Source organism: Arthrobacter sp. E70 (assembly GCF_058266945.1).
The window spans coordinates 56534-113557 of sequence record NZ_JBYQFR010000002.1 but is presented as its reverse complement, the minus strand read 5'-3'; the positions used below and the strand labels follow the sequence as shown (position 1 = coordinate 113557).

The 57024-nt window shown below is 65.8% G+C and carries 55 protein-coding genes (2 of these 55 only partly in view); 36 read left to right on the top strand and 19 right to left on the bottom strand.

The features are described 5' to 3' along the window. Positions 1-642: the 5' end (the start) of a PEP/pyruvate-binding domain-containing protein gene (locus tag AC3IMC_RS02520; RefSeq protein ID WP_490916876.1), read on the bottom strand. Its footprint begins 1626 nt before the window's first position; 642 of the gene's 2268 nt are visible here — the first part of the coding sequence; its start codon is at positions 640-642; the stop codon falls past the left edge of the window. A 289-nt stretch (positions 643-931) separates the two neighbouring features. On the opposite strand from AC3IMC_RS02520, the gene leuS reads away from it, so the two are divergent. From leuS to holA, 7 genes are all read left to right on the top strand, one after another. Next, positions 932-3460, top strand: coding sequence for a leucine--tRNA ligase (gene leuS / locus AC3IMC_RS02515; protein ID WP_490916875.1), 2529 nt, complete (start codon positions 932-934; stop codon positions 3458-3460). A gap of 76 nt (positions 3461-3536) precedes the next feature. Then, positions 3537-4517, top strand: coding sequence for a DegV family protein (locus AC3IMC_RS02510; protein WP_490916874.1), 981 nt, complete (start codon positions 3537-3539; stop codon positions 4515-4517). A gap of 405 nt (positions 4518-4922) precedes the next feature. Then, on the top strand, positions 4923-5744 hold the full coding sequence (locus AC3IMC_RS02505) for a hypothetical protein (RefSeq protein ID WP_490916873.1): 822 nt from the start codon (positions 4923-4925) through the stop codon (positions 5742-5744). Between the two features lie 222 nt (positions 5745-5966). Next, positions 5967-6122 carry a hypothetical protein gene (locus AC3IMC_RS02500; RefSeq protein ID WP_490916872.1) on the top strand — a complete coding sequence of 52 codons (156 nt, stop codon included), beginning with the start codon at positions 5967-5969 and terminating at the stop codon, positions 6120-6122. A 48-nt stretch (positions 6123-6170) separates the two neighbouring features. Next, entirely contained in the window at positions 6171-7064 is an 894-nt protein-coding gene (locus AC3IMC_RS02495) for a ComEA family DNA-binding protein (protein ID WP_490916871.1), read from the top strand. A 214-nt stretch (positions 7065-7278) separates the two neighbouring features. Then, positions 7279-9147, top strand: coding sequence for a ComEC/Rec2 family competence protein (locus AC3IMC_RS02490; protein WP_490916870.1), 1869 nt, complete (start codon positions 7279-7281; stop codon positions 9145-9147). Further along, positions 9081-10097, top strand: coding sequence for a DNA polymerase III subunit delta (gene holA / locus AC3IMC_RS02485; RefSeq protein ID WP_490916869.1), 1017 nt, complete (start codon positions 9081-9083; stop codon positions 10095-10097). Before AC3IMC_RS02490 ends, holA begins: the two co-directional genes overlap by 67 nt. A 110-nt stretch (positions 10098-10207) precedes the next feature. Here holA and rpsT read toward each other — a convergent pair whose 3' ends face one another. Beyond that, positions 10208-10468, bottom strand: a complete 261-nt coding sequence (gene rpsT, locus AC3IMC_RS02480; protein WP_221384918.1) for a 30S ribosomal protein S20 — start codon at positions 10466-10468, stop codon at positions 10208-10210. Between the two features lie 162 nt (positions 10469-10630). Beyond that, the gene (locus AC3IMC_RS02475; protein ID WP_490916868.1) at positions 10631-11149 is read right to left on the bottom strand and encodes a type II toxin-antitoxin system PemK/MazF family toxin; all 519 of its coding nucleotides are present in this window, start codon (positions 11147-11149) and stop codon (positions 10631-10633) included. A 163-nt stretch (positions 11150-11312) separates the two neighbouring features. Here AC3IMC_RS02475 and lepA point away from each other — a divergent pair, with 163 nt between their 5' ends. Together lepA and hemW are read left to right on the top strand one after the other, a co-directional pair. Then, on the top strand, positions 11313-13166 hold the full coding sequence (lepA, locus tag AC3IMC_RS02470) for a translation elongation factor 4 (RefSeq protein ID WP_490916867.1): 1854 nt from the start codon (positions 11313-11315) through the stop codon (positions 13164-13166). Between the two features lie 36 nt (positions 13167-13202). Continuing rightward, a complete protein-coding gene (gene hemW / locus AC3IMC_RS02465) occupies positions 13203-14432 on the top strand; it encodes a radical SAM family heme chaperone HemW (protein ID WP_490916866.1) in 1230 nt (409 codons plus the stop codon). Between the two features lie 73 nt (positions 14433-14505). On the opposite strand, the gene AC3IMC_RS02460 is transcribed toward hemW, so the two are convergent. Beyond that, positions 14506-14916, bottom strand: a complete 411-nt coding sequence (locus AC3IMC_RS02460) for a DUF4870 domain-containing protein (protein WP_221384931.1) — start codon at positions 14914-14916, stop codon at positions 14506-14508. Positions 14917-14991: 75 nt separating this feature from the next. Next, positions 14992-15840, bottom strand: coding sequence for a DUF3097 domain-containing protein (locus tag AC3IMC_RS02455; RefSeq protein WP_490916865.1), 849 nt, complete (start codon positions 15838-15840; stop codon positions 14992-14994). 180 nt (positions 15841-16020) lie between these two features. On the opposite strand from AC3IMC_RS02455, the gene hrcA reads away from it, so the two are divergent. The 3 genes from hrcA (at position 16021) to AC3IMC_RS02440 (ending at position 19034) form a co-directional block, all read left to right on the top strand. Then, on the top strand, positions 16021-17034 hold the full coding sequence (hrcA, locus tag AC3IMC_RS02450) for a heat-inducible transcriptional repressor HrcA (RefSeq protein ID WP_490916864.1): 1014 nt from the start codon (positions 16021-16023) through the stop codon (positions 17032-17034). 90 nt (positions 17035-17124) lie between these two features. After that, positions 17125-18252: a molecular chaperone DnaJ gene (dnaJ, locus tag AC3IMC_RS02445; protein WP_490916863.1), complete on the top strand. Its 1128-nt coding sequence runs from the start codon at positions 17125-17127 to the stop codon at positions 18250-18252. Between the two features lie 2 nt (positions 18253-18254). Further along, positions 18255-19034 (top strand): 16S rRNA (uracil(1498)-N(3))-methyltransferase, encoded by a 780-nt coding sequence (locus tag AC3IMC_RS02440; protein ID WP_490916862.1) that lies wholly within the window; start codon positions 18255-18257, stop codon positions 19032-19034. Here the strand turns inward: AC3IMC_RS02440 and AC3IMC_RS02435 are convergent. Then, positions 19021-19941, bottom strand: coding sequence for a GerMN domain-containing protein (locus AC3IMC_RS02435; RefSeq protein ID WP_490916861.1), 921 nt, complete (start codon positions 19939-19941; stop codon positions 19021-19023). The genes AC3IMC_RS02440 and AC3IMC_RS02435 overlap by 14 nt on opposite strands. Positions 19942-20360: 419 nt before the next feature. Here AC3IMC_RS02435 and AC3IMC_RS02430 point away from each other — a divergent pair, with 419 nt between their 5' ends. The 5 genes from AC3IMC_RS02430 (at position 20361) to AC3IMC_RS02410 (ending at position 25870) form a co-directional block, all read left to right on the top strand. Beyond that, positions 20361-21449: a PhoH family protein gene (locus AC3IMC_RS02430; RefSeq protein ID WP_490916860.1), complete on the top strand. Its 1089-nt coding sequence runs from the start codon at positions 20361-20363 to the stop codon at positions 21447-21449. Then, positions 21446-21919 carry an rRNA maturation RNase YbeY gene (gene ybeY, locus AC3IMC_RS02425; protein WP_221384949.1) on the top strand — a complete coding sequence of 158 codons (474 nt, stop codon included), beginning with the start codon at positions 21446-21448 and terminating at the stop codon, positions 21917-21919. The genes AC3IMC_RS02430 and ybeY overlap by 4 nt, the downstream gene beginning before the upstream one ends. Beyond that, a complete protein-coding gene (locus AC3IMC_RS02420; RefSeq protein ID WP_490916859.1) occupies positions 21916-23247 on the top strand; it encodes a hemolysin family protein in 1332 nt (443 codons plus the stop codon). The genes ybeY and AC3IMC_RS02420 overlap by 4 nt, the downstream gene beginning before the upstream one ends. Further along, positions 23231-24190: a GTPase Era gene (era, locus tag AC3IMC_RS02415; protein ID WP_490916858.1), complete on the top strand. Its 960-nt coding sequence runs from the start codon at positions 23231-23233 to the stop codon at positions 24188-24190. The genes AC3IMC_RS02420 and era overlap by 17 nt, the downstream gene beginning before the upstream one ends. 213 nt (positions 24191-24403) lie before the next feature. Next, entirely contained in the window at positions 24404-25870 is a 1467-nt protein-coding gene (locus AC3IMC_RS02410) for an LCP family protein (RefSeq protein WP_490916857.1), read from the top strand. A gap of 55 nt (positions 25871-25925) precedes the next feature. Here the strand turns inward: AC3IMC_RS02410 and AC3IMC_RS02405 are convergent, their stop codons facing one another. Beyond that, positions 25926-27878 carry a M13 family metallopeptidase gene (locus AC3IMC_RS02405; protein WP_490916856.1) on the bottom strand — a complete coding sequence of 651 codons (1953 nt, stop codon included), beginning with the start codon at positions 27876-27878 and terminating at the stop codon, positions 25926-25928. A gap of 254 nt (positions 27879-28132) precedes the next feature. On the opposite strand from AC3IMC_RS02405, the gene leuA reads away from it, so the two are divergent. The 3 genes from leuA (at position 28133) to AC3IMC_RS02390 (ending at position 31564) form a co-directional block, all read left to right on the top strand. Continuing rightward, on the top strand, positions 28133-29872 hold the full coding sequence (leuA, locus tag AC3IMC_RS02400; protein WP_490916855.1) for a 2-isopropylmalate synthase: 1740 nt from the start codon (positions 28133-28135) through the stop codon (positions 29870-29872). Positions 29873-29957: 85 nt separating this feature from the next. After that, positions 29958-30710 carry a DNA repair protein RecO gene (gene recO, locus AC3IMC_RS02395; RefSeq protein WP_490916854.1) on the top strand — a complete coding sequence of 251 codons (753 nt, stop codon included), beginning with the start codon at positions 29958-29960 and terminating at the stop codon, positions 30708-30710. Between the two features lie 2 nt (positions 30711-30712). Further along, positions 30713-31564 carry an isoprenyl transferase gene (locus AC3IMC_RS02390; protein WP_490916853.1) on the top strand — a complete coding sequence of 284 codons (852 nt, stop codon included), beginning with the start codon at positions 30713-30715 and terminating at the stop codon, positions 31562-31564. Positions 31565-31591: 27 nt separating this feature from the next. On the opposite strand, the gene AC3IMC_RS02385 is transcribed toward AC3IMC_RS02390, so the two are convergent. Continuing rightward, positions 31592-32584, bottom strand: coding sequence for an alpha/beta hydrolase (locus tag AC3IMC_RS02385; protein WP_490916852.1), 993 nt, complete (start codon positions 32582-32584; stop codon positions 31592-31594). 101 nt (positions 32585-32685) lie between these two features. Between AC3IMC_RS02385 and AC3IMC_RS02380 the strand changes: the two genes are divergently transcribed. Further along, complete coding sequence (locus AC3IMC_RS02380) at positions 32686-33756, top strand: quinone-dependent dihydroorotate dehydrogenase (protein ID WP_490916851.1); 1071 nt, start codon at positions 32686-32688, stop codon at positions 33754-33756. Positions 33757-33834: 78 nt separating this feature from the next. Here AC3IMC_RS02380 and AC3IMC_RS02375 read toward each other — a convergent pair whose 3' ends face one another. Then, entirely contained in the window at positions 33835-34437 is a 603-nt protein-coding gene (locus AC3IMC_RS02375; protein WP_221384972.1) for a DUF3043 domain-containing protein, read from the bottom strand. 91 nt (positions 34438-34528) lie between these two features. Here AC3IMC_RS02375 and AC3IMC_RS02370 point away from each other — a divergent pair, with 91 nt between their 5' ends. The 5 genes from AC3IMC_RS02370 to AC3IMC_RS02350 all read left to right on the top strand — a co-directional run bounded on the left by AC3IMC_RS02370 (position 34529) and on the right by AC3IMC_RS02350 (position 39725). Next, positions 34529-35968 carry a dipeptidase gene (locus tag AC3IMC_RS02370; protein WP_490916850.1) on the top strand — a complete coding sequence of 480 codons (1440 nt, stop codon included), beginning with the start codon at positions 34529-34531 and terminating at the stop codon, positions 35966-35968. Positions 35969-36142: 174 nt separating this feature from the next. Continuing rightward, positions 36143-36529, top strand: coding sequence for a HesB/IscA family protein (locus AC3IMC_RS02365; protein WP_490916849.1), 387 nt, complete (start codon positions 36143-36145; stop codon positions 36527-36529). Between the two features lie 187 nt (positions 36530-36716). Then, on the top strand, positions 36717-37589 hold the full coding sequence (ctaC, locus tag AC3IMC_RS02360) for an aa3-type cytochrome oxidase subunit II (RefSeq protein ID WP_221384977.1): 873 nt from the start codon (positions 36717-36719) through the stop codon (positions 37587-37589). Positions 37590-37599: 10 nt separating this feature from the next. Further along, entirely contained in the window at positions 37600-39327 is a 1728-nt protein-coding gene (ctaD, locus tag AC3IMC_RS02355; RefSeq protein ID WP_490916848.1) for an aa3-type cytochrome oxidase subunit I, read from the top strand. Next, positions 39324-39725 (top strand): cytochrome c oxidase subunit 4, encoded by a 402-nt coding sequence (locus tag AC3IMC_RS02350; protein ID WP_490916847.1) that lies wholly within the window; start codon positions 39324-39326, stop codon positions 39723-39725. Before ctaD ends, AC3IMC_RS02350 begins: the two co-directional genes overlap by 4 nt. 74 nt (positions 39726-39799) lie before the next feature. Here the strand turns inward: AC3IMC_RS02350 and AC3IMC_RS02345 are convergent, their stop codons facing one another. Continuing rightward, on the bottom strand, positions 39800-40093 hold the full coding sequence (locus AC3IMC_RS02345) for an HPr family phosphocarrier protein (RefSeq protein WP_490916846.1): 294 nt from the start codon (positions 40091-40093) through the stop codon (positions 39800-39802). A 161-nt stretch (positions 40094-40254) separates the two neighbouring features. Between AC3IMC_RS02345 and AC3IMC_RS02340 the strand changes: the two genes are divergently transcribed. After that, a complete protein-coding gene (locus AC3IMC_RS02340) occupies positions 40255-41025 on the top strand; it encodes a GntR family transcriptional regulator (RefSeq protein ID WP_221384985.1) in 771 nt (256 codons plus the stop codon). A gap of 114 nt (positions 41026-41139) precedes the next feature. Here AC3IMC_RS02340 and qcrB read toward each other — a convergent pair whose 3' ends face one another. The 4 genes from qcrB to ctaE all read right to left on the bottom strand — a co-directional run bounded on the left by qcrB (position 41140) and on the right by ctaE (position 45472). Further along, entirely contained in the window at positions 41140-42810 is a 1671-nt protein-coding gene (gene qcrB / locus AC3IMC_RS02335) for a cytochrome bc1 complex cytochrome b subunit (RefSeq protein WP_490916845.1), read from the bottom strand. Then, on the bottom strand, positions 42788-43858 hold the full coding sequence (qcrA, locus tag AC3IMC_RS02330; protein ID WP_490916844.1) for a cytochrome bc1 complex Rieske iron-sulfur subunit: 1071 nt from the start codon (positions 43856-43858) through the stop codon (positions 42788-42790). Before qcrA ends, qcrB begins: the two co-directional genes overlap by 23 nt. A 100-nt stretch (positions 43859-43958) precedes the next feature. Next, positions 43959-44747 carry a cytochrome bc1 complex diheme cytochrome c subunit gene (gene qcrC / locus AC3IMC_RS02325; protein WP_490916843.1) on the bottom strand — a complete coding sequence of 263 codons (789 nt, stop codon included), beginning with the start codon at positions 44745-44747 and terminating at the stop codon, positions 43959-43961. A gap of 86 nt (positions 44748-44833) precedes the next feature. Then, positions 44834-45472: an aa3-type cytochrome oxidase subunit III gene (ctaE, locus tag AC3IMC_RS02320; protein ID WP_175318541.1), complete on the bottom strand. Its 639-nt coding sequence runs from the start codon at positions 45470-45472 to the stop codon at positions 44834-44836. Positions 45473-45620: 148 nt separating this feature from the next. Here ctaE and trpD point away from each other — a divergent pair, with 148 nt between their 5' ends. Further along, positions 45621-46676 (top strand): anthranilate phosphoribosyltransferase, encoded by a 1056-nt coding sequence (gene trpD / locus AC3IMC_RS02315; protein ID WP_490916842.1) that lies wholly within the window; start codon positions 45621-45623, stop codon positions 46674-46676. An 8-nt stretch (positions 46677-46684) separates the two neighbouring features. On the opposite strand, the gene AC3IMC_RS02310 is transcribed toward trpD, so the two are convergent. Further along, a complete protein-coding gene (locus AC3IMC_RS02310; protein WP_490916841.1) occupies positions 46685-46966 on the bottom strand; it encodes an Lrp/AsnC family transcriptional regulator in 282 nt (93 codons plus the stop codon). A gap of 108 nt (positions 46967-47074) precedes the next feature. Then, on the bottom strand, positions 47075-47473 hold the full coding sequence (locus AC3IMC_RS02305) for a DUF3054 domain-containing protein (protein WP_490916840.1): 399 nt from the start codon (positions 47471-47473) through the stop codon (positions 47075-47077). Between the two features lie 597 nt (positions 47474-48070). Here AC3IMC_RS02305 and AC3IMC_RS02300 point away from each other — a divergent pair. Genes AC3IMC_RS02300 through AC3IMC_RS02290 form a run of 3 tightly spaced genes read left to right on the top strand, consistent with a single transcriptional unit; the run spans position 48071 to position 51140 of the window. Continuing rightward, positions 48071-49261, top strand: coding sequence for a type III polyketide synthase (locus AC3IMC_RS02300; protein ID WP_490916839.1), 1191 nt, complete (start codon positions 48071-48073; stop codon positions 49259-49261). Between the two features lie 15 nt (positions 49262-49276). Continuing rightward, positions 49277-49972, top strand: coding sequence for a class I SAM-dependent methyltransferase (locus tag AC3IMC_RS02295; RefSeq protein WP_490916838.1), 696 nt, complete (start codon positions 49277-49279; stop codon positions 49970-49972). A 1-nt stretch (position 49973) separates the two neighbouring features. Continuing rightward, the gene (locus tag AC3IMC_RS02290; RefSeq protein WP_490916837.1) at positions 49974-51140 is read left to right on the top strand and encodes an FAD-dependent oxidoreductase; all 1167 of its coding nucleotides are present in this window, start codon (positions 49974-49976) and stop codon (positions 51138-51140) included. Here AC3IMC_RS02290 and AC3IMC_RS02285 read toward each other — a convergent pair. Next, a complete protein-coding gene (locus tag AC3IMC_RS02285) occupies positions 51137-51550 on the bottom strand; it encodes a nuclear transport factor 2 family protein (protein WP_490916836.1) in 414 nt (137 codons plus the stop codon). The two genes, AC3IMC_RS02290 and AC3IMC_RS02285, sit on opposite strands and share 4 nt — an antisense overlap. 53 nt (positions 51551-51603) lie before the next feature. On the opposite strand from AC3IMC_RS02285, the gene AC3IMC_RS02280 reads away from it, so the two are divergent. The 5 genes from AC3IMC_RS02280 to AC3IMC_RS02260 all read left to right on the top strand — a co-directional run bounded on the left by AC3IMC_RS02280 (position 51604) and on the right by AC3IMC_RS02260 (position 55386). Continuing rightward, positions 51604-52284 (top strand): peptide deformylase, encoded by a 681-nt coding sequence (locus AC3IMC_RS02280; RefSeq protein WP_490916835.1) that lies wholly within the window; start codon positions 51604-51606, stop codon positions 52282-52284. 59 nt (positions 52285-52343) lie between these two features. Next, positions 52344-53228 (top strand): methyltransferase domain-containing protein, encoded by an 885-nt coding sequence (locus AC3IMC_RS02275; RefSeq protein WP_490916834.1) that lies wholly within the window; start codon positions 52344-52346, stop codon positions 53226-53228. Positions 53229-53356: 128 nt separating this feature from the next. After that, the gene (locus AC3IMC_RS02270; RefSeq protein ID WP_490916833.1) at positions 53357-53830 is read left to right on the top strand and encodes an NfeD family protein; all 474 of its coding nucleotides are present in this window, start codon (positions 53357-53359) and stop codon (positions 53828-53830) included. 22 nt (positions 53831-53852) lie between these two features. Then, positions 53853-54797, top strand: coding sequence for an SPFH domain-containing protein (locus AC3IMC_RS02265; RefSeq protein ID WP_490916832.1), 945 nt, complete (start codon positions 53853-53855; stop codon positions 54795-54797). Positions 54798-55038: 241 nt separating this feature from the next. Further along, on the top strand, positions 55039-55386 hold the full coding sequence (locus AC3IMC_RS02260) for an RNA polymerase-binding protein RbpA (RefSeq protein ID WP_018761356.1): 348 nt from the start codon (positions 55039-55041) through the stop codon (positions 55384-55386). Positions 55387-55483: 97 nt separating this feature from the next. Here AC3IMC_RS02260 and AC3IMC_RS02255 read toward each other — a convergent pair whose 3' ends face one another. Then, positions 55484-56224, bottom strand: coding sequence for a polyprenol monophosphomannose synthase (locus tag AC3IMC_RS02255; protein ID WP_490916831.1), 741 nt, complete (start codon positions 56222-56224; stop codon positions 55484-55486). Between the two features lie 92 nt (positions 56225-56316). Next, a protein-coding gene (locus AC3IMC_RS02250; protein WP_490916829.1) for an amidohydrolase crosses the window boundary here: on the bottom strand, positions 56317-57024 show its end. 948 nt of this gene lie beyond the right edge of the window; only the last 708 of its 1656 coding nucleotides appear in the window; its start codon lies beyond the right edge, outside the window; the stop codon is at positions 56317-56319.

Genomic DNA, 57024 nt, shown 5'->3' with positions numbered 1-57024 from the left:
GGTAGCGGCGCCGGGCGACCTGCGGGCCTTGCCGGCGGCCACCACCCAGTTTTCACCGTCCGCCGTGCCGTCAACGAGGTTTCCGCCGAGCCCGGAGACTGCCGAGACAACCGTCTCGTCCCTGTTCCCGGTCAGGGGATTGGCGGTGAACGCGACACCCGCTGCCTTAGGGTCCAGCATTTGCTGCACCAACACGGCCATGGCGTCTGCGCTGTGGGCCGCTGCAGGCGACGCGGCGGGGCTGCCCTGACTGCCGCGGGACGCCCGATACGCCTGAAGCCGCAGGGTACGCGCGGATTCAAAGCAGCGCCCGACCGCAGCCGGAAGGTCCTCCGCAGTCACGTTGAGGTAGCTTTCATAGATGCCGGCGTAGGAAGCGCCTGGGAGATCTTCGGCGGCCGCCGAGGAACGGACCGCGTACGGGCCAGGGCCGATGGCACGGGCGGCGGACGCCAGCCGTTCTTCCCAGGCCTCCCCCTCGTTGCCCTGGGAGGCCGTGACGACGAATCCGGCCGGCACCCGGAAGCCTGCCGCCAGCAGGGCGGACAAGACTGCAGCCTTGCTCCCCGCTTCTTCCCTGCGCAGCGGAGCCGGGCCGCCAAGGCGTGGAAAAAGGGGATCCTGGGATGCGTCGTCGGCCATGGGTTCACCTGCGTGTCCGGGGCTGGATGGTCCCAAGTCTAGTTCCGCGGTTCGGGGCTGATCCATGCTTCGGCTGAGTTCCGCCGTCGCGGGTGCGCTAAAGTAGATTTATGCGTGCGATCCTTCTGCTTAGCTAGCCGCCCGGCGTCCGAGATTACGGACAGCTGAGCGGCAGCCCCTCCATGGCGAGGGGCTTTTGTGTGTCCGGGGTATGCCGCCGGGCCGGGCAGCAGGAGGATCAGGCCGTTATGGCAGCACAGATGCCGTAACAGAACAGAAGAGGGCAGCAGTGGGCGTTCAGCCGGAGACAGAGACCGGAACAGCAACAGCAGTGTCGGCGGAAGTGCCTGAAGAGGGCACCTACAGTTTTGCCGCGATGGAGGCCAAGTGGCCGCAGGTGTGGGAGGACCTCAAGGTTTTCACGCCGGTGGACGACGGCTCCCGGGAACGCCGCTATGTGCTCGACATGTTCCCCTACCCGTCCGGCGACCTGCACATGGGCCACGCCGAGGCATTCGCCATGGGCGACGTGGTTGCACGCTACCTGCGCCAAAAGGGCTACGACGTGCTGCACCCCATCGGCTGGGACTCCTTTGGGCTGCCCGCGGAAAACGCCGCCATCAAACGCAACGCCCACCCCAGCGAGTGGACTTACGCCAACATCGACACCCAGGCTGCTTCCTTCAAGCGGTACGCCATCTCGGCTGACTGGTCCCGCCGGCTGCACACCTCCGACCCCGAGTACTACCGCTGGACGCAATGGCTGTTCAAGCGCTTCTACGAGCGGGGCCTTGCCTACCGGAAGAATTCGCCGGTCAACTGGTGCCCCAAGGACCAGACGGTGCTCGCCAACGAACAGGTCGTCAACGGTGCCTGCGAGCGCTGCGGCACCACCGTGACCAAAAAGTCGCTCAACCAGTGGTACTTCAAGATCACCGATTACGCCGACCGCCTGCTCGATGACATGGAGCAGCTCCGGGGCCACTGGCCCGAGCGGGTCCTGGCCATGCAGAAGAACTGGATCGGCCGTTCCGAGGGTGCCCACGTCAACTTTGTCGTCGAGGCCGACGGCGGCAAGCCCGCCAAGGACGTCACGGTCTTCACCACCCGCCCGGACACCCTTTACGGGGCAACCTTCTTCGTGGTGGCAGCCGACGCGCCGCTCGCCGTCGAACTCGTGACTGATGAACACGCCGCAGCGCTGGACGAGTACCGCGAGCAGGTCAAGGCGCTGTCGGAAATCGAGCGCCAATCCACCGAGCGGGAAAAGACCGGTGTCTTCACCGGCCGTTACGCCATCAACCCGCTGAATGGTGAGAAGCTGCCGGTTTGGGCTGCCGACTACGTGCTCGCGGACTACGGCACGGGCGCCATCATGGCCGTGCCCGCCCACGACCAGCGCGACCTGGACTTCGCCCGCACGTTCGACCTGCCGGTTCGCGCCGTCCTGGACACCGGCGAAGAGGACCCTGCAGTTTCCGGCACGGCGACAGCGGGGGAGGGCACCCTGATCAACTCGGGCGAGCTTGACGGCCTGCCCAAGGCTGAGGCGATCCCCGCCGCCATCGCGATGCTCGAGCGGCAGGGTACCGGCGAGAAGTTCGTGAACTTCCGGCTGCGGGACTGGCTGCTGAGCCGCCAGCGTTTCTGGGGCACCCCGATCCCGATCATCCATTGCCCCGTCTGCGGCGAAGTGCCCGTGCCGGACGAGCAGCTTCCCGTGACGCTGCCCTCGGACCTGCGCGGCGAAGACCTGGCCCCCAAGGGAACCTCGCCGCTCGCTGCAGCGGAGGCGTGGGTCAACGTCGAGTGCCCCTCCTGCCATGGCCCCGCAAAGCGGGACACGGACACGATGGACACCTTCGTGGATTCCTCCTGGTACTTCCTGCGCTTCGTCTCACCCCAGTACACCGAGGGCCCCTTCGATCCGCAGAAGATCAACGACTGGATGCCCGTGGGTCAGTACGTCGGCGGTGTGGAGCACGCCATCCTGCACCTGCTTTACGCCCGGTTCTTCACCAAGGTCATCAACGACCTCGGCATGATTGAGGCCAACGAGCCGTTCAGTGCCCTCCTGAACCAGGGCCAGGTGCTTAACGGCGGCAAGGCCATGAGCAAGTCGCTGGGCAACGGCGTGGACCTGGGCGAGCAGCTGGACAAGTACGGTGTGGATGCCGTGCGACTGACGATGGTCTTCGCTTCCCCGCCTGAGGACGACGTCGACTGGGCCGACGTTTCCCCGTCCGGCTCCGCCAAGTTCCTGGCCCGTGCCTGGCGCCTGGCGCAGGACGTCACCAGCGACCCGGGGGCGGACTTCGCTGCCGGTGATCGCGCCCTGCGCTCGGTGACGCACCGGACCATTGCCGATGCCGCCGAACTCCTGGACGCCAACAAGTTCAACGTGGTGGTGGCCAAACTGATGGAGCTGGTCAACGCCACCCGCAAGGCCATCGACTCCGGTGCCGGCGGGGCCGACCCTGCCGTCCGCGAAGCCGCCGAGGCCGTCGCCGTCATCCTGAGCCTGTTCGCGCCCTACACTGCCGAGGACATGTGGAGCATCCTGGGCCATCCCGCCTCGGTGGCCAATGCAGGCTGGCCCACGCACGACCCGGCCCTGCTGGTGCAGGACACCGTCACCGCCGTGGTCCAGGTCCAGGGCAAGGTCCGCGACCGGCTGGAGGTATCCCCGCAGGTGTCCGAGGACGAGCTGCGCGAGCTGGCCCTGGCCTCCGAAAACGTGCAGCGTGCCCTGGACGGCCGCGGCATCCGGACGGTCATCGTGCGGGCCCCTAAGCTGGTGAACATCGTCCCGGCCTAGTGGCCGGTTCACAGCAAGGATTCACCGGCCACCGGAATTGTTCCGGTGGCCGGTCTCCACGTCGGGGAGGCCCCTTTTGCCAGACACTAATGCCGCAGCCTGGGCGTGGTTCCGGGCACGGGTGGCCGCGTTGCGACCAACCTCCCGCGGCCCGGTGCAGGTACGCACGGCCGTGGTGACCGACTCAGCCGCTGCACTGCCGGCGGAATGGCTGGCCGGGCTTGCCGTCGACGGCGTGCTGTCCGTGGTGCCCATGCCCGTGATGGTGGGCGCGGAGATCTACGGCGAGGGCGAGGACGACATCCTGGACACCATCGCCCTGGCCCTCGCTGCCGGGACCGCGGTCAAAACGTCCCGACCGTCGCCCGGACAGTTCGAGCAGGCGTACCGGGCCGCCGAACAACGGGGCTTCGAAGCGGTCGTGTCGGTCCATATCTCTTCCGGTCTGTCCGGAACGGCGGACGCCGCGCGTCTTGGGGCCGCCAAAGTCGGCATCCCGGTGGAAGTCGTCGATTCCCAGACCGTGGGCATGGCGCAGGGCATGGCCGTCCAGGCTGCCGTCTCGGCTGCCCTTGCCGGGGCCGACGCCGACGCCGTTGCTGCTGCGGCGCGGACCCAGGCAGCGCAGACCCGGGTCTACTTCTACGTTCCAAGCCTGGAGCAGCTGCGCCGCGGGGGACGGATCGGAGCGGCGGCCTCACTGCTGGGCACCATGCTTGCCATCAAGCCCCTGCTTGCGGTCGACGGCGGCAGGATAGTTCCGCTGGAAAAGGTGCGTTCCGCAGCCAAGGCAGTTGCCCGCCTTGAAGAAATCGTCGCCGCGGATGCTGCCCCGCGCCCGGGCCAATCCGTGCGCCTTGCCGTCCATCACTTCGGCAACCGTGCCGAAGCGCAAGGTCTTGCGGCCAGGCTGGCGACGGCCCTCCCCGACTGCCCGCCTGCCCAGATCAGCTCCCTTCCCGCAGTGCTGGCCGCACATGCAGGGCTGGGAGTCCTGGCAGTCATTGTCGGCAGGCACCCCGGACCTGCCGGAGAAGCCACCGGACTTTCCACCTAAGGCTTCGCCACTTGTTGCGTGCCGCCCCTGGCGGCGGTGATAGAGCCGCGCACAGCGGGTCCTAAGCCTCTTCTGGCACATCCTTCACACCTCTAGCATCAGCGCATCGATAACTGCCGGGCAGTTGGCGGCTTAGAGCGAATCGAGGCGAAAGCAATGGGTGCTGACCGGAATCCCGCACTTCGGAGAGGTCTTGTGCTTTGCGCAGCTCTGGCGCTTCTGCTCGGAGGTTGCGGGCAAGGCGGTGCGCCCTCGTCACCCACACGGTCGCCCGCCACAGCCGGCTCGGGCAGTCCGGCCTGTGACCTGATCACACCGGAAATCGCTGCCAAAATAGATCCCGGCCTGGCACAGACGGGTGCGGGTGGAAAGCCGCCCGGAAGCCCGGCGTATCTGTGCAGCTACATGAGCAAAGCGGACAAGGTCCTTGCCCTCAGCGTCTCGTTGACTTCCCCTGCCTCACCGGCGGAGATCGGCGAAACGAAGAAGACACCGGACTGCTCAGTCGTGGAGGGCATCGGTGACTTCGCCTGCATGCAGTGGACAGGATGGTTCCGCGGGGAAGCCGGCGGAGCGTCGGCAAACACGGTGCTTAAGGCTGTCCGCGGCAAAGAGTCCCTCGACCTGCGCGTTGTAGCCATGCCGCCGATGTCGCCGGCAAGCCCGGGGCCGGACGGTAACGCTACCGCGCACGCACTCGCCCAGGCACTTGTCGAGGGCGGGTGGGGCAACGGGGCCGAACTTCGCGTTCCGCCTGCGCCCCCTGTTGGTCCGCAGACTTCTACGAACAGCCCCGTCTGCGCCCTGGTCAGTGCCGACGCGCTCAGGCAGGCCTTTGGCACCACCACCCAGGCGCAGGTCCTCCCCGGTGAGGGCAACTGCCGGTACCAGTTCGGCGCGCCGGGCACGCCTGGACCCGACTCACTGATGTTCTCCATCGAGTTCCATGAGGGCGGGGCTTCCCTGCTTTCAAGGAACCTGCCGCCGGATGGCGAAAGCATCGAAGGTGTTGGCGACAAAGCCATCCTGGTGATCCGGTCAGACCCTGGCGGACCAAAAGCGCTCCGGCCCCCGAGCGACGTTCCGGTCACCTACATGTCTCTCATGGTCGCCCGCGGACAGAACATGGCAATTTTCACCGCACAGATCCTGATCTCGCCTGACGGACCCACGCAAGAGCAGGTCAAGGAACAGTTCGTCACTCTGGTCAAGGGGATCGACTTCTGAGCCAGCCCCTGCCATCGCGCCACCAGGCCGTGGTACGCCCAGATAGCGGATGAGGATCAAGATGCGTCGACAAGCCGGGAGTGCCGTGCAGAAGCCCATGCGTGTTGGCAGGTCTGACCGAGCTGTGCTTTTGGCCGCAGGACTGCTGATCCTCACGGCGTGCGGAACCGCCCAACCTGGCGGCACCGCCTCATCCACCTCGCCGGAACGGTGTCTCTCGACATGGGAGCCAACACAGGGGCGGCGCTGGCTGAGGACGAGGCGCTGAACCTGATGTCGCAGGTCGCGCAGCAGTTTGTCGAAGAGATGAAGAACCACGAGCAGTTGCCATCGCTTCGATCCTGCCGTCCAGGCCGCGGCACACGCTTTTCCACATAGGGCCTCCGGGGCCTCCTTTGCGACCCCAGGACTTCTTACGGTGGAGCCATGTCACGCCGGGATGCTCGAGCAGCAGGTCATCAGGCGCGGCATGCGAGGGAGCGGCTTCAGGCGGCACTGGGGGAGGCCAGTGCCGGCACGCCCGAGGAGGGCCTGGCCCTTGACAGTTTCGAATACGGGGACGGGGTAGAACCGGACGGAGCAGATACCGCTGCCGGCTCCACAGGTGAATCCGGTGGGCCGCCTGCGCTGCGGTGGCGGGTGGGGTTGCGCGCAGCCGTACTTTTGGCTGCCCTGGCGGTGGCGGTCGGGGCTTGGTTCTGGTGGCAGGCGGCCGCAGCTGACCCTAAAGTCCTGCCGCTGGGTGGCGCCCGCCCGGAAAACAGCAGCGGGGCGCCCGGCGGCGCCGCACCTGTGGACGCGACCGGTGGATCTCCCGCCGATTCTGGCCCCGGGCAGGCTACGCCCGCTGCTCTCGTCGTGGTCCATGTGGCCGGAGCTGTGGCCAAGCCCGGTGTCGTCCGGTTGCAGCAGGGCAGCCGCATCAACGACGCCATCGCGGCCGCCGGAGGTGCCGCGCCGGACGCGGACGTTAACCGGCTCAACCTTGCGCTCGTGGTGCAGGACGGCCAGAAGATCCATGTCCCGCAGCAGGGGGAAGCCCTGCCCGCGGCGGCGGATCCCTCCGGTTCGGGTGCCTCGGCGGCGGACGGCTCAGGGTCCTCCGGGAGACCAGCAGGCCCTGCGGGCGGAAAGATCAACCTCAATACCGCGGACGCCTCCGAGTTGGACGCGCTGCCAAAAGTCGGCCCGGTGCTGGCCCAGCGGATCGTTGACTGGCGCAAGGAGCACGGCGCGTTCAAAACCGTCGAAGAACTTGATGCAGTGGATGGCGTGGGGCCCAAGATGCTTGAGGCGTTGCTGCCGCTGGTGACGGTCTAGGGCGGCCCCCGTGGCAGCGCAACCGGGCAGGAGGGGCAGGGAGGGCGGGCAGGCGACGTCCATCCCGGGTCCCGCCCCTAACGGCCCCATGGGCCGTAGCAGCCCTTGGGGCCGGTACATTGAGTCCGCCGTCTGGGGTGGGGGCACAGGGCCCAAGACTCCGGCCGCTGCGGGACCGCCACGAATGCCCACAGCGTCGGGAGGCAGCCGGTGGATGCTGCAGGGCTATCGGTCCCGGGTCAAGGAACACGTCCGCCAGCGCATGACCGAGCGCACAGCGCAGGAAGAAGCTGGAGCCAGCTCGGCGGGGCCACGGCGCCGCACCGACGTGAGGCTCGCCCTGCCGGCCGTGCTGGTGTGGAGTGCCTCCGTGGCCGGTCTTTGGCTGCCGCCCGCGGGACTGGCCATCCTGTGCTGCACACTGGCAGCCCTCGGCGGCCTCTTCCTGGCCGTCGCAGCGAAAGGCAGGCGGAAACGAAAGCTGCGTCACGCCGTCGCCCGCACAGCACAGCCCGGAAAGCCTCGGATTCGGGGACGGAGCTTCTCCGCAGCCGTGGGCGTCTCCCTCGCGCTGGCCGCTGCCGCCGCCGCCCATTCGGCAACAGCCTCCAGCCAACGGTCGGAGGGGCCCCTCGCCGAAGCAGTAGCGTCCGGCAAGTCAGCCGTCGCCGTCGTCGAAGTGGCAGGCAGCCCCCGCGCCCTGTCCGGCCCCGGCGGTACGGCCCAGCGGTGGGCGGTAACTGTCTGGACCCGCGACGTGGCTACTGGCGGCGTACTCGTGCGCACGCGGGCGCAGCTGCTGGTCATGGGCGGCCGCGGCTGGGGTGCGGTGGTACCGGGGCAAACTGTGCGTGCCACCGGTAAGCTGCGCCACGCCGAGCCCGGGAGCCCGGAGGCAGGGACCCTTGCCGCGTCGTCGGCACCCGGCAACGCAAGCGGTGGTGCTTGGCTCGACGGTGCCGCCGGGAACCTGCGGGCACGTTTCGTAGCGGCCTCAGCCTTCCTGGGCGGGGACGCGAAGGGGCTTCTGCCAGGAATGGTCACCGGCGATACCAGCGCCTTGGACGAGGGGCTGGAGAACGCCATGAAGCTTGTGGGCATGACGCACCTGACCGCCGTCAGCGGCGCCAATTGTTCACTGGTCCTGGGTGCACTGCTGCTCGCGTGCCGGAGGTGCCGGCTGCCGCGTGCTCCGGCAGCCGCTGCTGCCCTCGGCGGACTCGGGCTGTTCGTGGTGCTGGTAGGTCCGGACGCCAGTGTCCTGCGCGCAGCCCTGATGGGGGCCATAGCGGTCGCATCCCTGGCCGGCGGCCGGTCCGGCCGGGGCCTGAGCTTCCTGTGCCTTGCAGTCATTGGTTTACTGCTGGCCGACCCCGCGCTCGGCGCAAGCTTCGGATTCCTCCTGTCCGTGCTGGCCACCTTGGGGATCATCGTCCTGGGGCGGCGGATCATCTCCTGGATCCCCGGGGCGGTACCCCGGTGGGCAGCAGCCGCCCTTGCGGTGCCGCTCTCGGCCCAGCTGATGTGCGGGCCCGTCATCGTCCTCCTGCAACCGCAATTTGCCACGTACGCCCTCCTGGCCAACGTTGTGGCTTCGCCGTTGGTGGCGCCGGTAACCCTGCTCGGAACTGCGGCAGTTCCGTTGGTGGTCCTGCTGCCCTGGCTGGCCACCGCACTGATTGCCGTGGCGGGAACCTTCAGCGCTGGCGTCGCAGCCACTGCCAGGGTTGCGGCACAACTGCCGGGCTCGGCCCTGCCATGGCCGGAAGGAGTCCCAGGGCTGCTGTCCATGGCACTCCTGTCGCTCCTGGCGTTTGCCGCACTGTGGGTCGCCACCCGGCCGCGCCGGTTGCTTGGCTGGGTGCGCGCGGCCCACGCATGGACCGAAGCCAGGATCGGGCTGCTGGAGGACCGGTTTGCCGGCTGCTGTGACCCCGCCAGCCCCCGCAGCTTGGAGCGCGGCCTTGGTCATGGCAGGCTGGGATACTCCACTAAATCTTCCGGAAGGATCCTCCGATGGCCGCCGCTCAAAAGCGGGCAACCCGCGCCCAGGCGTCGAATACTGCCTCCTGGCGGGACGTAGTCCCCGCAGCCGTGGTGCTGGTCAGCGGACCGGAGGACTACCTGGGCATCCGCGCCATGGACAAAGTCCGCGCCCAGGTCCGGGCAACGGCGCCCGACGTGGAACTCAGCCGGATCAATGCGGCGGCGTATGAACCCGGGGCTTTGGCCATGCGGGTCAGCCCATCGCTTTTCGGCGAGAGCAAGCTGATCGAAATCGAGGCCGTGGAAGGCATGAACGATGCCTTCCTGGCCGATGCCCTGGACTACCTGCAGCATCCCGAGCCGGACGCAGTGGTGGTGCTCCGCCACGCCGGGGGAGCCCGGGGCAAGAAGCTCCTCGACGCCGTCAGGAAGGGCGGCTGGCCGGTGGTCGACTGCCAGCCGCTGAAGAAGGATGCCGACAAGGCCTCTTTCGTGATGGCGGAGTTCAAGGCCGAGGGGCGGCGTATCAACCAGGACGCTGTGCAGTCGCTGGTCAACGCAGTAGGCGCCGACCTTTCCGAACTCGCTGCCGCCTGCAGCCAGTTGATCGCGGACGCCGGCAGCACTGTCACTGTCGAGGTCGTGGACCGGTACTACGGGGGACGGGTCGAAGCCACAGCGTTCAAGGTGGCAGACGCTGCGATGGCAGGAAACGCTCCTCTTGCATTGTCGACCCTTCGGCACGCCCTCGCGACAGGAGCAGATCCGGTCCCCCTGGTGGCTGCCCTCGCGGCAAAGCTCCGGACGGTGGCACGGGTGGCAGGGGCGTCCGGATCCTCCGCCCAGATCGCGGCAGACCTCGGGATGCAGCCCTGGCTGGTGGAGCAGGCCCAGCGGGACGTCCGCCGGTGGACGCCCGAAGGCCTGGTGCGCGCCATCCAGGCCACGGCCGAAGCCGACGCGCAGGTGAAGGGGCTCTCCCGCGACCCGGTATACGCCGTCGAACACGCCGTGACGGTGATCGCCATGTCTGTCCAAGGAAGGTAGGGGACCGGCACGGTCCCGCACCACACGGGACCCTCACGAACGGTTAAAAGACGTGTGGCCGGTACCCGAGGGTACCGGCCACATCCATCAGTTCGTGGGAACTGGAAACCTTACAGGGCGTTGACCTTCTTGGAGATCGCCGACTTGCGGTTCGCTGCGTTGTTCTTGTGCAGAACACCCTTGCTGACAGCCTTATCCAGCTTGCGGCTGGCAGCAACGAGCGCAGTAGTAGCAGCTTCCTTGTCAGCGGACTCAACGGCGGTGTTGACGGCGCGGATGGCAGTCTTCAGCTCGGACTTGACTGCATTGTTGCGCAGGCGAGCCTTCTCGTTGGTCAGGATGCGCTTCTTCTGGGACTTGATATTCGCCACGTGTGAACTCTCTTTGTAATGCGGAAATGGTCTAGAGGGCTTTCAGGCTGGCCTTGACTGAGCGGCGTGGGGATACCTATGGCGGCCAACCATCAGTGACCGTCGACCTGCACGGACACACAGCTATAAAGAATAGCAGGTCAGTCGCGTGCGTGGCCATTTTTAGCTGCCGGCCCAGCCGTGTCGGCGGCGCAGTCCGGCGGCGACGGCTTCGAACCGCTCCCGGTCCAGCACCGCCCCCTCCCGGCGGATGCTGTCCGGCCGGATCTGCAGGATGCGGTCCAGCCGCGCCTCGCTGGCCCTGTCCTGCCGGTCCCAGCCCCCGGCTCCGAGGTCGACGTAGTCGCTGCTTGTCGATGCAGGGGGAACCCGGTCCTTGCTGGTGAGCATGAGCGCCAGCAGGTAGGGGCCATTGTGCCCCACGATGAGCACCGGGCGGTCCTTGCCCCTGGTGTGGTCCTCTTCGTACGGAACCCACGTCCACACTACTTCTCCCGGGTCCGGGTCGCCATCGGGCCTGGGCGCGTACCTGATGGTCGCGCTGCCGATGTAATCCCCGGGATAGGACGAACCTGACGGGGGCCGCCGGGCCCTTGCCGCTGTCTCCGTCGGGGCGGGCTTCGCCAGCAGCCGCAGGCCTGCCCGGACGGCGTTTCCCAGGGTGCGCAGATTGATCGCCATCCCGTCAGCCTATAGTCATGGCTTCCACCCGACGGTGCTGGCTGATGATGCGGTGCAAGCGCCCCGGACGTGGGACACTGGAGGTTGAAGAAATGCGGCTTATGCGCGGGCGCCCCCGGGTGCGTGGCGGAGAGCCGCGAAAATCCAACAGTAAGGACCCTGCGTGTCTCCCATGGCCCGCACCGCACCGGTGCCCGCCGCGACAGATCCGGCCGTTATTCGGAACTTCTGCATCATCGCGCACATCGACCACGGCAAGTCCACCCTGGCCGACCGCATGCTGCAGTCCACCGGAGTGGTGCAGGCACGCGACATGAAGGCACAGTACCTGGACCGGATGGACATTGAGCGCGAACGCGGCATCACCATCAAATCGCAGGCCGTGCGCATGCCCTGGGAAGTGGACGGCGTCAGCTACGCGCTGAACATGATCGACACCCCGGGCCACGTGGACTTCACGTACGAAGTGTCCAGGTCCCTGGCGGCCTGCGAGGGAGCGGTCCTGCTGGTGGATGCCGCCCAGGGCATCGAAGCCCAGACCCTCGCCAACCTCTACCTCGCCATGGAAAACGATCTCACCATCATCCCGGTGCTGAACAAGATCGACCTTCCTGCCGCGCAGCCGGAAAAGTACGCGGCGGAACTTGCCAACCTGATCGGCGGCGACCCCGAGGACGTCCTCCTGGTTTCCGGCAAGACCGGCGTGGGTGTCGAGGCCCTGCTGGACAAGATCGTCACGGACCTGCCCGCACCTGTGGGCGATGCTGACGCCCCCGCCCGTGCCATGATCTTCGACTCCGTCTACGACACCTACCGCGGCGTGGTGACCTACGTGCGGGTGGTGGACGGCATGCTGCACCCCCGCGAACGCATCCAGATGATGTCCACCAAGGCCTCCCACGAACTCCTGGAAATCGGCGTCAGCTCACCGGAACCCACCCCGTCCAAGGGGCTCGGCGTGGGCGAGGTGGGCTACCTGATCACCGGTGTGAAGGACGTACGCCAGTCGAAGGTTGGTGACACGGTCACCAACCTCGCCAAGCCGGCGTCGGAATCCCTGAGCGGCTACGCGGACCCCAAGCCGATGGTGTTCTCCGGCCTCTACCCCCTGGATGGCACGGACTATCCGGTCCTGCGCGACGCACTGGACAAGCTCAAGCTCAACGACGCCGCCCTGATCTACGAGCCTGAGACGTCTGCCGCGCTGGGCTTTGGCTTCCGCGTCGGCTTCCTGGGCCTGCTGCACCTGGAGATCGTGCGGGAACGACTGGAGCGCGAGTTCAACCTGGACCTGATTTCCACGGCCCCCAACGTGGTCTATGAAGTGACCCTCGAGGACAAGAGCGTCCTGACCGTCACCAACCCGAGCGAATTCCCGGCCGGAAAAATCAAGGAAGTCCGCGAACCCATGGTGTCCGCCACCATCCTGGCGCCCAACGAGTTCGTGGGCGCCATCATGGAGCTGTGCCAGGGCCGCCGCGGCCAAATGAAGGGCATGGACTACCTCTCCGAGGACCGGGTGGAGCTGCGGTACTGGATCCCGCTGGCGGAAATCGTCTTTGACTTCTTCGACATCCTCAAGTCCAAGACGCGCGGCTACGCCTCGCTGGACTGGAAGGCCGACGGCGAACAGGTGGCCGACCTGGTCAAGGTGGACATCCTGCTCCAAGGCGAACAGGTGGACGCCTTCAGCGCGATCACCCACAAGGACAAGGCGTACGCCTACGGCGTGATGATGACCAGCAAGCTGCGCGAACTCATCCCGCGCCAGCAGTTCGAGGTGCCCATCCAGGCCGCCATCGGCTCCCGGATCATCGCCCGCGAAAGCATCCGCGCCATCCGCAAGGACGTGCTGGCCAAGTGCTACGGCGGTGACATTTCCCGTAAGCGGAAGCTGCTGGAGAAGCAAAAAGAAGGCAAGAAGCGCATGAAGATGGTGGGCCGCGTGGAGGTTCCCCAGGAAGCCTTCATCGCCGCCCTGACCACCGACGAGTCCAAGGACAAGGCCAAGAAGTAGTGAACACCGCGTCCGGTTGCACCGGAGGCCCGTGCAATGCCTAGCACCCTTCCCCTCGGCGATCCGGCGCCGCCGGACGGTCTCCTGCCCGCCCAGGCGGCGGAGCGTGCGGCGGACCGTGCGTTCGGGCTGTACGTCCATATCCCGTTCTGCGCCGTACGCTGCGGCTACTGCGATTTCAACACTTACACCGCCACCGAGCTCGGCGGCGGTGCGTCCCAGGACGCCTACGCCCGGACGGCCGTCTCCGAAGTGCACCTGGCCGGCCGGGTGCTCGCGGCCTCGGGCCTGCCGGAACGCAAGCTCAGCACGGTGTTCTTTGGCGGCGGCACACCCACCCTGCTTCCCGCTGGCGACCTCGCACTGATCCTGCGGTCGGCCATCGACCAGTGGGGGATCGAACCGGGCGCCGAGGTCACCACCGAGGCAAACCCCGACTCGGTGACCCCGGAGTCGCTCGCCATCCTCAAGGACGCCGGCTTCACCCGTGTGTCATTCGGCATGCAGTCCGCAGTCCCGCATGTGCTCAAGGTCCTGGACCGGACCCACACACCAAGCCGGGTGCCGCAGGTGGTCCAGTGGGCACGCGACGCCGGCCTGGCCGTCAGCCTGGACCTTATCTACGGGACACCGGGGGAGTCCCTGGCCGACTGGCGCCACTCGCTGGAGACGGCGCTGTCGTACCAGCCGGACCACATCAGCGCCTACGCGCTGATCGTTGAGGACGGCACCAAGCTGGCAGCACAGATGCGCCGGGGCGAAGTGCCGGGAATTGACGACGACGACCACGCCGACAAGTACGAACTCGCCGACCAGCTCATCACCGAAGCAGGGCTTGGCTGGTACGAGGTCAGCAACTGGGCGCGCACGCCGGAGCAGGCGTGCCGCCACAACCTCGCCTACTGGCGGGGAGACGACTGGTGGGGAATCGGCCCCGGCGCGCACTCCCACGTGGGCGGGGTCCGCTGGTGGAACGTCAAGCACCCTTCCGCCTATGCCAACCGCCTGTCCCAGGGACTATCGCCGGCAGCCGCCAGGGAGACCCTGGATCCGGAAACCCGGCGGCTGGAACGGGTGATGCTTGAGGCGCGCCTGCAGTCCGGACTGGAGGTCGCCGCGCTCAGCCCAGCGGGGCGCCAGGAGGTGGCCGGTCTCATCGCCGATGGACTGGTGGAACCTGCGGCTGCATTCCGCGGCCGGCTGGTCCTCACGCTGAAGGGCAGGCTCCTCGCGGACGCGGTGGTGCGGCGCATCCTGCCGGACTGATCCCCACCCGCACCCTAACCTCGCAAGCTCGGTCAGGGAATCCTGCGGATGTGGGCACCAAAGCCTTCTGCGGTTACTTGATCCAGCGCAGGTTGTAGGGGTAGCGGTGCGGCTGGCCGCGGTTCACGTGGATGCCGGCGGCCACCGAGAAGCAGGTAAGGGCGACCCAGATCAGTGTGGCGATCACGGCGAAGATGTTGCCGACCACGGGAACGAACACCAGGATGTTGGCCAGTACCGCGGCGATGGTGGGTGGCAGGCTGAAGTTCAGGGCCTCTTTGGATTCCTGTGCGGTGAAGGGGCCACGGTCCCGGAAAATCAGGTAGATCAGCAGTGCGGGAACACATCCCAGGATGCCGCCGAAATGCGCGAGGGTTGCCCATTGGCGGTCTTCGCTGGCCGTGAGCGGCAGGGCGTTGGCCGGCACGCCATGGTACTCGGAACGGCCCTGGCCGTCCCTGTGATCACGTGCGTTTTCTGCCACAGTCTGTTTCCTTCGGGGGTGCAAGTTGTGCTGACTACTACCAAGAATACTGGCTCTTGGGGCGGCGTCCGGCCTTCAGGGCACAGTGAGGAAGTCGATCACTTCCTCCACCCTGCCTAGCAGCGAGGGCTCGAGGTCTGCGTAGGTGCGTACAGCGCCCAACAGCTTCTGCCATCCGAGCCCGACGTCCTCTTTGGTTGCATGGGGCCAGCCAAAGGCTTTCAGGATCCCTGTCTTCCAGTCCTGGCCCCGGGGGACGGCGGGCCACCGGTCGATCCCCAGGACGGCTGGGCGGATGGCCTGCCAGACATCGATGTACGGGTGGCCGACAATCAGGACGTTCCCGGCGGCGCCGGGCGAGGCCATCACGGCGTCCGCGATGCGGGATTCCTTCGAATTGGGCACCAGGTGGTCCACCAGGACGCCGAGGCGCCTGGCCGGCCCGGGGCGGAAGTCGGCCACCGCTGCGGCAAGGTCGTCGATGCCGTGCAGGGGCTCGACGACGATGCCCTCCACGCGGAGGTCGTCTCCCCAGACTTTCTCCACGAGTTCGGCGTCGTGCTTGCCTTCCACCCAGATCCGGCTCGCCTTGGCCACCTGCGCACGCTGGCCTTCGACCCGTACGGATCCCGACGCCGTCCTGCCTGCGGGCACGCCCGCTGCGGCCCGGGGAGCCGGCGGCATCAGCCGGATGGCCTGGCCCTCCAGGAGGAACCCGAAGCCCAGCCGAAAGGAACGGGACTTGCCGCGCCGGTCCTCCAGCGCCACCACGTGCATGCCTCCGGATTTCTCCACGCGGGTCACGGCACCCACCCAGCCCGACTGGACGTCCTCAAGCACCATCCCGCGTTCAACAGGAACTTCGGGCAGCTCCGCGCGGGCAGGCGCGGACATGTCCCGGGGGCCCCAGTTCTGGTAATCCATGAATGTGGTCCGCCTCGCGCTTGGTAGTGGGCACCGGAGTTTCGCCCGGAGCGGTACCAATGCTAACAACGTGCCGCGGCATAATAGACTGTTAGCACTGAGGCATGTCGAGTGCTAAACCTTTGGTGGTGGCAGCATGCAGGCGGGGCGGACGCCCCGGACCATGGATGGAGGTGGAATGTGAGCGAGCCACGCAAGCTGGAGGTACTGCGGGCCATCGTGGAGGATTACGTCCACTCCCGCGAGCCGGTCGGTTCCAAGGCCCTGGTGGAGCGGCATCATCTCGGCGTCTCCAGCGCGACCATCCGCAACGACATGGCTGCCCTGGAGGATGAGGGCCTGATTACGGCGCCGCACACCAGCGCCGGGCGCATCCCCACAGACAAGGGCTACCGCCTGTTCGTGGACCAGATTTCTGCGGTCAAGCCACTCTCAGCCGCGGAGCGCCGGGCCATCCAGTCGCTGCTTGAGGGGTCCGACGACCTTGACGACGTGCTGGACCGTACCGTCCGTCTGCTTGCACAGCTCACTAACCAGGTGGCCGTAGTCCAGTACCCGCACCTGAGCCGGGCCCTGGTCCGCCACATCGAATTCGTCCTGCTTGCCCCGCGCAAGGTCTTGGTGGTCCTGATCGCCAACAGCGGCAAAGTGGAGCAACGGGTCATCGACGTCGGACAGGACCTCGGCGACGATGTGCTGGCGGCCCTGCGCACGCATTTCCTCGGCGCGCTGGCCGGCACGCCGCTGAGCCAGCTCACCCAGGCGCTTCCCGCCGTCGTTGCCGCGGCGGCCCCGTCGCAGCGGCAGGCGGCCCACGCGTTGGCCCACGGCCTTGAGGCCTTGGCGCACAACAGCCGGGAGGAACGGATGGTGATGGCAGGGACCGCCAACCTCGCCAGGTCCAACGTGGACTTCCCGCTCAGCATCGGGCCGGTGCTTGAGGCGCTGGAGGAGCAGGTGGTGATGCTGCGGCTGCTGAGCGAGATGGCCCAGGACCACCGTGGTGTGGCCGTCAGCATCGGGAGGGAAAACCCGTATGACGGCCTGGCAGAGGCCTCCGTTGTGGCCACGGGCTACGGTCCGGACAGTGCCGCGAAAGTCGGGATCCTCGGCCCCACGAGGATGGACTATCCCACCACGATGGCCGCGGTGAGGGCCGTGGCGCGTTACCTTTCCAGGATTCTGGGGCCCTGAGCCCATCCTGCCGGCCGCTGTTTGCTGCGGTGGACGGCCAGGGCCGGGCAGCCCCAGTACATGCAGTACAACAAGGAAGAGATACGAACTTTGAGCAGCCACTATGATGTCCTTGGAGTCTCGCCGGAGGCAACGGGAGAAGAGATCAAGAAGGCCTACCGCAAGCTGGCCCGCACCCTTCACCCGGACGTAAACCCCGGTGCGGACGCTGCCGAGCGCTTCAAGGCAGTAACTCACGCCTATGAGGTCCTCTCCGACCCCCAGAAGCGCCGTGTCTACGACACCACGGGCAACGAGAACGGGACGGACAACGGATTCGGCGGAGCCGGGTACGCGGGCCAGGGCTTTGCGTTCCAGGATATCTTCGACACCTTCTTCGGTGCCGGCGGCACGGCCGGCCCGGCATCCCGTGTGCGCCGGGGCCAGGACGCCCTGATCAGTGTCCGCATCGACCTGCGGGATGCTGTGTTCGGCGTCAACAAGAAGCTCGAAGTGGATACCGCCGTCGTCTGTCCCACCTGCGACGGATCCTGCTGCCGCCCGGGAACGCAGCCGGAGCGCTGTGACATCTGCGGCGGCAGCGGCCAGGTGCAGCGTGCAGTCCGCTCCATCCTGGGCCAGGTCATGACCGCAGCGCCCTGCGGTACCTGTGAAGGATTTGGCACCGTCATCAAAGATCCGTGCAACGAATGCAGTGGCCAGGGCCGCATCCGCAGCCGGCGTTCGCTGACCATCAAGGTCCCCGCCGGCGTGGCCACCGGAACGCGCATCCAGCTCGCCGGGCAGGGTGAAGCCGGCCCTGCCGGCGGTCCCGCCGGTGACCTTTACGTGGAAATCCGCGTCAACAACGACGCCACCTACGTCAGGGAAGGCGACGACCTGCACGCCACCTTGCATATCCCCATGACAGCCGCGGCCCTGGGCACGGACGTCAGCCTGGAAACCTTCGACGGCACACAGGAGATCGACGTCAAACCCGGGACCCAGTCCGGGGAGATCATCACCCTGCGCGGCCTGGGGGTCACCCACCTGCGCGGGTACGGCCGCGGCGACCTGAAAGTCCACCTCCAGGTGGACACGCCGGCCAAACTGGATTCGCAGCAGGAGGACCTCCTGCGGCAGCTTGCCAAGCTGCGCGGTGAGCAGATCACCGAGGGCAAGCTCGCTGCCAGCGGCGGCATGTTCGCCAAGCTCCGGGACCGGCTCGGTAACCTGTAGCGGTGAGCAACCCCGTCTTCTTTACCGCCGCAGGCTCCCTGGACGGCACGGTCCCGGGCGGACTGTTTGTCCTCGAAGGGCCGGAGGCGCGGCACGCGGTCACCGTCAAGCGGCTTGGGCCGGGTGAGGCCGTGGACATCGTCGACGGCGCCGGCACCCGCATGACGGGGAAGGTCGTTTCGGCCGCCGCTTCCGGCCTTGAGGTGGAGTGCGGCACCATGGCGGTAGAACCCCGCCCGGACATCCGGCTGGTGCTGGTCCAGGCCCTGGCGAAGGGTGACCGGGACGAACTGGCCATCGAAACGGCCACCGAACTGGGCATTGACGCCGTCATACCGTGGCAGTCCGAACGGTCCATCGTGCGGTGGAAAGGCGACAGGGCAGCCCGGGCCCACGCCAAGTGGCAGTCCTCCGTTGCCGCGGCGGCGAAGCAGGCACGCCGGGCGTGGATTCCGGATGTCCGTCCCGCCGTCGAGTCCGCCGGGCTGTGCGCGGCCGTAGAAGCAGCCGATCTTGCGGTGATCCTGCATGAGGACGCCGTGCGGCCGTTGCGCTCCGTGCTTGAAGCATGGCACGGCCGCGGGGGCGAAGGCCCGCGTGAGGTTCTGCTGATCGTTGGTCCCGAGGGTGGCATCAGCCCACGCGAAGTGACGAAACTCTGCAGTGCAGGCGCCGTGACCGCCCTGCTGGGGCACCATGTCCTGCGGTCGTCAACGGCCGGCCCGGCCGCCGTCGTGCTTGCCAGCGATGTCCTGGGCCGATGGGCTGCTAGCGAACCTTAAAGGTCCGCGTGTCCTCGTTCCGGTCCGGCTCGCCGCCGGAACCGGCCTGCCCCACCCGCAGCTCGTAATCGCCCGGAGGCAGGGTGAGGGCGAGCGTGAAGGCCCCCGCCTGCCCCTGCTCGGCCGCGGCGGTGGTCTCGCCGGTCAGGAAAGGCGTCTTGCTGCCCCCATCCGCCGCTTGCAGGATCTGCCAGTGCAGCTTGCCGCCGGGGGAGGTGCTGCGTCCGGTGATCTTGACGCTGCCGCCGGGCACCTCCGCGTTCTCCTGGGGATCGATGATCCACACCGGCGCCACCAGTCCGGCAGCGCGGGTCATTAGCGCACCCAGCTGCACGTGGCCGAACGCCACATAGTCCGTGTGTCCGTCCACCAGGATCCGGACGCGGATCTGTTGTCCCGTATCGATCAGCCCCGAGCTCGCGGCAGCCGCAGTGGCCGTATAGATCAGCTGCTGGATGGCGCGGGCGGCCATGTCGGCGTCGAGGTTGCTGTTGAAGGCGTCCGCGGAGACGTCAACGGTGATGACATCCTTGCCCGAGATCGACGTGGCGAGCTTGCCGGGATTCTGCCACGGCGTGAAAAAATCCGGGTCAAGCGGCTTATCCGACATCATGGCCCGCAGGGCACGGGTTACCGGGTTCTCCTGCTCCGGAACGTCCCGGAACTCGCGGTAGAGGAAGATGTTGCCCCCGCTGCGGCCAATCCAGTACACGGGGGCCTTGTTCGAAGACTGCGTGGTTTCCAGCGGTGCGCTGGTGGCGGGACCGTCCGGCATGGTGCCGCCCGTGGCGGGCACCGAGGCGAGCGACCGGGACGGCGTCGGGCCCCCCTCGGCCGTGCAGCCAGACAGCACCGGAACGAGGACGAGGACTCCTGCCAGGACGGCGGGGCGCACCCGGCCCGCCATTCGTCCAGCCCATGAGGGCGCAGAGGTTTCCGGCACTTCCTTGCCCTTGTCCTTTCGTGGCGTGGCGGGCCGATCCCCTGGCGGCCTGGTGTCCCAGCAGACGCTGGGTTTCCAGCATGGCACAGCCTCCGGTCTACACTGGCGGTGTTTCGGCTGCACCCGCCCAACTGCAACGGGAACGATATGAGCCCGATATGAAGTTGATACAAAACACCCCACATGCGAAGCGCATGGTGCATGTCCGCCGTGGACGTCTGGCAGGTCCTGCACCGCAACACCGGCGCGTCATCCGCCCGCGATGGTTGCTGGCGTAAGATGAAGGGATCGCTGAACTTGGCGCGCCGCGCAACGGCCGCCGGCTCAGCCAACGGAAACACATGTCGAACTTCGAGGGGACCACAGGCCTGCGGGCCAGCACCATGACTGAATCAGCAAACGGCAGGCGGCGGCTCAACACGGGCGAAGGCAGCCCGGGGGAATTTCCCCATTCCCTTCCCGGCATCCGCACTGAAGTGGTCCTTTTCGAGAACTCTGACCAGATGGTTCAATCCCTCGGCAGCCACGATGAGGCCTTGAGGTTCATCGAGGAGCAGTTCCCGGACGTCAACTTCCATGCGCGCGGCAACGAGCTTTCCATCAGCGGCCCCAGCAGTGATGTTCCACGGATCATGCGGCTCCTCCAGGAAGTGCGCGGTCTGGTGGCCCGAGGCACTGTCATCACGCCGGCTGTCCTGCAGCAGCTCGCGGCGCTCCTGCGCACCCAGTCCCTGCAGAACCCGGTGGACGTACTGACCCACGACATCCTCTCCAGCCGCGGCAGGACCATCCGCCCTAAAACGCTCAACCAAAAGAATTATGTCGACTCCATCGATGCCAACACGGTCATCTTCGGCATCGGCCCTGCCGGTACCGGCAAGACCTACCTCGCCATGGCCAAAGCTGTCCAGGCGCTGCAGCAAAAAGAGGTCAGCCGCATCATCCTTACCCGGCCGGCCGTAGAGGCGGGGGAGCGGCTGGGCTTCCTTCCGGGGACGCTGAGCGACAAGATCGACCCCTACCTGCGTCCGCTGTACGACGCCCTCCACGACATGATGGACCCGGAGTCCATTCCGCGGCTGATGGCCGCCGGAAGCATCGAAGTGGCACCGCTGGCCTACATGCGCGGACGGACCCTCAATGACGCCTTCATCATCCTCGACGAGGCACAGAACACCACGCCGGAACAGATGAAGATGTTCCTCACCAGGCTCGGTTTCGGCTCGAAGATGGTGGTCACCGGGGACGTCACCCAGGTGGATCTGCCGTTCGGTACGCGGTCGGGGCTGCGCATCGTGGAGGAAATCCTGCAGGGCATTGAGGGCGTCGACTTCTCCGTCCTGGACGCCGCCGACGTCGTCCGGCACAGGCTCGTGGGGGACATCGTCAATGCCTACAGCCTCTGGGATGAAGTCCAGCGGAACAGGGTCAAGCACTCAGCAAGCAGGGAAAAGCGGGGGGAACACGCGTGAGTATTGAGGTGAACAACGAATCCGGCGTCCAGGTGGAGGAAGCCGAACTTGTTGCATTGTCGCGCTACATCTTCGAGCAGCTCTACATCCACCCCCAGGCCGAACTGTCCATCCTCCTGGTGGACGAACCGGCAATGGAAAAGCTGCACATCGAGCTGATGGACGAGCCGGGTGCCACCGATGTCCTGTCCGTACCCATGGATGAGCTCACGCCGGGAACCCCGGACCGGCCCACGCCGCAGGGGATGCTGGGGGACATCGCGATCTGCCCGCAGGTTGCCAAGGTGCAGGCCAAAAACGCCGGCCACTCCCTGCAGGACGAAATGCTGCTGCTGACCACCCACGGAATCCTGCACCTCCTCGGTTACGACCATGCCGAACCGGAAGAGAAAGCGGAGATGTTCGGGCTTCAGCGGGAACTGCTGTCCGGCTTCACCGGCAAAGAAGCACCCGCCGAGACAACCCAGTGACGCAACTGCTCCTGGTCGCGATGGCATTGGTGTTCCTCGCCGTCGCGGCAGTGCTGACGGCGGCGGAAGCAGCTTTCAGCTTCCTTCCGCGCCACGACGCCGAACAGGCCCTGCTGAGAAGCCGCGGGACTGCCATGCGCCGGATCCTCGCCCAGCCGGTAGCCCACACCCGGGCACTCCGGTTCTGGCGGGTCTGGTTCGAGATGGCGTCCGCCGTGGCCGTCGCGGTCGTCGTTTCGAGCCTGCTGGACAACGTCTGGCTGGCGGGACTGGTAGCCACCGGCATCATGGCACTGCTGGGATTCGTCATCGTGGGTGTTTCGCCGCGGCAGCTTGGCCGGCTCCATTCCACGGCCGTCGTCCGCTTCACCGCGCCGATGGTCCGCTTCCTGACCAGCATCCTCGGACCCATCCCCGGCTGGCTCGTGGCACTGGGCAGCTCTGCAGCTCCCGGCGCACCCGGGGGAGATGACGCGTTCTTCAGCGAGCAGGAATTCCGTGAGCTCCTGGACCGGGCCAGCGAATCGGACATGATCGAGGACACCGAAGCTGAAATGATCCAGTCCGTCTTCGATTTCGGCGATACCCTCGTCCGCGCCGTCATGGTGCCCAGAACGGACATCGTCAGCATCGACGCCGGCTCCAGTCTCCGCCAGGCCATGTCCCTGTTCCTGCGCTCCGGCTATTCCCGAATCCCCGTCATCAGCGAAAACACTGACCACATCCTGGGCATCGTCTACCTCAAGGACGTTGCTGCGGCTATCCACCAGCTGGCCGCGGACGAGGAGCAACCGGTAGTGGAAGCCCTGGCCCGCGAGGTGCGGTATGTGCCCGAATCCAAGCCCGTCAGCGACCTCCTCCGTGAGCTCCAGAAGGAATCCACGCACGTAGCCATCGTGATCGATGAGTACGGCGGCACTGCCGGCCTGGTCACCCTTGAGGACCTGATCGAGGAAATTGTTGGGGAAATCGTCGATGAATATGACACCGAGAGCGCCGAAGCGGTCGCGCTGGGGGACGGCTCCTACCGTGTCAGCGCGCGGATGGGCATCGATGACCTTGGTGAGCTGTTCGATCTCGAGCTCGACGACGACGAGGTTGACACCGTGGGTGGCCTCCTCGCCAAGGCCCTGGGCCGGGTTCCCATCGTGGGAAGCAGCGTGGAGGTGCAGGGCGTGTCGCTGCGCGCCGACCGGCTTGAAGGCCGCCGGAACCGGGTCAGCCACATCATTGCGGCTCCGGTACCAAGAGTAGAGACTGACCTTGAAGGCCTCCTGGAAGAGGCCGAAGCAACCCAGCAGGGAGTTCCCCGTGAGCAAGAAAAATAAGGATGCAGCCGCCGAGGACTTTGGCGGTTTCCGCGCCGGTTTCTCGGTCCTCGTCGGACGGCCCAATGCGGGCAAGTCCACGTTGACGAACGCGCTGGTCGGCAAGAAAGTGGCCATCACATCTGCGAAGCCGCAAACGACGCGCCATACCATCAGGGGCATCGTCCACCGCGAGGACGCCCAGCTGATCCTGGTGGACACCCCGGGCCTGCACCGCCCGCGCACCCTCCTCGGCAAACGCCTCAATGACCTTGTCGCCGACACGCTGTCCGAGGTTGACGCCATCGGATTCTGCCTTCCGGCCAACGAAAAGATCGGCCCCGGCGACAAGTTCATCGCAGCGCAGCTGGCCGCTGTGGGACGCAAGCCCGTCGTGGCCATCGTGACGAAGGCGGACCTGGTGGACCGCCAGCAGCTGACGGAGCAGCTCCTCGCCGTCGCCGCGCTCGGACGCGAAGTCATGGGGGATGATGGCTGGAAAGACATTGTCCCTGTCTCGGCAAGTGACGGCTTCCAGGTGGAAACGGTGGCCGACGTGCTGATCAGTCACATGCCTCCGTCGCCGCCGCTGTACCCGGACGGCGAACTGACGGACGAACCTGAAGCCGTGATGGTGGCGGAGCTGATCCGCGAAGCTGCGCTGGAAGGCGTCCGGGACGAACTTCCCCATTCCCTGGCCGTGGTGGTCGAGGAGATCGTTCCCCGGGAGGACCGTCCCGAGGACAACCCCATGCTGGACGTGCGCGTCAACCTCTACGTGGAGCGTCCCTCGCAAAAGGCCATCATCATCGGTAAGGGCGGGAGCCGGCTGCGGGAAGTGGGCACCAACGCCCGCAAGGGCATCGAAGCACTCCTGGGCACCCGGATCTATCTTGACCTCCACGTCAAGGTGGCGAAGGACTGGCAGCGCGACCCGAAACAGCTCGTCAAACTGGGTTTCTAACCCTTAGCGGTCCCCAGGGGGCCGGCCCCTTAATTTACAGACTGGACCACTAAAATGGACCGGATTCGTCTTTAGAGGAAGGTTCACCACGTGGGTCGAGGCCGCGATACACGCGACAACGAGGCTGACTTGTCTGCCGGACCGGGACCGGTGTCCCGGCACGCCAATGGCACCGGCCTGGGAGCGGCGCGCCATTTAGGAACCTTCCGTGGGATGCCGGTGTGGTTAAAGGCCATCACCGCCGTGGTGGCCGTGGTTCTCGTGGCCGGCATAGCATTTGCCGGGTTCTGGTTCTTTCGTCTGCAAAACAACCTTTCCAAGGCGCCCTTGAACGCCGGGGGTGAGGGCACGGAGTCACCGGTGAGCGACGCCACGGGCCGGATTCAGATCCTGATCCTTGGCTCGGACACGCGTGATGGCAAGAACTCCGAATACGGAACTGCTGATGATTCCACCGGCTACGGCAAGTCCGACGTGATGATGCTGATGGATATCTCCGAGGACAACAAGCGCGTCAACGTCATCAGCTTTCCCCGGGACCTGCTGGTGGACATCCCCGATTGCAAGGACAGGAAGACCAACAAGGATTTCCCCGCCCGCACCGGTGTCATGATCAACGAGGCCATGAGCGAGGCGGGCATCGGCTGCGCCGTGGACACCGTCAACAAGCTCACGGGCATGCAGGTGGACCACTTCATGATGGCCGACTTCAACGCCGTGAAGGAGCTTTCCAACGCGGTGGGCGGTGTGGACGTCTGCATCACCGACGCCGTCTACGACCCCGACTCCCGGCTGCGGCTGCCCGCGGGGACATCATCGGTCCAGGGGGAGATGGCCCTTGCCTTCCTCCGCGCCCGCCATGCATATGCCGACGGCGGCGACCTGGGCCGCATCAAGGCCCAACAGAGCTTCCTGTCCTCACTGACGCGGAAGATCAAGGACGAGGGCACGTTATCCGACCCCGCCAGGATGCTGAAGATCGCCGACGTCGTCACCCAGAACCTCACGGTTGACGACGGGCTCGCTTCCATCCCGACACTGCTGACCATCGGCAACCGGCTCAAGGACATCGACATCAGCAAGGTCGCATTCGTGGCAGTCCCGACTACGCCGGCACCCGTCGACCCTAACCGGCTGGTGATCGCCGAACCCGCAGGCGCACAGCTTTTTTCGGCCATGCGCAAGAACGTGGACCTGACGGACCCCACCGCGCCCACCACGCCGGCACCCAGTGAAACGGCGGCGCCGTCCGCGGAGCCCACCGAAACTGCAGTCCCTGCGCCCACGTACAACAAGGCCATCCAGCCCGTCACCGTCGCCAACGGAAGCGGCGTTGCGGGCCGGGCCCAGGAACTCGTCCAGGCCCTGGTGACCGGCGGCTTCACCCAGACCGGCCAGTTCATCGCGCAGCCGGTGGCCAAGACGGCGGTGTACTACGGTAACGGCTTCGCCGACGTGGCCACGGACGTCGCAGCCCTGCTGGGCATTCCGGCGACCCTGATGATCCCGGCACCCGCTGTCACGGGCGTGCAGGTGTATGTGGGCAGCGACTTCACCACCGGGACCACGTTCGGAGCAGGAACCGGTGGCGGCGCAGCTGCCCTGCCGGAGGACATCGTCAACCAAACCGCGGGGGACAAGGTCTGCCAGCAGGCCAACCCGGACCTGATCGTGCGGTAGTAACTGCTTTACACGAAAGGGCCCCGCCTTGCGGCGGGGCCCTTTGTGTATCCCGTTACCAGATGCTGACGCGTTCAGCGGGAGGCATCCACATGCCATCTTCCTCGCTGACATCAAACGCCTCGTGGAACGGATCCAGGTTCTTCGCGATGGCGTTGGTCCTGAACTCGTTGGGGGAGTGGGGATCGGTGGCTAACCGGCGGATGGCCTCTTCCTGCCGGATCACCTGGCGCCACCCCGCGGCCCAGGAGGCAAAAAACCGCTGCTGTCCGGTCAGGCCGTCAATGACCTCCGGCTCCTTGCCTTCCAGGCTGATCAGGTAGGCCTTGTAGGCGATCGTGAGCCCTGCCAGGTCTCCAATGTTTTCACCGAGGGTGAGGCGGCCGTTGACGTTATGCCCCGGGGCAGCGCCAGGTGAAAGGGCGTCGTACTGTGCCACGAGCCGGGCCGTCAGGGTTTCAAAGGCCTGGCGGTCCTGGTCCGTCCACCAGTTCCGCAAGGCCCCGCCGCCGTCGAACTGTGAGCCCTGGTCATCGAAACCGTGCCCGATCTCGTGGCCGATCACCGCGCCGATGCCACCGTAGTTCACGGCGTCATCGGCCTCTGCCGTGAAGAATGGCGGCTGCAGGATTGCTGCCGGGAACACAATCTCATTCATCATGGGGTGGTAATAGGCGTTGACCGTCTGCGGCGTCATCAACCACTTGTTCCGGTCCACCGGCTTGCCCACCTCGTCCAGGTGCCTGTCGACGTCGGCGTTGTGCGCCCGCTCCACGTTGCCCAGGAGATCGTCGGGCTCAATCACCACCGCCGAGTAGTCAATCCACTCGTCGGGGTAGCCGATCTTGGCGCGGAAGGCCTCAAGCTTGCGCAACGCCTCCGCTTTGGTGTCCTCGCCCATCCACGACACATCCGTGATGCTGCGGCGGTAGGCCTCGATGAGGTTTGCCACCAGAGTCTGCATCCGTTCCTTGTGTGTCTCAGGAAAGTGCCGGGCAACGTAAATCTGTCCCACAGCCTCGCCCAGGGCGGCTTCCACTACTGCAACCCCGCGCTTCCACCGGTCCTTGTTCCGCGGGGTGCCGCTGAGGGTGGTGCCGTAGAACGCAAAGCTGGCGTCCACGAAGGCAGCGGACAAATACGGGGCTGCAGCACTGACAACGCGCATCGCCAGCCATTCCTGCCACGTGGACAGCGGCACGGAGTCGAGCAGCCCCGCGGCGCCGGCAAAGAAATCGGGGGTGCTCACCACGATCTCCGCGCGCTTGTCCTCGCCGATGCCGGCCGCCTCGAACCAGACGGGCAGGAGCGGGAACAGCGCGGCTGCCTCGTCCGCAGTCCGAAGGTTGTACGTCTTTTGCGGATCGCGCAGGGTGACGTTGTCCCAATGGTGCGAGGCGAGCTTGGATTCCAGGTCCACCACACGGCCGGCTGCCCCACGGGGATCCGGAAGCCCAGCGAGCCCGAACATCTTTTCCACGTGCGCCGTGTAGGCCGACACGATAGGTGCGAACTTCTCCTCGCGGTAGTAGGACTCGTCCGGAAGGCCAAGGCCACCCTGTCCCGTGTAGAGCAGGACCCGGTCAGGGTTTCCGGCGTCCGGGGCGGGATAAATGTAGAAGAGGCCTCCCACGTCCGCCCGGAACAGCCGGCCGGCGAGGGCCAGGAGGGCCGACGGGGAGCCGGTGGCGAAAACCTCCGCGAGCCGCTCCCGGATAGGTTCCATGCCCTTTCCTTCAACTGCGGCTTCGTCCATGAAGCTGTTGTAAAGGTCACCGATCTTTCGTTCGATGCCGCTGGCCTCCGCGCCTTTGGCGGCCGCTTCTTCGATGATGTCGCGGACTGCTATTTCCGATCCGTCACGGAGGGCGGTGAAGGTTCCTTCAAGGGGCCGGTCATCGGGAATTTCGGTTGCCTTCAGCCACGCGCCGTTGACGTGCTGGTAGAGGTCGTCCTGCGGCCGGACTGTGTGATCAAAGGTGGACAGGTCGATCCCCGATATGGGCACTGAAAACTCCTTTTGCTGGGATGCCGCAGCCGGCCGAAAACCGGGGGCGTCTGCATGCTGGACTTTACGGACGGTAGTGCCCTTTCATCTTACGCACCCGTGTTACCCTCAAAAGGTGCGTGCAGAGCTCCTTCTTCTTAGCTGCCGCGGCGAGGCCACAGGCGCGATCCAGCGCTAGGCCCACCCTCGCTGCGGAGTTTGTGTTGCCCGGCCACCCTTTCAAAGAAGAACCACAGAAAAGGCCCCGATAAGTAATGCGAAACGCACAGAAGCCCTCAGGAATGCCGTTCCACCGCTACACGCCCTTCCAGGACCAGATCAAGGTCGAACTGCCCGACCGCACATGGCCGGACAAGGTCATCACCAAAGCGCCGCGCTGGTGTGCGGTGGACCTGCGTGACGGCAACCAGGCGCTGATCGACCCCATGAGCCCGGCCCGCAAGATGAAGATGTTCGACCTGCTGGTCCGCATGGGCTACAAGGAGATCGAGGTCGGATTCCCGTCCGCGTCGCAGACGGACTTCGATTTCGTCCGCCAGCTCATCGAGGGCAACCACATCCCGGACGACGTCACCATCCAGGTCCTGACCCAGGCCCGCGAACACCTGATTGAGCGGACCTACGAATCCCTCGTCGGCGCCAAGCAGGCCATCGTCCACCTCTATAACTCCACCTCCGTGCTGCAGCGCCGTGTGGTCTTCAACCAGGACGAGGACGGAATCCTGGACATCGCCCTGCAGGGTGCCCGCCTGTGCAAGAAGTACGAGGAAACCCTGGCGGACACGCACGTGACCTATGAGTACTCACCGGAGTCCTTCACCGGCACCGAACTGGAGTACGCCGTACGCGTCTGCAACGCCGTCGCCGACGTCTTCGAAGCCTCTGCGGACCGCCAGGTCATCATCAACCTCCCGGCCACCGTTGAAATGGCAACCCCCAATGTCTACGCCGATTCCATCGAGTGGATGAGCCGGCACCTGCACCCCCGCGAGGGCATCATCCTGTCCCTGCACCCGCACAACGACCGCGGCACCGGCGTCGCGGCCGCCGAGCTGGGCTACATGGCCGGTGCCGACCGCATCGAAGGCTGCCTGTTCGGCAACGGGGAACGTACCGGCAACGTGGACCTGGTCACCCTGGGCCTGAACCTGTTCGTCCAGGGCATCGACCCCATGATCGACTTCTCAAACATCGATGACATCCGCCGCACGGTGGAATACTGCAACCAGCTGCCGGTCCCGGAACGTTCCCCGTATGGCGGCGACCTCGTGTTCACCGCGTTTTCGGGATCGCACCAGGACGCCATCAAGAAGGGCTTCGAAGCCCTGGAGCGGGACGCCGCCGCAGCCGGCAAGGCGGTGGACGACTTCACCTGGCAGGTCCCGTACCTGCCCGTGGACCCCAAGGACCTCGGCCGCAGCTACGAGGCCGTGATCCGTGTGAATTCCCAGTCCGGCAAGGGCGGCGTGGCTTACCTGTTGAAGAACGAGCACAGCCTGGACCTGCCGCGCCGTGCGCAGATCGAGTTCTCCGGCGTCATCCAGCGCCGCACCGACACCGTGGGCGGGGAGGTCAGCGGGGCGCAGCTCTGGCAGATCTTCCAGGACGAATACCTGCCGTCCGGGCAGGCCGACGGCCAGTGGGGCCGCTACTCGCTGGGCGCGGTCAAAACCGAAACGGATGACGACGGCGGCATGACGCTGCACGCCTCCCTCACCATTGACGGTGCCCAGGTCAGCCGTACCGGCACGGGCAATGGCCCGATTGCCGCCCTGCTGAACATCCTCCACGAGGACGGGGTTGATGTCCGGGTGCTGGATTACAGTGAGCACGCCCTGTCCGAGGGCGGCAACGCCATGGCGGCCGCCTACGTCGAATGTGCGGTAGGGGAGCGGGTCCTGTGGGGCGTCGGCATCGACGCCAACACCAGCATGTCCTCGCTGAAGGCCGTTATCTCGGCCGTGAACCGCGCCATCCGGGACGCGCAGTCCTGACGTCCGTGAGCTGTGCCGCCGGTCCTGCCGGCGGCACAGCTGTATCGGCGGCAGCGACGTGCCGGTCAGGATGGGAAGATAGAGCGTGGCCCAACACTCTTTTGCCTCCCGGGCATACCGGGACGACGCTGTGGTGCTGCGCACCCACAAGCTGGGCGAGGCGGACAGGATCATCACGCTCCTGACAAAGCACCACGGCCAGGTCCGTGCCGTTGCCAAAGGCGTGCGGCGCACCAGCAGCCGTTTCGGGGCCCGGCTCGAACCCTTCATGGTGGCGGACCTGCAGCTGGTGTCAGGCCGGACGCTGGACATCGTCACCCAGGCCGTGGCCAAAGGTGCGTACGGCGGCAGCATCGCGGCGGACTACGGCCGGTACACCGTTGCCGCGGCCATGACGGAAACAGCCGAGAAGCTCACGGACGTGGACGGGGAGGCAGGCACCGCCCAGTACAACCTGTTGGTGGGCGCCCTTGCGGCCTTGAGCCGCGACGAACACGCGCCCGGCCTCATCCTGGATTCCTACCTGCTCCGTGCCCTGGCCACCGGTGGCTGGGCGCCCAGCTTCACCGACTGCGCCCGCTGCGGCCTGCCGGGGCCGCACTCGGCCTTCTCCGCCCCTCTCGGTGGAATGGTGTGTGGTGGCTGCCGGCCGCCCGGTTCACCGGCACCCGCCCCGGAAACAGTCTCCCTTCTGGCGGCATTGCTGACCGGAGACTGGGGGACGGCCGATGCGTCGCTTCCCCAGCACCGGAAGGAAGCTGGGGGCCTGGTGGCTGCATACCTGCAATGGCATCTTGAACGAGTCCTGAAATCCCTCAAGCATGTGGAGCGTACCTGACAGTGGTCCTGGGGAAAAAGAACAGTCCTGCCCGCAAACGCACTCATCCTGTGGTGCCGCCCTACCCGCACCCGTCAGGTGCGGCGGCGCCTTCCATACCGGCGGAATTCATTCCCCGGCACGTCGCCATCGTGATGGACGGCAATGGCCGCTGGGCCAACCAGCGCGGCCTGCCGCGGATTGAGGGCCACAAGGCCGGGGAGCCTGCCCTCCTGGACGTCATGGCCGGCGCCATCGAACTGGGGATCGAATACGTCACCGTATACGCCTTCTCCACGGAAAACTGGCGCAGGTCCCCGGAAGAGGTGCGCTTCCTGATGGGATTTAACAAGGATGTGCTACGCCGGCAACGCAACCAGCTGGATGACTGGGGCGTTCGCGTCCGCTGGGCCGGGCGGCGTCCCCGGCTTTGGGGGTCGGTCATCCGTGAGCTGGAGGAAGCGGAGGAGTTCACCGCCGCGAACACCACCTGTAATTTGACCATGTGTGTTAATTACGGCGGGCGGGCCGAGATCACCGACGCGGTCTCCGCGATTGCCGCCGATGTGGCAGCGGGCAGGCTCAAGCCGGGCGCCATCACTGAGCGAACCATCCAGAAATACCTCGATGAACCCGACCTGCCGGACGTGGACCTGTTCCTGCGCAGTTCCGGGGAGCAGAGGTTGTCCAACTTCCTGCTTTGGCAGTCCGCCTACGCGGAATTCGTCTTCATGGACACGCTTTGGCCGGACGTGGACCGGCGAACGCTCTGGGCCGCCGTCGAGGAATATGCCCGCCGGGACCGCCGCTACGGGGGTGCCGTCGATGCTGCGGCACCGGCTGCAGGCGCCGGGCCGGATCCCTCCGGGGCTTAGCCTCGCCGGGCCGCATGGGACCCGGTGTCATGCGCTGCCGCCGGGCGCCGCGCCGGCCAAGCTGCCGTAGGCGCCAAGCCAGCGTGCCAGGCGTGCGTAGGCGTCTGCGCGGACCGGCCCGGGGGAGAGGAAGACGTCGTGGAGGGCACCGTCGATCCGTTCCACGGTGACGGTCCGGCCCAACGTCAAGGCGCGCACCCCGATGATGTTAACGTCCAGGACGGCGTCGGTCCGCCGCATCTCCTCCGACCAGAGAAGGCCATTCGCACTGCCCTTGGACAGCAGGACCAGAATCGGCGCGTCGATCTCCAGGCCCCGGGCCACCCGTGCGTGCCCGGCAAGTACTGCCCTCAGCCAGCCGGCGCGCACCGGAAAGGCCATCCGCGGGCGGTAGCGCTCATCAAGCGGCCACTCGCCGTCGGCGGCACTGCTGATGGTTCGCCAGTAGTGGCCACGCTCGGGCAGGCGGAGGACTGCCTCGGGCCGGAAGCGGGCCACGGGCCGCACCATGCTGGACGCGGCGCGGCGCACCAGGGAACTTCCGTGCATCTCCAGCCACGGGCTGTTGAGGACCAGCTGGGACACGGTCCCGGGGTGGCGGCTCGTCCAGAGGGCGGCGACCAGACCGCCGGTTGAATGGCCCATCAGGGTTACCGGGTGCGGGCCGCTTTCCCCGGCGATCAGGCGGCAGGCCTCCTTGATCTCGGCGTCGTAGGCGGCCAGGTCAGCGACGTATCCGCCGGGCGATTCGGGGCGCAGGCTCCGTCCGTGGTTATGCATATCCAAGGCATAGAAGTGGTAGCCGGCCGCGGCCCAGAACCGCGCCAGGTCCACGTTGAAGAAGTAGTCGCTCCAGCCGTGGAGGAACAACACGGCGCGGTGGCCATGGGCAGGAGAGGGCTGGGTGCCGGCCGGACGGAGCCGGACCAGGGTGGCCGTGCGTTCCACTCCGTCCGACCCTCTCGCAGTGAAGGCGTGGGACTGGAACTCCCCGCCCAGAATGTCCGGCTGCCACTCCATGTCCTCATGCTAATCCGGCTGCAACCGGCGGTGCCGGGCCAGGACGCCCGTTTTCGCTGCGCCGTTTTGGTTTGGAGCCCGCGAGACGGAAAACTAGTGCCATGCGCGTTTATCCCACTTTCTTCAGGCTTGCCTTTTCATGGATGGACGCAGAACGCGCCCATAAAATCGGGTTCAAGGGCATCAGGCTGGCGCATGCTTCGGGGGCCGGAAAGCTCCTGCAGAAGCTGACCGCACCGGCCCCGTCGTTGCAGACCACCGCATTCGGTGTGACTTTTCCGTCGCCGTTCGGGCTGGCCGCCGGGTTCGACAAGGAAGGGCACGGCATCGAGGCCCTGACGGAACTGGGATTCGGCCACGTAGAGGTGGGCACCATCACCGGGCAGGCCCAGCCGGGCAACGACAAGCCCCGTCTCTTCCGCCTGGTCCAGGACCGCGCGGTCATCAACCGGATGGGATTCAACAACGACGGCGCCTCCGCAGTGGCGCCGCGCCTGAAGGCAGCGCGCGCGGCGCTTCAGCGCAGGTACCCCGGGGTGCGGCCGGTCATTGGCGTTAACATCGGCAAGACGAAAGCGGTGGAGCTCGCCGATGCGGTGGACGACTACCTCATCAGCGCGCGCAGCCTGGCGCCGGCCGCCGACTACCTGGTGGTCAACGTCAGCTCGCCCAACACCCCCGGGCTGCGGCTGCTCCAGGACGTTGAAACCCTCCGTCCCCTGCTCACCGCAGTGGGCGAAGAGGCGGACCGTGCCGCCGGACGGCATGTGCCCCTGCTGGTGAAGATCGCCCCGGATCTCAGTGACGAGGACATCGACGACGTCGCCAGGCTTGCGCTGGACCTGAAGCTGGATGGCATCATTGCCACGAACACCACGATCGCCAGGACCGGGCTGGCCTCACCAGCGGCCGACGTGGAGAAATGCGGGGCGGGTGGACTGTCCGGGGCGCCGTTGAAACAGCGCTCCCTCGAGGTCCTGCAGCGGCTGAAGAAGGCCACGGGCGATCAATTGGTGCTCGTGGCCGTGGGTGGGGTGGAATCGGCACGGGACGTCCAGGAAAGGCTGGACGCCGGCGCCACCCTGGTCCAGGGCTACACAGCTTTCCTGTATGAGGGACCGTTCTGGGCGGCCCGGATCAACCGGCAGCTGGCGAGGAACCGCCGCGCCTGACAATGCACAACGAGCCCCGGCGGTACTACCGCCGGGGCTCGTTGTTTCAATGCTGCCGGGATTCTTCCCCGGAGGACGTCAGGCCGGATACTGCCCGCGCTTCACCTGGGGCTTGGGCAGGCGCAGCTTGCGGAACTGCAGGGAACGCATGGAGCCGTACCAGACCGTGCCGCGCTCAACCTCGCCGAACTTTTCGGCCAGCCGCTTCCGGAGCTTGCGGGACAGGATGAAGGCATCAACGAACACTGCCAGGAACATGACCCAGAAAGCGCCGAGAACGTAGATCATCATGTCGCTGGAAGCCGGGACCACCAGGGACACCAGCACGAAGACCAAGGCACCGAACATCAGGTACTCACCAAGATTGAAGCGCGCGTCCACGTAGTCGCGCGCAAACCGCTTCTGGGGACCCTTGTCCCGCAGCGGCAGGAACTTCTCGTCGCCGGTGTCCAATGCGCGGCGCATCTTCAGGCGCTGGTCCTGAACGGCCTGGCGTTCGGCAGCCTTGGAGGCCTTGCGGTCCTCGGGCACCAGCGGGCGCTTGCGGGCAGCCTCCTGCGCCTTGCGGGTGGGAGTGGGTGCGCCTTTGCCTGCGGAGCTGCCCTGCCGGGCCGCCGCCTCTGGAGCTTGCTGGTCTACTGTTGCCTGCGCCGAGGGCGCTTCTTTTCTACGTCCGAACACCTGAACAGAATACCTTGCGGACGGCAGCCGGTGGCCTGCGTCCGGCCCGCCTTCGGCTCCGGCGCAATGTGACGCAGGTAATGTTTTCGCCATGACTTCATCATCGGCGGACACCCCGCTCATTTCCCCGGGTCCGTCCGGCTCCCGTCCCGACGGAAGCCGGACGGACGACCTTCGCTCGGCCGTCGACCGTTCCTTTGACCAAACCCTCGCCCAGCTGAAGGAACTGGTTGCCATCCCCGGCATCGCCTGGCCAAGTTTTAACCGGGCACCGCTCGAGCAAAGCGCCGAGGCCGTCGCCGGCCTGCTGCGCGCGGCAGGACTTGCCGAGGTGCAGATCCTGGGCTGTGACAAGCCGGACGGCACGCCCGGCGGGCCCGCCGTCGTCGCCCGCCGCCCTGCTGCGCCGGGCAAACCGACCATCCTCCTCTACGCACACCACGACGTCCAGCCCGTGGGCGACGAAGCCCTCTGGGACTCACAACCGTTTGCCGCCGTCGAAAAGGACGGCCGGCTCTACGGGCGCGGCGCGGCGGATGACAAGGCCGGGATCATGGCGCACGTGGCCGCGTACGCCGCGGTTTCGGAGGTCCTTGCCGGCTCCCTGGGGTTGGGCGTGACCTTCTTCATTGAGGGGGAAGAAGAAGCGGGGTCGCCTACTTTCCGGCCCTTCCTGGAAGCGAACCGCGAACTGCTCCGGGCCGACGTCATCGTCGTCGCCGACTCAAGCAACTGGAAGGTGGGGATTCCGGCCCTGACCACCAGCCTGCGCGGGCTCGTGGACGGCGTCATTGAGGTGCAGGTCCTGGAACATGCCGTCCACTCCGGCATGTACGGCGGACCGGTCCTTGATGCGCCCACCCTTCTGTCCCGCCTGATTGCCACCTTCCACGACGACGAAGGGAACGTTGCCATCGAAGGGCTTGTGGCTACGGATTCCGCCGCCGTCGACGTGCCCGAGGCCGACTTCCGGGCGGACGCTTCCGTGCTGGACGGGGTTCGCCTGGCGGGGTCGGGCAGCATAGCATCGCGGCTGTGGACCAAGCCTGCGTTGTCGATCATCGGTTTCGACGCGCCTGCCGTGGAGGTTGCATCCAACACCCTGCTGCCGCGAGCCCGGGCCAAATTCAGCCTCCGGCTGGCGCCCGGCCAGGTGCCGGCCGACGTCATGGAAGCGGTCCGCCGGCATGTGGAAGCCAACGCGCCCTTCGGCGCCAAAGTCGTCTTCACGCCAGGGGAGGCCGGCAACCCGTTCCAAACAGATACCTCGTCCGCGGCTGCAGTGCTGGCCATGCGGGCTTTGGGGGAGGCGTGGGGCGTCCCGGCTGTGGAGACCGGGATTGGCGGTTCCATACCGTTCATTGCGGATCTGACGGAGCTGTATCCGGACGTCCAGATCCTGGTGACCGGCGTCGAGGATCCCGACTCCCGTGCCCACAGCGCCAACGAATCCCTGCACATCGGTGATTTCCGCAACGCGATCCTGGCCGAGGCGCTGCTTCTCGCCGGGCTCAATGACGAAGGGCTCTGAAACAGCGTCCTGCGGATGCCCTTTCCAGGGAACAACCAGGACGCTTTGCGGGTTACGTCAGCAGTTAGAGCTACAGGACTGCCGCGCGTAGCATGTAGCTATAGCCCATACCGTATCCGTAGGGGCAGGCGCCGTCAGAGCGGCGCCGCCAGACCGTCCTAAGAAGGTAGGCCAATGAGCACCGCAACCAACGAAAACAGCACCGCCGCCACCGCGGCCAGTGAGGAACTGCCCGTTCACGAGGTCAACCTGACCGATGTAGCTGCAGGCAAAGTACGCAGCCTCCTCGAACAGGAAGGCCGCACGGACCTTCGCCTCCGCGTCGCCGTGCAGCCGGGCGGCTGCTCGGGGCTGATCTACCAGCTCTACTTCGACGAACGGCTCCTTGATGGTGACGCCGTGCGCGATTTCGACGGCGTCGAGGTGGTCGTGGACAAGATGAGCGTGCCGTACCTCAGCGGTGCCAGCATCGACTTCGAGGACACCATCTCGAAGCAGGGCTTCACCATCGACAACCCGAACGCCGGCGGCTCCTGCGCCTGCGGCGATTCGTTCCACTAAGCCGGTTATTTCGTCCGATGCCCGCGCCGGGCTTCCTGCCGTGAAAAACGGCATGGAGGCTCGGCGCCGACATGTGGGCGAAACGCCCGGCGGAGCGGTAAGCTCTACACCGAGTAGTAAAACTTTTAGTGTGCCCGGGGCCGCCGATGGCTGCCCGGACAACAGCAACAAGTAGGAAGGGCCGTCTGTGAGTTCGCAGAACCGAACCGGCAGCCGACGCAAAACGATCACCACGATCTCAAGCTTGGCTATTGCCGGCGCGTTGGTTTTGACCGGATGTTCGCCAGAGGTAGAGAAGGGGTGGCTGCCCACTGAACGTGGGACCACCAGCAACACCGACCGCATCATGGACCTCTGGGTCAACTCATGGATTGCCGCCCTGGTCGTGGGCATCATTACCTGGGGCCTGATCGTCTGGTGCCTGGTTGCCTACCGCCGCCGCAAGGGCACCGTCGGCTTCCCCCGGCAGACCAGCTTCAACCTCCCGCTGGAGGTCTTCTACCTGACGATCCCGCTGTTCATGGTCCTGGTGTTCTTCTACTTCACCGACCGCGACCAGCAGGCCATCGACGACCGCTCCCAGCCGGCCGACGTCGTCGTCGACGTCCGCGGCAAGCAGTGGGCATGGGACTTCAACTACAAGTCCGGCGACGTGATCAAGGAAGACCTGCACGAAGCCGGCGTCCAGGCGCACCTCACCGGCAACACCATCGACAAGGAACAGCTCCCCACGCTGTACTTGCCGGTCAACAAGTCCGTTGACCTTGAGCTCAACGCCCGCGACGTTATCCACTCCTTCTGGGTTCCCGCCTTCCTGCAGAAGCGCGACATGATCCCCGGGAAGACCAACTACATCAGGTTCACCCCCACCAAGGAGGGAACCTACGACGGCAAGTGTGCCGAACTCTGCGGCGAGTACCACTCCGAAATGCTGTTCCGCGTCAAGGTGGTGTCGGAATCAGAATTCCAGACGCACATGGACCAGCTCAAGGCTGAAGGCAACACCGGCCTGCTTGGCGTGGAGTACGACCGCAACCCGAACCTGAACGAAACCAAGTAAGGGGAGCGACGTGGCTACGTACACCCAATCCGCACCCGCGGGAGCCCTGGCGGCTCCCGTGGTGCCAAAATCCAAGGGACGCATTGTCGTCAACTGGATCACCTCCACCGACCACAAGACCATCGGGTACATGTACCTGATCGCGTCCTTCGTGTTCTTCTGCCTGGGCGGCGTGATGGCGCTGCTGATCCGTGCCGAACTGTTCGAGCCCGGCATGCAGATCCTGCAGACCAAGGAACAGTACAACCAGCTGTTCACCATGCACGGCACCGTCATGCTGCTGATGTTCGCCACCCCGCTGTTCGCCGGGTTCGCCAACGTGATCATGCCGCTGCAGATCGGCGCCCCGGACGTGGCGTTCCCCCGCCTGAACGCGCTGGCGTTCTGGTTCTTCCTGTTCGGCTCCACCATCGCCGTCTCCGGCTTCATCACCCCGCAGGGTGCTGCATCCTTCGGCTGGTTCGCCTACGCCCCGCTGTCCAACACCACCTTCACCCCCGGTGTCGGCGGTGACCTGTGGGTGTTCGGCCTGGCGCTGTCCGGCTTCGGCACCATCCTCGGCGCGGTCAACTTCATCACCACCATCATCTGCATGCGTGCCCCAGGCATGACCATGTGGCGGATGCCGATCTTCACCTGGAACACCCTGGTCACCGCGATCCTGGTCCTCATGGCGTTCCCGCCGCTGGCCGCCGCGCTGTTCGCCCTCGGCGCGGACCGGAAGTTCGGTGCCCACATCTTCGACCCCGAAAACGGCGGCGCCGTCCTGTGGCAGCACCTGTTCTGGTTCTTCGGCCACCCCGAGGTGTACATCATCGCGCTGCCGTTCTTCGGCATCGTCTCCGAGATCTTCCCGGTGTTCAGCCGCAAGCCGATCTTCGGCTACAAGGGCCTGGTGTACGCCACCATCGCCATCGCCGCCCTGTCCGTGACCGTGTGGGCACACCACATGTACGTCACCGGCGCCGTCCTGCTCCCGTTCTTCTCGTTCATGACCATGCTCATCGCGGTCCCCACGGGCGTGAAGTTCTTCAACTGGATCGGCACCATGTGGCGCGGTTCGCTGACGTTCGAAACCCCGATGCTGTGGAGCATCGGCTTCATGATCACCTTCCTCTTCGGTGGCCTGACCGGCATCATCCTGGCCTCGCCGCCGCTGGACTTCCACGTCTCGGACTCCTACTTCGTGGTGGCACACTTCCACTACGTGGTGTTCGGCACGGTGGTGTTCGCCATGTTCGCCGGGTTCTACTTCTGGTGGCCCAAGTGGACCGGCAAGATGCTCAACGAGCGCCTGGGCAAGATCCACTTCTGGCTGCTGTTCCTGGGCTTCCACGGCACCTTCCTGATCCAGCACTGGCTGGGCGTCGAGGGCATGCCCCGCCGTTACGCCGACTACCTCGTGGAGGACAACTTCACCTGGATGAACCAGTTCTCCACCGTGGCCTCGTTCGTGCTGGGCGCGTCCCTGATTCCGTTCTTCTGGAACGTCTACATCACTTGGCGCAGTGCCGAAAAGGTGCAGGTGGACGATCCCTGGGGCTTCGGCGCCTCCCTGGAGTGGGCCACGTCCTGCCCGCCGCCGCGGCACAACTTCACCTCCCTGCCCCGAATCCGTTCGGAGCGTCCCGCCCTGGACCTGCACCACCCTGAACTCCGCCAGGTCCACACCGTTGAGTCGCCAGCCGTCGCAGCACAGGCCCTTGGCAACGCAGACCAGAAGGACACCGCACAGTGAAAATCGAATCCTGGATCTTTGGCTCCGGCGTCTTCTTCTTTGTCCCGGTTGCGCTGGTATACGGCTTCCTCACCGGCTGGAGCGAGTGGGTCGGCATCCTCGGCATTCTCCTGGTCGGTGGCCTCGCAGGCATGATTGGCGCCTACCTCGGCTTCACCGGCAAGCGCGTCGGCATGCGTCCTGAGGACCGCAGCGACGCCGAGATCCACGAGGGCGCCGGCGAGCAGGGACACTTCAGCCCGTGGAGCTGGTGGCCTCTGGTCCTCGGCATCGCCTGCGCCACTGGCTTCCTTGGCTTGGCTGTAGGCTTCTGGATCGTCTTCGTCGCCGGAGGCATCGCCGTCGTGGCGCTTGTGGGCTGGGTCTACGAATACAGCCGCGGAGACCACGCGCACTAAGCAGCACCGACTGAACAACGACGACGGGCCCCACCTTTTCGGTGGGGCCCGTCGTCGTTGTCGTCGAAAGGGGGCTACAAGGCTCCCTGCGCCTCCAGCAGCAACCGGAGGCTGTCCAGTGCCTCCTCCGCCTGCCGGTGGCCGTGCGCGCCATCCAGGGCCGCGTCGCTGATGGAGAGCTCCACCTCGCAGCCGGCCGGGAAATCCGCTGTCATCACGTGCAGCAGGGAGGTCGCGTCAACATCCTCGGCGCCGGCCTTCCTGATGGTCACGGGAAGTCCCGTTTCCATCGCGGCGCGGACAAAGACCGCAGCAGGACGGGCGTGCAGGCCCACCGGGGCGGTGACCACCGCCTTTTGTGTCGGCAAAGGGACTCCTTCGTCGCGGCGGGTCGCCCCGCCTGGTGTCTGAATTTCCTGACCAAATATAGCCGTCCGGAAACCCGGGCCGTGAAAGAAGGCAGATGTCTCCAGGCTGGTCTAGACCGTCCTAAAATTGGAGGACAGCCCCGACGGCAGGAGACATACAGATGGCAGCTGGCGCCACGGCAATTACAGGTGAAATCGACCGCACCAGCGGTACCGCCATCTACGTGCAGCTACGCGAGATACTGCGGGCCTACATTGCACAGTCCTGCCCGCCGGGCTCGGCCCTTCCTTCCGAACGCGATCTTGCGGAACGTTTCGGGCTCGCAAGGATGACCGTCCGGCAGGCCATCGACGCGCTGGTGGGGGAGGAAGTCATCGAGCGTGTTGTCGGCCTGGGAACGTTCGTCCGCAAGCCAAAACTCGACCTGCAGGTGAAGCTGACGTCCTACAGCGAAGAGATGCAGCGGCGCGGAATGGTCCCGGCTGCGAAAGTTCTGAGCTTTGAGCAGATTGGCGCCAGTGCTTTCCTGGCGCGTGAGCTGCAGCTCGATGAAGGCACACCGCTGGTGCGCTTCCGGCGGCTCCTGCTGGCCGATGGCGAGCCCATGAGCGTCGACGAGAACTTCATCCCCGCCCACCGCGTTCCAGGCCTTCTGGACGGCGAGCCGCCGACTTCCCTGTACAACGTCCTCAGCGAACAGTTCGGCCTCGTCATGGAGTGGGGGGAGGACATGATCGAAGCAACGGCTGCTTCGCCGTCCACCGCGCGGCTGCTGAACGTGGATGTCGGTGCGCCGCTGCTCAAGATCCAACGCCATGCCTTCGTGGCACGGGCCATGGTGGACTACTCCGTTTCGTACTACCGTGCGGACCGCTACAAGCTCTGGGTTCCTCTGCAGCGGCCAGGGGCGCGGCGGGCAAGGAACCACTAGTTCCTGTGCGTCTCACCGTGCTGCCCCGGAGCGGGTCGTGAGCGGGGTAGGCCGCAAACGCAAAAAGGGGGCCCGGTCCGTATGGACCGGGCCCCCTTTTTTTGGGCTTGAACCCTAGTGGGTCAGGCTCTTTGCTTCCTCTGCACTTTCGACAGCGGCGTGGCCGTGGCCGTGTGCAGCCTCAAGCTCCGCGGGAGTTGCCGGGGCAACCCGGTCCTCGAAGAACCAGCGGGAAAGCGCCGCACGCCGCTTTTCCTTGCGGGTCACCACACCGTGCTCGTTCGGTACGGCGGGCAGGACCTCCGGCGACTCGAAGCCAACAAGCTTGTAGCGCTTGTACTCGTCGAGCGGTGCGTGCACCTCGATGAACTCACCGTGCGGGAGCCGCACGATACGTCCGGTTTCCCGGCCGTGCAGAGCGATTTCGCGGTCCTTGCGCTGGAGTGCCAGGGCGACGCGCTTGGCGACGATGAAGCCGATGATCGGTCCCACGAAGAACAAGGCGCGCAGCCAATAGGTGACATCGTTCAGGGACACGTGGAAGTGCGTGGCGATGAGGTCCGAGCCGGCAGCTGCCCACATGACGCAGTACCAGATGAATCCGGCGACACCGATGCCCGTACGGGTCGGCGCGTTGCGGGGACGGTCCAGGACGTGGTGCTCACGGTCGTCCTTGGTGACCCAGCGTTCAATCCACGGGTAGGTAAACATCACCGTGAACAGGATGCCGGCCGGTACCAGGGCAGGCAGCAGGACGTTGAACGTGAAGACCTGTCCGAAGAAGATCTGCTCGACGTGCCAGTTGCCGAACGTACCAGGCATCAGGCGCAGGGCGCCATCGACGAATCCGATGTACCAGTCAGGCTGCGTACCGGCGGAAACGGGGGAGGGGTCGTACGGGCCGTAGTTCCAGATCGGGTTGATGGTGAAGAACGCTGCCATGAGAGCGACGACGCCGAACACGATGAAGAAGAAGCCGCCTGCCTTGGCTGCATACACGGGACCCAGCGGGTAGCCGACAACGTTGTTGTCATTGCGGCCCGGACCCGGGTACTGGGTGTGCTTGTGGACGACAACCATGAAGAGGTGCAGAACGATCATCAGCAGGATCAGTGCCGGCACCAGCAGGATGTGGAGCATGTAGAGGCGGCTGATGATGGCCGTACCGGGGAACTCCCCACCGAACAGGAAGAACGAGATGTAGGTGCCGATCACCGGGATGGACTTGATGACGCCATCGATAATCCGCAGACCGTTGCCGGACAGCAGGTCATCGGGGAGCGAGTAGCCGGTGAAGCCGGCAGCCATGGCCAGGATCAGCAGGACACCGCCCACAACCCAGTTCATTTCGCGGGGCTTGCGGAACGCGCCGGTGAAGAAGACCCTCAGCATGTGCACGGCGATGGACGCCACGAAGAGCAGTGCTGCCCAGTGGTGTACCTGGCGCATGAACAGGCCGCCGCGGACGTCGAAGGAGATGTTCAGCGACGAGTTGTACGCCACCGACATTTCCACGCCCTTGAGGGGAACGTACGAACCGTCGTAGTGCGTCTCCGCCATGGACGGATCGAAGAAGAACGTCAGGAAGGTGCCGGAGAGGAGCAGGATGACGAACGAGTACAGCGCCACTTCGCCAAACATGAATGACCAGTGGTCGGGGAAGACCTTGCGGCCGAACTCACGGAGGATTCCGGAACCGCCAACGCGTGCGTCGACAAAGTCGGTAAACCGGCCTGTCTTGGTTTTGGCGACGAAAGCGGGCTCAGCTGTTGATGCTGCGCTCATGCATATCACGCTCCCAGTAACTTGGTCCTACGGGTTCATGGAAGTCGCTGGTAGCGACGAGGTAGCCCTCGTCATCAACTGCGATGGGCAGCTGGGGGAGAGGACGGCTGGCGGGGCCGAAGATCACCTTGCACTCCTGCGTGAGGTCAAAGGTGGACTGGTGGCACGGGCACAGCAGGTGGTGCGTCTGCTGCTCGTAGAGAGCAACCGGGCAACCGACGTGGGTGCAGATCTTGGAGTAGGCAACGATGCCGTTGTAGCCCCACTCTTCGCGGCCCTTGGAGGGGTTCAATGACGCAGGGTCCAGGCGCATGAGCAGCACGACGGCCTTCGCCTTTTCGTTGAGCTTGCCTTCGTGGAGTTCGTTCAGGCCCTCCGGGATCACGTGGAACGCGGAGCCGATGGTGACATCCGATGCCTTGATCGGAGTGCCATCGGGGTCGCGGGTAAGGCGCTTGAGCTTTCCGTCCTGGGGGGCCCACATGGTGTGTGCGAGCTTGTCGTCCGGACGGGGACCGAGGTCGCCGAAGATGGCAACCGCGGGAAGCGGTGCAAGGGCCACGGCACCGAGAAGGGTGTTCCGGATCAGCGGACGGCGCTTGATGCCGGTCTCTTCGACGATGTCATCAACGATGCGGACAGCAGCCTGGCGGTCCTCTTCGTAACGGATCGCGTGGCGTTCCTCGGAAACCTCGTGGTCGGGCATCAGGGCCTTGGCCCAGTGCACGATGCCGGTACCGATGCCCAGCATGGCGAAGGCAGTGCCAACGCCGAGCAGGGCGTTCTGGAGCCGGATGGTGGCAATACTGGAGTCGTCACCCAAATCGATGGCGAAGTACGCCACCAGGAAGATCAGGGTTCCAACAACAGAAACGCCAAATAGTAAGGCGACCTGCCGTTCTGCCCGCTTGGCGGCCTTCGGGTCCGTGTCAGCCAGGCGCAAACGGTGCGGAGGGATTCCAGGATCCTGGAACTTCTCCACCTCATTCTGACCAGCCGTAGCTACGGTGCCCGAGTGGTTCGGACTGCCGTCACTATGGTTGCCCATAATTCGCCTCATCCTTCTCTCGTCCCGGCGATCGCCGGGTTAGTTTCTAATATCAAGCTGCTGACCGGGTCAGCAGAAGTTTCTGGTTCCCTGCGGAACGTCAGGATGTCCGGGACGTCAGCCAGATGGTGAAGGCGATGATGACGCCAAGGCCGGCAACCCATACGAACAGGCCCTCCGCTACCGGACCGAGGGATCCGAGATCGGCACCACCAGGGGAACCAGTGGTTTCGATCTGCTTCAGGAAAGTGATGATGTCGCGCTTGCCCTCGGGGGAGATGTTGGCGTCACTGAACACCGGCATGTTCTGCGGACCCGTGGCCATGGCCTCGTAGATGTGCTTGCCGGATACGTCCGCAAGGGCGGGCGCAAACTTTCCGCGGGTCAGAGCGCCGCCGGCAGCAGCGGCGTTGTGGCACATGGCGCAGTTGGTGCGGAAGAGCTCGCCGCCGGCAGCGGCGTCGCCGCCCTCATCCAACAGGTGCTCTTCAGGGATCGCCGGGCCGGCTCCCAGGGAAGCAACGTAGGCTGCAAGCTGGTGGGTCTGCTCGTCATTGAACTGGACGGGCTTCTTCATGGCCTGCGGGCCATTCATCTGCATGGGCATACGTCCCGTGCCCACCTGGAAGTCAACAGCAGCGGCACCTACACCCACCAGCGAGGGACCATCCTTGGAGCCACTCGCACCCATGCCGTGGCAGGTGGCGCAGTTGGCGGCGAACAGCTTGCCGCCCTCTTCCGCGTCGCTCGCGCTGTAGGTGGTGGTGGAAGCCTTGGCCTCGTTGACAGTGGTGGCAACGGCGTACAGCCCACCGGTGATGAGGAGCCCCATCAGAAGCAGCGCTATTGCTGCAAGTGGGTGACGCCGCTTTTGTGAGAGTGCCTTCACGTGGTGGTTCCTTTATTCGATCCTGCGCCGGCTCCGGGAGCCGCTACCTGAAATTCTGCCTCTTGTAGAAAAAGAATCAAAGCTGGCTACTTGAGTACGTAGATGACCAGGAAGAGGCCGATCCACACGACGTCAACGAAGTGCCAGTAGTAAGACGTGACGATCGCGGACGTTGCCTCGAAGTGTCCGAACTTCTTCGCAGCGAAGGACCGGCCCATGATGAGCAGGAAGGCGATGAGGCCGCCGATGACGTGGAGGCCGTGGAAGCCGGTGGTCATGTAGAAGGCGGAGCCGTAGGCGTTTGAGGAGAGCGAAACGTGCTCGGACACCAGCATCGCGTATTCGGTGGTCTGGCCGGCAACGAAGAATGCGCCCATCAGGAACGTGAGGGTGAACCACTCGTTCATTCCCCAGCGGGCAAACTGCAGTGCACCTCCGGTCCGGCGGGGCTGCAGCCGCTCTGCGGCGAAGACGCCCATCTGGCAAGTAAAGGAACTGGCCACGAGGACGATCGTGTTGACGAGCGCAAACGGGAAGTTGAGCTTGGCCGTCTCTTCCGCCCACATCTGCCCGCTCGTGGAGCGAAGCGTGAAGTACATGGCAAAGAGACCGGCGAAGAACATCAACTCACTGGACAGCCACACAACGGTTCCGACAGAAACCATGTTGGGGCGGTTCAGCGTGGGGTGCGCCGGGGTACTGGGGGCATGGGTCGCAGATGTCACATAGACATTATGTCGGTAAAAGTCCGTGCTGCCCAACGCAAACCGCCTTTTCGGAGGACTTTTTCTACAAAGACGCGAAATCGCGGTGAAAAGTTCCCGCGACCGTTCACATTGGTCAGTGCACGCCATCGCTCGATAGCATCAGCAGGTGACTTCACAGGCATCTGCAGCGCCCGGCAACACATGGCCCCGACTGATTTCGGCACTGATCAACGGCGCCGACCTCACAGCGGACAACACTTCGTGGGCCATGGACACCATTATGTCCGGGGAAGCAACACCCGCCCAGATTGCCGGGTTCCTGGTGGCGCTCAGCGCCAAGGGTGAGACGGTGGATGAGCTCTCCGGCCTGGTCGAGGCGATGCTTGCCCATGCCAAACCGGTGGCTATCTCCGGGGAAAAGCTGGACATCGTGGGCACTGGCGGCGACCAGCTCAACACCGTGAACATCTCCACCATGGCCGCCCTCGTGGCCGCCGGCGCCGGGGCGAAAGTGGTGAAGCACGGCAACCGGGCCGCGTCGTCGTCGTCGGGCTCCGCGGACGTGCTCGAGGCACTCGGCGTTCGCCTCGACCTGCCGATAGAACGTGTTGCCCACAACGCCGAAGAGGCGGGAATCACCTTCTGCTTTGCCCAGGTCTTCCACCCGTCGTTCCGCCACACTGCAGTGCCGCGCCGTGAACTGGCAATACCTACTGCGTTCAACTTCCTGGGACCGCTGACCAATCCCGCCAAGGTGCAGGCATCCGCCGTGGGTGTTGCCAACGCTCGGATGGCGCCGCTCGTTGCGGGCGTCCTGGCGCGCCGGGGGAGCAGGGGAGTTGTCTTCCGGGGCAACGACGGACTCGATGAGCTGACCACCACCGGCCCTTCCACCGTGTGGGAGATCCGCGAAGGACAGGTAAGCGAACTGGTCTTCTCGCCCCAGGACCTGGGTATCCGCCTGGCAACTGTTGAGCAGCTTCGCGGCGGGGATGCCATGGCCAACGCCGGCGTGGTCCGGGAGGTCCTGGCCGGGAAGGAAGGTCCTGCCCGCGACGCCGTGCTTCTGAACGCCGCGGCTGGCCTCGTCGCCTTCGACCTCAAGGCGGAAGGGACCTTCCTCGAGCGCATGCAGAAGGCGTTTGACCGGGCGGCCGAATCGATCGACTCCGGGGCTGCTGCCGCGGTCCTCGACCGCTGGGTCTCGCTCAGCCGGTCATAGCGGCAGGCTTACTGCTCGAAGCCCAGGGAGAAAGCGGCATCCAGGTCGTGCTGGGAGTACGCCCGGAAGGCAATGTGCGTTGTGGTGTGCACCACGGCCGGTACCTTGGAAAGCTTGTCCGCGATCACATCCGCCAGGTCTTCGTGCCGATGGACCCTGGCCACCGCGATCAGGTCCCATTCCCCCGTGACGGAATACACTTCGCTGATGCCGTCGATGGCGGAAATCTCCTCGGCCGTCTCGGGAATGCGGGAGGCGTCGGTCTTGATCAGAACGAATGCGGTAACCACGTCTAAACCCCTTCGGATTTGTTGCGCCCTGGCAGAGCCCGGCAAGCTTTTCTCTGCTGCCAGCCTATTACATCGGCGCCTGCCCGCGGCCTGGATCTGGCCCCCGCGTCATCTGTTGCGGAACTTACCTGCGGCAGCGGCCAGGAGGCGGTAGCCCAGCAGGAACACGGCCAGGCTCAGTGTGGCGACAATCACAAAGGGAAGGACCACGGTTTGGCCGGTAAGTCCCCTGAGGAGCATGCCGCCTACGAGGCTGCCGAGCCACACAAAGACTCCGGCGCGGCGCACGGACAGCGGGCTGCGCCAGGCTCTGGCCGCGATCCAGCCCAGCGCCGCACCCGCGAGGAACGGCCACGCGGTCAGGAACACGCCGGCCAAAGGGTTCTCCCGGTGATGCGCATCGCGTCCAATTGCTGCGAAGGCGAGGATCAGGACGATGTCGGCGGCCGCCGCAAGCACGATTTTTGCGGGGACCTTATTGGCCGGTCTCGTTTTCACGGAACTCATCTTTCGAGCTTAGCCGCCTGGGCGGCAGTGGACCGTCGGCGGGCCCCCGCTGGTGCAGGTCGCGGTGAGGGCGTCCCGGGGGCTGCGGGGGAGTAGGCTCGGCTCGGTGCCGGCGGTCTGCCGGAGGATGGGGATTGGGAGGTTCAGGTGAACAAGCCGCTGTGGATTTGCAGCCTCGTCGGAGCTGCCATAGGCATCAGCCTGGGCCTTGCGATTTTCCATACACCGTTTTGGGGTTTCGCTGCCGGGCTCGGGGTGGGTGCTGTTGTGGGCGCCTCAATCCGGCGCCGCCATTAGTCTTGGGCGCTGGCGGGGGTCCGCCCACCGTCGCACGCGACGCGTCCCATCTGGAAACGTCAGGGCGGCCCGCCGCCGGTGGAACGGGTCCGTGGCATGCGGCGGGGCAGCGGCGGATTCGCGTTACTTTACATAATGTAGATTATCGGCGTTTAGGATTCGGCGGGAGCAGGGGTATACCAGTAAGCCTCCAGTACAGACCTTCAAGGAGTTCAAAGAGGCTGGGTCAATGGAACAAACGCGCAGGTCCACGCCGCGCGGACCATTGTCTTTATCCCGGTGCGCGTCAAGAATGAGTCAATGACGGTCTACGTGCGTTCACTTGAAACTGCAGTCCCGACAACAATGCTGATCCAGTCCGAAGCCCGTGATGTGTTCGCAGCCCAGCCCGGCCTGTCCCGGCTGGGTTCCCGGCTGGTGACGACCTGTTTTGACGGCGCGGCCATCGACACGAGGTTCACCGCCGTCGAGGAACTGACCAACACGTCACGTTCCGACAACCCGCAGTTCTACGATCCGGCTACCGGGCTCCTGCTGAACCCCAGCACCAAGGTCCGCAACGATATTTTTGCCCGGGAAGCCACGAAACTCTTCGTTGCGGCCTCCCGTGCTGCCCTGGATGCCGCTCCTGAACTCGATTTACTTGACATAACTCATCTCGTGACCGTCTCCTGCACAGGTTTCTTCAACCCCGGCCCCGACTACAAAGTGGTCCGGGAACTGGGCCTGAATCCGGCTGTCCAGCGCTACCACCTTGGCTTCATGGGCTGCTACGCGGCGTTCCCTGCGCTCCGGGCGGCAAAACTTTTCTGTGAAGCGGACCCGAACGCCGTCGTCCTGGTTGTCTGCGCCGAACTGTGTTCCCTCCACGTCCGGACGTCCAACGACCCCGACACCATCATGGGCTCGGCGCTGTTCGCTGACGGGGCCGCAGCCGCCGTCGTCACCGCCCGGCCCGGCACGGAAGAAAGGGCGCTGCTCACGCTCGACCACTTCGAAACCGTCCTGACTCCCGTCGGTGAGGATTCCATGGCATGGAACATCGGCGACAACGGATTCGAAATGGTGCTGGGCAACTATGTGCCGCACATCATCGATGACCACATTGTCGGCGCCCTGCAGCCGCTCCTCGGACGCGAGCCGGACCTGGCGGCACTCCCCTACACCGCTGTCCCCCACTGGGCCATCCACCCCGGCGGCCGCAGCATCCTGGACAAAGTCCAGGCCCGGCTGGGACTCACTGACGCCCAGCTGGTCCCCGCCCGTGAAACCCTCCGCAATTACGGCAACATGAGCAGTGCCACCGTCCTGTTCGTCCTCAAGCACATCCTGGAGCAGCAGGTGGCGGAAAGCCGCGACGGCGGTGAACGCATTTGTTCCATGGCCTTCGGTCCCGGGCTCACCGTGGAAACAGGACTGTTCACCAAGCTCCGGCAGGCATCCGCCATTGAACCGGAACGACTCATTCCTGACGAAGCGGGCGTCGGCTGACCCGGAGCGGGCACCATGGGGATCCTTATGCGCCAGCGCGCCGCCGGGGCCACCGAGAAGATGGACCTTCCGGACTGCGACCCGCGTCTCCTGGAAAATACCTACCGGCAATTCGGCATCATCAACCGCACCCTGTCCGGCTGGCGGCGGCTCTACGCGAATGAAGTGCGCACCATGCTCCCGGATGGGCAGCGGCCCGTAACCGTCCTGGATATCGGCTGCGGCGGAGGCGACCTCGCCGTCATGCTGTCCCGCTGGGCGGCACGGGACGGCAAGCCCCTGCACATCACCGGGATCGACCCCGATCCCCGCGCCGCCGGCTTCGCCCTCCGCCGTCCGCCCGTACCCGGCGTCGAATTCCGCCAGGCGCACAGCGGCGACCTGGTCGGCGAGGGCCTGAGATTCGACGTCGTCATCTCCAACCATGTCCTGCACCACCTCGCGCCCGGTGAACTCCAGGAGCTTCTGAAGCACTCCGAAGTCCTCGCGGCGGGCAAGGCCCTGCACAACGACCTCGTCCGCAGCCCCGCTGCTTTTGCCCTGTTCAGTGTTGCAGCCCTTCCGTTCCGGCACTCCTTTATCCGTGGTGACGGCCTGACGTCGATCCGGCGCAGCTACAAGCCGGCCGAATTGTCCGCTGCCGCGCCTCCCGGGTGGACGGTGGAAAGGTCGTCGGCCTTCCACCAGGTCCTTGCCTACCGGCGGGGCTGACATGGATGCAGACGTGCTGATCGTCGGCGCGGGTCCGGTGGGTCTTTACCTGGCCGCCGCACTGCTCCAGCAAGGGGTATCGGTCAGGGTCCTGGAGCAGCGGCACTCACGGAACCTGCACACGCGCGCCATCGGCATCCATCCGCCCGCCCTGCAGGCACTCGACAGGGTCCACGTGGCGGCCGCCATGGTCCGTGACGGCGTGCAGATCCGGAAGGGCCGTGCCGTGAGCGGCGGCAGGACCATAGGGACCATGTCCTTCGATGCCGTGTCCGGGCACTACCCGTTCGTGCTGGCACTCCCCCAGTTCAGGACGGAGCAGCTGCTGGAAGACCGCGTCTGGGCACTGGACCCTGCAGCGCTGGTCAGGGATGCCAAAGTGACGGGAATTAAGGACGACGGCGGCGCCGTCACCGTAACATTCCAGGCTCACCGGAGTGCCACGCACCACCTCGGCACCGCGACGGCGCCATTCCTGGTGGCCGCGGACGGTGCCCGCTCCGAGCTGCGCGGCGCGCTGGGCGTGGCAACAACCCGTAAGGCGTATCCGGACCATTACCTCATGGGCGATTTCGCCGACGACAGTGGCTATGGGCCTGAAGCTGTGCTGTTCCTTGAGCCAGCCGGGATTGTGGAGTCGTTTCCCCTGCCCGGCGGGATCCGGCGGTGGGTGGTCCGGCTGGGCCGCCCGGCAATTACCGCAGGGCCGCAGGACCTGGCCGCGATGGTGCTGGAGCGCACCGGCATCCGCCCTGATCCGGAGACCAACTCCATGCTGAGTGCGTTCAGCGTGCAGTCCACTCTGGCGCGCCGAACCTGTTCCGGCCGGTCGGTGCTGCTGGGCGACGCCGCCCATGAGATCAGTCCCATCGGGGGCCAGGGGATGAACCTGGGCTGGCTAGATGCCCAGGCGCTGGCCCCGTTGCTGCATTCGACGCTGCAAGGCCGCCATGCCGACCGACAATTCAGGCGCTTTGAAAAGACCCGGCGCCGGGCCGCAGTCCTCGCGCGCCGGCAGGCCGAAATCAACATGATGCTGGGCAGGCCGCTCCCGCCTCCGCTGCAACGGTTCCGGACCGCCGCCATTGGCGCCGCGGCGTCGACGCCTGCCGTGAACCGGTGGGTGGCCAGGCGTTTCACGATGGACTGGGATGCACCGCGCGGCTAACGGAAGTAGCAGTCGTAACTGTCCTGGCTGGTGATGACGCCGTTGCTGACCTCAAACACCGACGACGTCCTGGCACGGATGGTCTCACCGCGGTCCCAGTAGCGCAGGTCCATCAGGACGGTTGCCGACCAGTCGGCCTCCACAGCGACCCGCCCGTCCTCACAGGTTGTCCTGCGGACGGTGAACCTCTGGCCCGCCACCACCTCCCGGCTTTGGTCGGCACCAGCCAGCACTTCCGCCAGCGTCCGCGTGGATCCCTCCGGGGCGAGGAGGTGGGGTGCTTCGGTCAATACGAACGATTCAGCCAGGAATGGGCGGAGATCCTCCGCTCCACCGCCGGCCTCCAGCACTCGAAGGAACGCCAGGACGCACTCAAGCGGCCCGGGGGGCAGCCCGGATTCTTCAGCCATGCACCCGACACTAGCGCAGGTGGCCAGGCCCAGTCCGCCACTAGGCTGTGACCATGACCTCCAGCATTCCGCGGACCAACGCCAGCACCGAAGAGATCGTCGACACCGTAGAGCGGGTCCTTGCTGCCGGCTCCCTGCCGCCGATCGTCCAGGCGGGCCACCCCGCCCTGCGGCAGCGGGCGGCTGCATTCGACGGCCAGCTGTCAGCCGGACAGCTGGACCGCCTGATAGGGGTCATGCGCCAGGTCATGCACGAGGCTCCGGGCGTTGGCCTGGCCGCGCCGCAGCTGGGAATCCCGCTGCAGCTGGCAGTCCTGGAGGACCACTACGACGTCGCTCCGGAGGCCGCGGCCCTGCGCAAAAGGGAGCCACTGGACTTCCTGGCCGTGGTCAACCCCCGCTACACCCCCGTGGGTTCCGGCCTGGCATCCTTTTTCGAAGGCTGCCTTTCCCTGAACGGGCTGCAGGCTGTAGTGGCCAGGCCGGACACTGTGCTGCTCGACTTCCAGACCCCGGAAGGTGCGGACATGCGGAGGCAGTTCTCCGGGTGGCAGGCACGCATCGTGCAGCACGAGACCGACCACCTTAACGGGATCCTTTACATCGACCGCGCCCAGCTGCGATCACTGAGCAGCAACGCCGAATACGCTGCGCACTGGGCGGAAGCAGGGATTGGCAAGGCGCGTGAAGGGCTAGGGTTCGACGACGGCCCGGCGGGAATCTCCCTTCCCTGACCTTTGGGCCCGGGCAAACACAGCCCGTCCCCGGCACACGCGGCCCTAAGATGGTTCCCATGCCTTCCACCGCCGACCTTCCCCTGCTGTGCCCGGTGTGCAGGAACCGTTTCGAACCCGGAACCGGGGGCACCGGACACCAGGGGCGCCTCCGGTGCCCGTCCGGCCACAGCTTCGACGCGGCGCGGCAAGGCTACTTCAACCTGCTGGTCGGCAAGGGGACAGCGTTCGAAGCCGACAGCGCGGCGATGGTTGAGTCCCGCTTCAACTTCCTCGGGGACGGGCACTACCGGCCGCTGGCGCAAGCGCTGGCAGCCGCCGTCGTTCCCTTCCTGCCCCAGGAAGGCGGCGCCGTGCTGGACTCGGGCACGGGGACCGGCCACTACCTCCGGGAAATCCTCGACACCGCGGCCGCCCGCGGAGTCCGCGCCGGCGCCGTCGGCCTGGACATCTCCAAGTTCGCCCTGCGCCGTGCCGCCCGGCTCAACCCGGAAGCCGTCAACCTCGTCTGGGACATCTGGCAGCCGCTGCCGCTGGCCAGCGACTCCGTGGACGCCGTCACCGTAGTGTTCGCCCCGCGCAACCCCGCCGAGTTCGCCCGGGTCCTCCGGCCCGGCGGAGCCCTGGTGGTGGTCACGCCCAGGCCGGGACATCTGGCCGCCATCGCGAAGGTCACCGGGATGCTCGGCATCGAGGAAGGCAAGGACAACAGGCTGGCCGAATCCATGGCCCGGGACTTCGAAGCGGCAACCAGCGCCGACGTCGACATTCCGTTGCTGCTGACGCGGCGGGAAGCCGCCGACCTCGCGTTTATGGGACCGGCAGGCCACCACCTGGACCGGGAAGCGATCGCGGCCCGCCTTGAGCACTCCCGGGAGCCGGTCACGGCGGACGCGAAATTCCGGATCCTGGTCTTCCGGCCGCGGAAGCACACCGCTGCGTAACGACTTGGCCACTAAGCCCTGGCGTCCGTGTGCGCCAGCCCACAGCGGCCGTCCGGCGGACTACGATGAAGGAACAGCTACCGGCGGGTCCGCAGACGCGGTTTCCCCGTGGCGAAGGGGGAACCAGGATGTTCGAATGGCTCGGGGAAAACTGGTGGGCATTGTGGCTCACGGCCTTCCTGGCGTTTGCCGTGGTCGAAATGATCACCCTTGACCTGTTTTTCATCATGCTGGGCGGCGGCTCTCTTGCCGCCCTGGTTGCTGACTTCGCCGGCGCGGAACCCTGGCTGCAGGTGGTGGTCTTCTGCATCGTGTCCCTGCTCATGGTGGCCTTTGTCCGTCCAGTGGCGCTTCGGCATCTCAAGAAGGGTCCCGCCGAACAGCGCAGCAACGTGGACCGGCTGATCGGTGAACCGGCGGTGGTGATGGAGGCCGTCACTTCCGACGGCGGCCTCGTGAAGATTGGCGGCGACATCTGGAGTGCCCGCTCGGCCGCCGGTGTCCTGCCCGCCGGGCAAAAGGTGGTGGTGGCCGCAATCGACGGTGCCACGGCTGTTGTTTCGGCACCGCCGGAGGCGGTTGCCGGTCCGGATACAGCCTGATAATTGGGGAACAAGGAGTTGTATGGAAAACGTGGGCGGAACCGCACTGGCCATCGTGCTGATGGTCCTCATCGTGTTCGTGATTATTGTTTTGGTCCGGTCGGTGCGGATCATCCCCCAGGCCCGCGCCGGCGTCGTTGAACGGCTTGGCAAGTACCAGCGGACGCTCAACCCTGGCCTGACCATCCTAATTCCGTTCGTGGACCGGCTCCTTCCGCTCCTGGACCTGCGCGAGCAGGTGGTTTCGTTTCCGCCGCAGCCGGTCATCACCGAGGACAACCTCGTGGTCTCGATCGATACCGTTGTCTACTTCCAGGTAACGGACCCGAGGGCAGCCACGTACGAGATCGCCAATTACATCCAGGCCGTGGAACAGCTCACCACCACCACGTTGCGCAACGTGGTGGGCGGCCTGAACCTCGAGGAAGCCCTGACGTCCCGCGACCAGATCAACGGGCAGCTGCGCGGCGTCCTGGATGAGGCCACCGGGCGCTGGGGCATCCGGGTGTCCCGGGTGGAGCTGAAGGCGATCGACCCGCCGCACTCCATCCAGGATTCGATGGAGAAGCAGATGCGTGCCGAGCGTGACCGCCGTGCGGCAATCCTCACTGCCGAGGGAACAAAGCAGTCGGCGATCCTCACGGCGGAAGGGCAGCGGCAGGCTGCCATCCTCAAGGCCGAAGGTGAAGCGAAGGCCGCGATTCTCCGTGCTGACGGTGAATCGCAGGCAATCCAGAAGGTCTTCGACGCCATCCACAAGGGCAACCCGGACCAGAAACTCCTCGCCTACCAGTACCTCCAGACCCTGCCGAAGCTGGCCGAGGGTTCGGCCAACAAACTCTGGATCATCCCCAGCGAAGTGGGCGAGGCGCTGAAGGGAATCGGGAACGCGCTGGGCGGCACCGCACCGGACGCCGCCGCCGGCGGCCTTTTCGACGAGGTGGCGGGCAGGCCTGCCGAGCCGTAACAAGTGCTCCGGGTACGCGAGGGATCCGCAGTTACCGCGGATCCCTCGCTGTTTTGGTCCAGATGATATGACGCCCGTATAATTGGGTATTTGTCCGGCAGGGAATACCAGCTGGAACAACCAAGCTTCGCAATGCGTTGAATCCTATGATGCAGCACAGTGCACACAGTAGTCCGGCAATGCGTGGTCACTGCCGGCTTGCGCGGGGTTTTGATCCGCGAACCGAACAGAGGGAGAAATCATGAGCGATCGCAGCCTGCGGGGCATGCGCCTTGGTGCGCAGAGCATGGAGACCGAATCCGGAGTTGAGCCGGCTCCGCGCCAGCGCGTCGAGTACCGTTGCGAGGACGGAGAGCAGGTCTTCGTCACGTTCTCCTCCGAGGCCGAAATTCCTCCGGTTTGGGTGTCCAAGACTGGCAAGGAAGCGCTCCTGGTGGACGGCGAAAAGCCTGACACCAGCAATGACAAGGCTGTTCGCACGCACTGGGACATGCTGCTGGAGCGCCGCTCCCTGCCCGAGCTGGAACAGATTCTCGAGGACCGGCTGACCATTCTGCGTGAACGCCGCGGTGAACGCCGCTCGGCCTAGGGCCAGAGTTACAGGAAAGGGGGCTTCCCGCACCGTAGTGCGGGAAGCCCCCTTTTCTTGTGCCGCTTCTTGTCTGGTTGCCGGACGCCGCCAGGAACTATGGCCGGGACTTGAACTTTCCGGCCAGCGCGTTCCAGCGCGCCGCGAGTCCCCACCTGGTCACGTTAACCATGGCTTCGACCACGATGTTGCCGCTCATCTTGGAAGCACCCAGCTCGCGTTCGACGAAGGTGATGGGCCGTTCCTCGATGCGCAGGCCCAATTTGGCCACGCGCCAGGCCAGATCCACCTGGAAGCCGTAGCCCACCGAGTCCACCTGGTCCAGGTTGAGCTTCTCCAGGGTGGTCCGGCGGAAGGCGCGGTAGCCGCCGGTGACGTCCTTGATCTTCAGTCCGAGCATCAGGCGGGCGTAGGTGCTTCCCACCCGGGAAATCGCCTGCCGGTACAGCGGCCAGTTGACCACGCTGCCGCCGGGAACCCAGCGCGACCCCATCGCCAGGTCTGCGCCCTGATCCACGGCTTCCAGCAGTTGCGGCAGTTGTTCAGGCTTGTGGGAGCCGTCGGCGTCCATCTCCACCAGAACGTCGTAGCCCGCCTCAAGGCCCCATTTGAAGCCGGCGATGTAGGCCGCGCCCAACCCTTCCTTGCCCTTGCGGTGCAGTACATGGACCTGTGAGTCCTCGGCGGCGATGCCGTCGGCAAGTTTGCCAGTGCCGTCCGGGCTGTTGTCATCGACCACCAGGACGTCCGACGCCGGAACAGCCGTCCGCAGCCGCTGGAGCGTCTTGGGCAGCGATTCAAGTTCGTTGTAGGTGGGAATGATCGTAAGGACGCGCACAAAGGGCCTTTCCTGGGGGAAGTGGTCGGAGCACCGGGTGCCGAGCTGGTCGGCGGCGGGCGCAACTCCCCATTATAGGACGGGTTGCTGGGTCAGGCTCGCAGAGCCGGGCTGGCGAACAGTTCGATGCCGTTCCTGACCGTCTGCAGGCAGACGGGGTCCGCGCCCGTGTCCAGTGCGGGCAGCAGCGGCGTCCTGGCCCGCGGATCGGTGCTCCACGACTGCACCCGGCCATCGGCCACCTGGACCATCAGTTCCTCGACTTCCCACACCGCAAAGCTTGCCGGAGCGCCGGGCACCAGCTGGCCTGCCATGGGATTGGAGTGGCGGGCTGCACGCCATCCGGCCCGGGTGTGGCCCAGGAATGCTGCGCGCGCGGAGATCCGTTCATCGGTGTTGTGGTGTTCCAGGCAGGCCCGGACGCTGGCCCAGGGGCGGAGCGGGGTCACTGGACTATCGCTTCCGAAACAGACCGGAACTCCGGCGGCGTAAAGAGCGGCGAACGGGTTCATGGCCCTGCTTCGGTCCCCCAGCCTTCGTTCGTACAGGCCGCCGGGGCCGCCCCAGGCCGCATCAAACGCAGGCTGCGCGCTGACTGTGACCGAATAGCGGGCCAGCTTCTCTATCGCGGCGGCATCGACCATCTCGACATGTTCGAGGCGGTGGCCTGCTGCACGCACCCGCTGCTCGCCCACTTCCTGCGCGGCACGGTCCAGGGCTGCCAGCGCAACGTCCAGGCCTGCATCGCCGATGACGTGGAACCCGCCCTGGATGCCTGCGAGGGAACAAGCGGCAAGGTG

What these genes read in the sequence shown, in the direction of transcription:
- AC3IMC_RS02430 (WP_490916860.1), top strand. Translation starts at nt 20,361, where the DNA reads ATGACTGAATCAGCAAACGGCAGGCGGCGGCTCAACACGGGCGAAGGC.
- AC3IMC_RS02495 (WP_490916871.1), top strand. Translation starts at nt 6,171, where the DNA reads ATGTCACGCCGGGATGCTCGAGCAGCAGGTCATCAGGCGCGGCATGCG.
- AC3IMC_RS02455 (WP_490916865.1), bottom strand. Translation starts at nt 15,840, where the DNA reads ATGGATTACCAGAACTGGGGCCCCCGGGACATGTCCGCGCCTGCCCGC.
- hemW (WP_490916866.1), top strand. Translation starts at nt 13,203, where the DNA reads ATGCCTAGCACCCTTCCCCTCGGCGATCCGGCGCCGCCGGACGGTCTC.
- AC3IMC_RS02490 (WP_490916870.1), top strand. Translation starts at nt 7,279, where the DNA reads ATGCTGCAGGGCTATCGGTCCCGGGTCAAGGAACACGTCCGCCAGCGC.
- AC3IMC_RS02435 (WP_490916861.1), bottom strand. Translation starts at nt 19,941, where the DNA reads ATGGCGGGCCGGGTGCGCCCCGCCGTCCTGGCAGGAGTCCTCGTCCTC.
- AC3IMC_RS02285 (WP_490916836.1), bottom strand. Translation starts at nt 51,550, where the DNA reads ATGGCTGAAGAATCCGGGCTGCCCCCCGGGCCGCTTGAGTGCGTCCTG.
- AC3IMC_RS02265 (WP_490916832.1), top strand. Translation starts at nt 53,853, where the DNA reads ATGGAAAACGTGGGCGGAACCGCACTGGCCATCGTGCTGATGGTCCTC.
- AC3IMC_RS02270 (WP_490916833.1), top strand. Translation starts at nt 53,357, where the DNA reads ATGTTCGAATGGCTCGGGGAAAACTGGTGGGCATTGTGGCTCACGGCC.
- AC3IMC_RS02305 (WP_490916840.1), bottom strand. Translation starts at nt 47,473, where the DNA reads ATGAGTTCCGTGAAAACGAGACCGGCCAATAAGGTCCCCGCAAAAATC.
- AC3IMC_RS02380 (WP_490916851.1), top strand. Translation starts at nt 32,686, where the DNA reads ATGCGCGTTTATCCCACTTTCTTCAGGCTTGCCTTTTCATGGATGGAC.
- AC3IMC_RS02290 (WP_490916837.1), top strand. Translation starts at nt 49,974, where the DNA reads ATGGATGCAGACGTGCTGATCGTCGGCGCGGGTCCGGTGGGTCTTTAC.
- AC3IMC_RS02365 (WP_490916849.1), top strand. Translation starts at nt 36,143, where the DNA reads ATGAGCACCGCAACCAACGAAAACAGCACCGCCGCCACCGCGGCCAGT.
- AC3IMC_RS02295 (WP_490916838.1), top strand. Translation starts at nt 49,277, where the DNA reads ATGGGGATCCTTATGCGCCAGCGCGCCGCCGGGGCCACCGAGAAGATG.
- AC3IMC_RS02275 (WP_490916834.1), top strand. Translation starts at nt 52,344, where the DNA reads ATGCCTTCCACCGCCGACCTTCCCCTGCTGTGCCCGGTGTGCAGGAAC.
- AC3IMC_RS02260 (WP_018761356.1), top strand. Translation starts at nt 55,039, where the DNA reads ATGAGCGATCGCAGCCTGCGGGGCATGCGCCTTGGTGCGCAGAGCATG.
- holA (WP_490916869.1), top strand. Translation starts at nt 9,081, where the DNA reads ATGGCCGCCGCTCAAAAGCGGGCAACCCGCGCCCAGGCGTCGAATACT.
- AC3IMC_RS02475 (WP_490916868.1), bottom strand. Translation starts at nt 11,149, where the DNA reads ATGGCGATCAATCTGCGCACCCTGGGAAACGCCGTCCGGGCAGGCCTG.
- qcrB (WP_490916845.1), bottom strand. Translation starts at nt 42,810, where the DNA reads ATGAGCGCAGCATCAACAGCTGAGCCCGCTTTCGTCGCCAAAACCAAG.
- AC3IMC_RS02280 (WP_490916835.1), top strand. Translation starts at nt 51,604, where the DNA reads ATGACCTCCAGCATTCCGCGGACCAACGCCAGCACCGAAGAGATCGTC.
- leuA (WP_490916855.1), top strand. Translation starts at nt 28,133, where the DNA reads ATGCGAAACGCACAGAAGCCCTCAGGAATGCCGTTCCACCGCTACACG.
- qcrA (WP_490916844.1), bottom strand. Translation starts at nt 43,858, where the DNA reads ATGGGCAACCATAGTGACGGCAGTCCGAACCACTCGGGCACCGTAGCT.
- AC3IMC_RS02370 (WP_490916850.1), top strand. Translation starts at nt 34,529, where the DNA reads ATGACTTCATCATCGGCGGACACCCCGCTCATTTCCCCGGGTCCGTCC.
- AC3IMC_RS02300 (WP_490916839.1), top strand. Translation starts at nt 48,071, where the DNA reads ATGACGGTCTACGTGCGTTCACTTGAAACTGCAGTCCCGACAACAATG.
- AC3IMC_RS02500 (WP_490916872.1), top strand. Translation starts at nt 5,967, where the DNA reads ATGGGAGCCAACACAGGGGCGGCGCTGGCTGAGGACGAGGCGCTGAAC.
- AC3IMC_RS02505 (WP_490916873.1), top strand. Translation starts at nt 4,923, where the DNA reads ATGAGCAAAGCGGACAAGGTCCTTGCCCTCAGCGTCTCGTTGACTTCC.
- AC3IMC_RS02385 (WP_490916852.1), bottom strand. Translation starts at nt 32,584, where the DNA reads ATGGAGTGGCAGCCGGACATTCTGGGCGGGGAGTTCCAGTCCCACGCC.
- AC3IMC_RS02340 (WP_221384985.1), top strand. Translation starts at nt 40,255, where the DNA reads ATGGCAGCTGGCGCCACGGCAATTACAGGTGAAATCGACCGCACCAGC.
- AC3IMC_RS02410 (WP_490916857.1), top strand. Translation starts at nt 24,404, where the DNA reads ATGCCGGTGTGGTTAAAGGCCATCACCGCCGTGGTGGCCGTGGTTCTC.